Origin of the sequence: Neisseria sp. HMSC066H01, from assembly GCF_001837375.1 — a bacterium.
Taxonomy (GTDB): Bacteria; Pseudomonadota; Gammaproteobacteria; order Burkholderiales; family Neisseriaceae; genus Neisseria.
Genome location: NZ_KV832193.1, coordinates 325,176 through 372,022, shown reverse-complemented (window position 1 = coordinate 372,022; position 46,847 = coordinate 325,176). Strand labels below are relative to the sequence as shown.

Genomic DNA, 46,847 nt, shown 5'->3' with positions numbered 1-46,847 from the left:
GTCTGAAATTTTGGTTTCAGACGGCCTTTTTGAGGTTTTATGTCTATATTTTTAGTCGGCAAACTGTTTTTTCATTCGTTCGCGTCGCTCTTGCGCTTCTACGGACAGTGTCGCGGTCGGACGTGCCAGCAGGCGTTTGAGGCCGATGGGTTCGCCGGTATCGGCACAGAAACCGTAATCGCCTTCGTCAATGCTGCGGATGGTTGCTTGCACTTTGCTGAGAAGTTTACGCTCGCGGTCGCGGGTACGCAGTTCTAAAGCGTATTCTTCTTCTTGGGTAGCGCGGTCGGCAGGATCGGGGGCGGATTCGTGCTCTTGGAGATGGCCGGTAGTGGTGTTTGCATTTTCAATCAGCTCTTCTTGCATTTTAACCAGTAGTTCGCGGAAGAAGGCCAATTGGTCGCTGTTCATGTAGTCCTCTTCAGGACCATCCCAGTTTAAAATATCTTGTTCTGTCAGCTTTGCCATGGTGTCTGCTTTCGGTTTATGTTAATGATTTGGATGCTACGGGTTTGCTTTTATTGGGTTTTCTTGAATTTCCGTTTTGGAAATTGGGCGAATCATATCATGTTTTACCTATTCATTTGTTCTTTATATTTCGATTTGCACTTTTTTGCACTACCTTACGCCTAAATATATTAATGCGCTTTTTAGGACGTTGTATTTTTGGTCGTTAATACCTGCTGCGCTTTCAGACGGCCTATTGGAGCAACCATAGATTTGTTTGCTGGATAAGCTGGGGAAACCATCGTGTCAGCCACAACCATAATAAGAGTGCCAGCAAACTGCCTGAAAAATCGTATCGCCCTGTGCGTAAAAAGGAAAACGGTTTGAGCAATGGCTGCAGGATTCGTTCGATGGCATAGGTCAACGGCGAATAGCGGCCCTGTATGCTGGACACCATTCTGATAATCAGAGCGATAAGTAATGTATAGGCTGCGGCTTTCAGCATATGGAGTATGGCAAACCAGAAGTTTGCCAGAATCAGCTTATTGCTGATGGATAATGCCGGCGAGATGAAAATAATGGTGGTACAGGCAAGGTAATACACCAGAAAACCTGCGGGCAGGCAGTACCAATCGGTTTTCTCGCCGCTTGGAAATGCTTTTTGCCAAGGTTTGGTCAGCCAGCCTGTTGCCTGTATGCTGAATTTGAGCAGGGGGTGTTCTGCTGCCAATCCTGCGTATCGGAGCAAAAAGCGTGTGATACACAGGATGGCAACGGCGTCTGCCAATAATAGGAGCAAGTCGCCGCGCATGTTCAGACGGCCTTGTATTGTTGCGCCATTTCTTGCGAACGTTTAACGCAGGCTTCTACGCCCTGTTCGATGGCTTCGGCAACGTGACGGGCTTTGAAGGTTTCGATGGCTTCGTGTGTCGTGCCGCCTTTGGAAGTTACGTTTTGCTGTAATTGTGCGAATGCTTCGCCGGTTTGTTCGGCCAAAGCCACTGCGCCTTTAAATGTGGCAAGGCTCAGTTCGCGTGCATCTTGCTCGTTGAAACCTTGTGCCAAAGCCGCATTTTGGAGCGCGCCCAACAGATAGAAAACGTAGGCGGGTCCGCTGCCGCTGATGCCGGTAATATTGTGGAGTTGCTCTTCCTCGTTCAGCCAAATGGTCGTGCCGACAGAACGCATGATGCCGTCTGTGGCTGCGCGGTCGGCTTCTGAAACACTTACATCGGCAAACATACCGGATACGCCCAAACCGATTTTAGCCGGCGTATTGGGCATAATGCGCACGATACGGCGTGTACCGCCCAAATAATGGCTGAGGGTATCGATGGACAATCCGGCCGCTACGGACAACACCAGCGCGCCATTTAAACGGATGTTTTGACAGGCTGCCTGCATGTCTTGCGGTTTGACGGCGAGAATGAGGACATCGTCCGCACTCAATTCGGGCAGGTTTTCAGAAGTGGCTACGCCCAATTCTTGCACCAGTTGCGCCCGTCTTTCGGTGCCGCGTTCGACAATGTGGACACGATAGCCGTCTTGTTTGACCAAACCGCCTGCAATGGCAGTCGCCATATTGCCGCCGCCGAGAAAATAGATATTCATATATATGTCACTCCTTTGTGATATCGATCAGGCCGTCTGAAACTGCTGTCTACCCTGTTCAGACGGCCATTAATTTTACGCTTGAGGATAATGCCGCTTGCCGAAAATCGCGCTGCCGATGCGGACATGGGTTGCGCCGCATTCTACCGCGATTGGCATATCTCCGGACATACCCATAGACAAAACATCTGCTTCTATGCCTGCCGCGTTCAACTCAACCAATAGCCGCTGCATGGTATGAAACTGGCTGCGTAACTCATCGTCGCTACTGTCGGCCTTGGCCACACACATCAATCCGCGCACTTGAATATTCGGCAACTTGGCCACTTCAAGGGCCAGCCCGACCGCTTCATCGGGTGCCACGCCGTGTTTCGCCTCTTCAGCGGCAATGTTCACTTCAATACACACCTGCAACGGCGGCATTTCAGACGGCCTTTGTTCGCTCAAGCGCCGCGCCGTTTTCAGACGGCCTATCGTATGGACCCAATGTGCGCGTTCGGCCACAAATTTGGTTTTATTGGACTGCACATCGCCGATAACGTGCCAAACAATATCCGGCAAATCAGCCAGCGTTTCCGTTTTTTCAAACCATTCCTGAATATAGTTCTCGCCAAAATCGCGCTGACCGGCCGCATACACTTCGCGGATATCGTCCGCCGGAAACGTCTTGCTGACTGCCACCAGCTTTACCGCACCCGCAGGCCGCCCTGCAGCCTCAGCCGCCTGTTCAATCGCCCGGCATACGTCCCGATAGTTTTGTTGCAATACCGACATGGTTTTCTCCTTTAACCCGTTCATCACTCGGCATTTTAAAAATTTTACTTGGTCGAACGGATTTATCTATTTAAAATAAAGCAATTTTATTATTCTAAACCAAAACAAGGCCACATTATGCAGATTACCGACTTACTCGCGTTCGGCGTGAAAAACAAAGCCTCCGACCTCCATTTGAGTTCGGGCATTTCCCCTATGATACGCGTACACGGCGACATCCGCCGCATCAACCTGCCCGAGATGAGCCCGGAAGAAGTCGGTACCATGATTACCTCAGTCATGAACGACCACCAGCGCAAGCTCTATCAACAGGATTTTGAAGTCGATTTCTCATTTGAGCTGCCCAATGTTGCCCGTTTCCGCGTCAACGCCTTTATGACCGAACGCGGCCCGGCCGCCGTATTCCGTACCATTCCTAGCACCGTCCTGACGCTGGAAGAATTGCGTGCGCCGCGCATTTTCCAAAAAATTGCCGAAAATCCGCGCGGTTTGGTCTTGGTAACCGGCCCGACCGGTTCGGGTAAATCCACCACGCTGGCGGCGATGGTCAACTACATCAACGAAACCCAACCGGCCCACATTCTGACCATCGAAGACCCGATTGAGTTCGTCCATCAAAGCAAAAAGGCGCTCATCAACCAACGCGAGCTGCATCAGCATACCCACAGCTTCACCAACGCCCTGCGTTCCGCCCTGCGCGAAGACCCAGACGTGATTTTGATCGGTGAGATGCGCGACCCTGAAACCATCTCCCTCGCCCTGACCGCCGCCGAAACCGGCCACTTGGTTTTCGGCACGCTGCACACGACCGGTGCCGCCAAAACCATTGACCGTATTGTCGACGTATTCCCTGCAGGCGAAAAAGAAATCGTGCGCTCCATGTTGTCCGAATCCTTGCGCGCCATCATTTCCCAAACCCTGCTGAAAACCCGCGACGGCAACGGCCGCGTCGCCGCACACGAAATCCTGATTTCCACACCGGCCGTGCGCAACCTCATCCGCGAGAACAAAATCGCCCAAATCAACGCCGCCCTCCAAACCGGTCAGGCCCACGGTATGCAAACCCTCGATCAAGCCCTGCAAACCCTTGTCCGCCAAGGCACCATCAGCCCCGAGATGGCACGCAGCAAAGCGCAAAACATCGAAAACCTCTCTATTTTCTAAACCATACTCAGGCCGTCTGAACCCCATCATCCCGTTTTCAGACGGCCTTTGAGCCTGACCGAATACCCGTTTTAAAGAGAATCATCATGAGCGACCTCGCCCCTCTGCACGACCTGTTAAGCGAAATGGTGCAAGCCTACTCACAAAAAAACCAAGCACCGCACATCCCCACCCCGGCCGAAATCGGCACGCATCTTCACCCCCTGCTCGACCGCATGTGTGAAGAGGCCGAAAAACGCAACGCATCCGACATCTTCATCAGCGCAGGCTTTCCCCCTGCCATCAAAGTCGGCGGTACCCTCACGCCCATGCCCCACAAAGCGCTGACCGGCGCGGACACCGCCGCCATCGCTGAATCCACCATGAACCCCGACCAGCTCGAAGCCTTCAACCGCGACTGGGAAATCAACTATTCCGTCCAATCGCGCAGCAACACGCGCTACCGCGTCAACGCCTACCACGAGCAAGGCCGCGTCGGCATGGTATTGCGCCGCGTCAGCCAAGACATTCCCGAGATGAAGACCCTCGGCTTGCCCGAAAAGCTCCAAGAGCTTGCTCTTGCACCGCGCGGCCTGCTGATCCTCGCCGGCCCGACCGGTTCGGGTAAGTCCACCACCATGGCCTCCATGCTCAACTACCGCAACCAAAAGCTGCCCGGCCATATCGTTACCATCGAAGACCCCATCGAGTTTATCTACAAACCTTGCCGCAGCATCTTCACCCAGCGCGAAATCGGCATCGATACCGACAACTGGAAAACCGCCGTTCAAAGCGCCATGCGTCAAGCGCCCGATGTCGTCTGTATCGGCGAAGTCCGCAGCGAAGAAAGCATGGAATACGCCCTCCAACTGGCTCAAACCGGCCATCTGTGCGTTTTCACCATCCATGCCAGCACAGCCTCCCAAACCATCGAGCGCATCATCAACTTCTATCCGGAAGACCGCCGCCAACAGGTTTTGATGGATTTAGCATTAAACCTCGTCGGCATCATCGGCCAACGCCTCACCATCAAGAAAAACCGCCAACGCACGGCCGTTACCGACCTCCTGCTCAACACTCCGGCCATGCAGGACTTGATTTTCAAAGGCGAATTACTGGAAATCCGCGACCTAATGGCACGCTCCGGCAGCAACGGCATGCAGACATTCGACCAAAACCTCTTCAACCTCTACACACAAGGCCAAATCGAACTCAGCGAAGCCCTGCGCCAAGCGGTATCTGCCAACGATTTACGCCTGCGCATTCAAATGCACGACGAGGGCAACAATACCGAACGCCTCTACGACCGCATCAGCGACCTCAACCTGATGACCTGATGGCACAAGCCAAAAAAGGCCGTCTGAACGGATGTAGAAACGAAATCAAGTATTTCCCCATATCCGTTCAGACGGCCTTATCTCATTTAAAGCATTCTGAAACCGACTGAAAATCCTGTTAAAATCCAATCATTCACCTCATAACGAATAATAAACAACACTATCATGAAAACTCCGCCGCTCAAACCTCTGATCATTGCCTCCCTACCCGTCTTCGCCAGCGTGTTCATCGCCGCCACCCTCGTTTGGTACTTCGACACGCCCAAACTAGTTATGCCCTTCGTACTCGGCATTATTGCCGGTGGTTTGGTTGATTTGGACAACCGCCTCACAGGCCGTCTGAAAAACATCGTCATCACCGTTGCCCTGTTTACCCTCTCCTCGCTGCTTGCCCAAAGCACCATCGGCACAGGCGTTCCCTTCATCTTGGCCATGACCCTGATGACTTTCGGCTTCACCATCCTCGGCACCGTCGGCCTCAAATACCGCACCTTCGCTTTCGGTGCGCTCGCCGTCGCCACCTACACCACGCTGACCTACACCCCCGAGACCTACTGGCTGACCAACCCCGTCATGATTCTGCTGGGTACTGTCCTATACAGCGTCAACATCCTGATCTTCCAAATCATCCTGCCCCACCGCCCCGTCCAAGAAACCGTCGCCAACGCCTACGACGCACTCAGCAACTACTTCGATGCCAAAGCCGACTTTTTCGATCCCGACGAAGCCGCATGGCTGGGCAACCGCCAAATCGACTTGGCCATGAGCAACACCGGCGTGATTACCGCCTTCAACCAATGTCGCGGCGCACTTTTCTACCGATTGCGCGGCCAACACCGCCATCCGCGTACCGCCAAAATGCTGCGCTACTACCTCTGCGCGCAAGACATGCACGAACGCATCAGCTCCGCCCACGTCGATTACAGCGAAATGGCCGAACAACTCAAAAACACCGACCTCATCTTCCGCATCCGCCGCCTGCTCGAAATGCAAGGCCAGGCGTGCCGCAACGTTGCCGCCTCCCTGCGCAACAACAAACCCTACGCATACAGCAAACGCCTCGGCCGCGCCATGGAAGGCTGCCGCCAGTCCCTCAGCCATTTTGCCGAGACCCATGCCGACAATGCCAACCTCCACAATATCCGCCGCCTGCTCGACAACCTCAGCAGCGTCGATTACCAACTGCGGCAACTGCAAAACGATGCGTCCCTTGCCGAAAACGACAACGCTAACACCCGCATCGCCGCCCTTGAAAACACCAAGTTCCGCAATATCGGCGAAACCGTCCTCAGCCAGCTCAATTTCGACTCCGGCGTCTTCCGCCATGCCACCCGCCTCTCCATCGTCGTGGCCACGGCCTGCATCATTGTCGAAATCCTTCATCTCAATCTCGGCTACTGGATTCTGCTGACCGCCCTCTTCGTCTGCCAACCCAACTACACCGCCACCAAAAGCCGCGTGTACCAACGTATCGCCGGCACGATTCTCGGTGTGATTGTCGGTTCGCTCGTCCCCTACTTCACCCCGTCCGTTGAAACCAAACTCTGGATTGTCATCGCCAGCACCACCCTGTTTTTCATCACCCGAAGCTACAAATACAGCTTCTCCACCTTCTTCATCACCATCCAAGCCCTGACCAGCCTTTCGCTTGCCGGTTTGGACGTGTACCACGCCATGCCCATCCGCATCATCGACACCATCGTCGGTTCCGTTATCGCATGGGCCGCCGCCACCTACCTCTGGCCCGATTGGCGTTACCTCACTCTCAGCCACACCGCCGCCCAGACCATCACTGCCAACGGCCGCTATCTCGACGCCATCCTCGACCAGCTGCAAAACGGCAGCCGCGACGATGTCGACTACCGCCTCACCCGCCGCCAAGCCCACGAAAGCACCGCCGCCCTCAGCAGCACCTTATCCGACATGAGCAGCAACCCGAAAAAATACCAAGACCGCCTGCAAGACGGTTTTACCCTGCTCAAAACCAGCTATGCGCTGACCGGCCACATTTCCGCGCTCGGCGCATACCGCGACCAGGTTCATCACGACGGCAGCGATACCTTCGCCCCATATGCCCGCCTGACCCACCACATCGCCGAGTTGCTGACCCAAATGCCCCAAACCGACCCCGAGGCTTTTGAAACGGCCATGACCCAAATCCGTCAGGAATTTGCCGAGCTTGAACAAAACACACAAGCGCAGCAAGACCACATCCTCAAACACCAGCTCGACCTCATCATCCGCCAGCTTGCACCGTGTTATCAGGCATTGCACAGACAGTCGGATACGCAAACCGCCTAAACCGATAACACATTTCAACAAAATAAATAAGGCCGTCTGAAACCTGATTTCCAGATTTCAGACGGCCTTTATTCAGCCATCGATATTAAAACCGATTACGCGCCGCGTTTTTCCAAAGCGGCTACGGCAGGCAACTCTTTGCCTTCCAAGAATTCGAGGAACGCGCCGCCGCCGGTGGAGATGTAGCTGATTTGGTCGGTTACGCCGAATTTGGCAATCGCCGCCAGAGTGTCGCCGCCGCCTGCAATCGAGAACGCATCGCTTTGGGCAATCGCTTCGGCCAATACTTTGGTACCGCCGGCAAATTGGTCAAACTCAAACACGCCGACCGGGCCGTTCCATACGACAGTGCCTGCGGCTTTGAGCAGCTCGGCCAAAGCAGCGGCGGATTTCGGGCCGATGTCCAAAATCATGTCGTCTTCGGCAACGTCGGCAATGTCTTTCACTACAGCTTCGGCATCGGCGGCGAAGGCTTTAGCGACAACCACATCGGTCGGCAGCGGAACAGAACCGCCTTTGGCCGCCATTTTCGCCATGATTTTTTTGGATTCTTCCACCAAATCGTGTTCGGCCAAAGATTTGCCGATGGCTTTGCCTTCTGCCAGTAAGAATGTGTTGGCAATACCGCCACCGACGATGAGTTGGTCGACTTTGTCGGCCAAAGATTCGAGGATGGTCAGTTTGGTGGACACTTTGCTGCCGGCAACGATGGCAACCATCGGATGAGCCGGTTGTTTCAGGGCTTTGCCCAAAGCGTCGAGTTCGCCCGCCATCAACACACCGGCGCAGGCAACTGGTGCGGCTTGGGCAACGGCTTCAGTCGAAGCTTGGGCGCGGTGGGCGGTACCGAATGCGTCGTTGACGAACACGTCGCACAAAGAAGCGTAGGCTTTGCCCAGCTCCAAGTCGTTTTTCTTCTCGCCTTTGTTGATGCGCACGTTTTGCAACATCACGACATCACCGGCGTTCAAAGTCGGTTTGTTTTCACGCCAGTCGTTCAATACTTTCACGTCTTTGCCCAACAGTTTGCCCAAATGCGCGGCAACAGGCGCTACATCGTCTTCAGGATGGAATTCGCCTTCGGTCGGACGGCCGAGGTGGGTCATCACGATCACAGACGCGCCGTTGTCCAAGCAGTATTTGATGGATGCGAGCGAAGCACGGATACGGGTGTCGTCGCTGATGTTGCCGTCTTTAAACGGTACGTTCATATCGGCGCGGATCAGAACGGTTTTGCCTTGAACATTTTGTTCGGTCAGTTTCAAAAATGCCATGATGATTCCTTTGTGATGGTTGGGAACGGGAATGTTTGGGATTATCCGCGAATGAGGCGCGACGGTAAAGATTGGCAACGGCCGCGCTTGATGTGAATCAGCAGATAAGGCCCGGGCCGTCTGAAACATTCGTCCAATCTTTGCAGATTTTCCGCTATACTTTGGCGATTGATTTTCATTTTACGGATTGAACCATGTTACGCCGAATTGCTTTAATGCTTGCCTTCGCGCTGCCTGCCGCTTCATGGGCGCAGACGCTTTCCGAAACCCTGCCCAACGGTCTGAAAATCATCGTCAAAGAAGACCACCGCGCGCCAGTGGCCGTTTCGCAGATTTGGTACAAAATCGGCAGCGTGGATGAAAAACCGGGCAAAAGCGGCCTGAGCCATGCTTTGGAACACATGATGTTTAAAGGCACGAAAGATGTTCCCTCCGGCGAGTTCAACCGCCGCGTGTCCGAGCTGGGCGGGCAAAACAACGCCTACACCAACCGCAATGAAACGGTCTATTACGAAAACGTCGCCGCCGCCAACCTGCCCGAAATTCTGAAGCTCGAAGCCGACCGCATGCACAACCTCAACTTCAGCGACAAAGAATTCCTCAACGAGATGAACGTCATCCGCGAAGAACGCCGCCAACGCACGGAAGACACGGCCGACGGCAAAATGTGGGAGCAAGCCTATCTTGCCGCCTTTACCCAACCGTCTATGCGCGCCTCCGTCATCGGCTACATGAAAGATTTGCACACCCTCAAAGCCGACGACTTGCGCGCGTGGTACAAACAATATTACGCGCCCAACAATGCCGTATTGGTCATTGTCGGCGATGTCGATGCCAAACAAACGCTTCAAACGGCCGCCAAACTCTTTGGCGATATTCCGGCCAAAGCCCAGCCGCCGCGCAACAAACTGAATACCGAACCCTATTTGCGCAAACCTGTTACAGTCAAAGCCACTTCTCCGGTCACACACCAGCCGCTGATTGCCATCAACTTCCGTGTGCCGAAACTCCAAAAACTCGATGACACGATGCCTTTTGCTCTCGACATCCTCTCCGATATTTTGGCAGGCAACGCGTCCAGCCGTTTTGATAAAAACCTCGTGCGCGGCAAGCAAACCGCATTGAGCGCAGGAACGCATTACGACATCATCAGCCGCGAAATGCCGCTGTTCAGCGTAATAGCCATGCCTGCCGAAGGCGTGAAAGCCGATACTCTGATTGCCCAGCTGCGCCAAGAAATCAAAGACATTGCCGACAACGGCGTTTCAGAAGAAGAATTGCAGCGCGTCAAAACCCAGGCAGCGGTCAACGAAATCTACGCCAAAGACTCCATGTCTTCCCAAGCCTCCATGATGGGCCGCCTCGAAGCGCGCGGTTTCCAATATACCGACGAACAAGAAATCCACCGCCGCCTGCAGGCCGTCAGCGCGCAAGAAGTACAGGCCGCCGCCCGGATGTTGACCGACGAGCGCATGAGTACCGTCATCATCGAACCGCAAAAACCTGCCGCCGCACCAAGCAAAAAAGCTGCCAAACGCCGATAAACATCAGGCCGTCTGAAAGCCCATACCCTTTCAGACGGCCCTAACAGAAAGCCACAACATGAAACCCACCCTGCTCGCCCTTGCCCTACTCCTGCCCTTAAGCGTCCAAGCCGCCACCGACATCCAACGCTGGCGCAACCGCGACGGCACCCAAATCCTCCTTGTCGAACGCCACGAAAACCCCATCATCGACCTTGAAGTCAGCTTCAAGGGCGCAGGCAGCGTCGCCAATCCGGACGGCAAAAGCCAAGTTGCCGAATTTACCGCCGCCCTCCTGACCGACGGCACCCAAGAGCTGGACGAAGAAGCCTTCAATGCCGAAGCCGACAACATCGGCGCACAAATCAGCAGCGACAGCAATGCCGAGAGCGCGTCCTCAGGCTTCCGCAGCCTCAGCAAAGCCGACATCCGCGACAAAGCCGCCAACTTGCTCAACCACTCGCTGACCCGTCCGCGCTTTGACGAAGCCGTTTTCCGCCGCCGTCAAACCCAATCCATTACCGGCTTGCAACAACAAGAAACCACCCCCGACTACACCGCCACGCGCGAACTGACCAAACTCATCTACCCGAAACACCCCTACGGCAGCGGCGCAAACATAACCGTTGACAGCCTCAAACGAGTTAGTCTGGACGACATCCGCGCCTTCCACCGCACCCACTACGGCAAAGACAACGCCATCGTTGCCATCGTCGGCGACCTCAACCGCAAACAGGCAGAGCAACTGGTCGATCGCGTCCTCAAAGACCTGCCGGCCAAAGCCACCGCAACCCACGCCATCCCGCCCGTTCCCAAACAAACCGCCCAACGCCGCGACATCCCCTTTGCCGGCACACAAGCACAAGTCCTGCTCGGCACCTCCCTCATCAAACGCCACGACCCCGACTATTACGCCCTCGTTGCCGGTAACTACATCCTCGGCGGTGGCGGTTTCGACAGCCGCCTCATGAAAGTTTTGCGCGACCAACACGGCTACACCTACGGCGTATACAGCAGCCTCGCCCCGGCGACAGAAGAAGGCACGTTTGCCGTTTCCTACTCCACCCAAAAGAAAAACACCAAAGCCTCACTGGCCGACACCCAAGCCGTCATCGAACAGTTTATCGCCGAAGGCCCGACCGAAGCCGAACTGAAACAGGCCAAAGCCAACATCGTCGGCAGCTTCCCCCTGCGCTACGACTCCAACGACAAACTGCTTAACTACCTGAGCCTGATCGGCCTCTACGACCTGCCCAACGACTACTTGGAAGCCTACCCCAAAGCCATCAACAGCCTGACCGTCGAACAAGTCCGCGACGCATGGCAACGCCGCGTCAAATTCAAAGACCTCAACACCGTCGTTGTCGGCGCAGAATAAAACGCTTTAAAACAACAGGCCGTCTGAAAGATTTTTCAGACGGCCTGTTGTTTTAATTATTCAAATCGTTTATGTTATCGTGATACAATCACTTGTTTTTTCAATTTTTGATCGTAAAAGGAATATATTTTATGAAAACTTACAAAATATTCAAAAATCCGACAGGTCAATATGAAGCTGTCAAACAAGGTTGGTCTTGGCCTGCATTTTTCTTTGGCGGCATCTGGGCATGCGTGAAAAAAATATGGGGTTTGGGTATCGGAATCTTTGTTGTATTTATAATTTTGAATTTAATCGCCGGTGACAATCCGGCCATGGGAAGCCTTGTCAGCGCACTTGGCTTCGGTTTAGGTATTGTACTTGGCTTACAAGGCAACAAATTGCGTGAAGGAAATCTGAAAAAACGCGGCTATCAAGAAGCACCTAAAATCATTCAGGCCAATAATCCGGAAGCTGCTGTCGCACAATACATTTCCGAATACGAAAAATAAATCGGATTCTTAAAACATAAAGGCCGTCTGAAACCTTGAAACAAGTTTCAGACGGCCTTTTTTTACCGGTTTATTACTTATTCAACCGTTACCGATTTAGCCAAGTTGCGCGGTTTGTCCACGTCTGTACCGCGTGCGAGGGCGGCGTGGTAAGACAGGAGTTGCACGGGGATGGTGTGCACAATCGGCGAGAGTACGCCGACGTGGCGTGGGGCGCGGATGACGTGCACGCCTTCGGTGGCGTTGAAGTTGCTGTCGAGGTCGGCGAAGACGAAGAGTTCGCCGCCACGTGCGCCGACTTCCTGCATGTTGGCTTTCACTTTGTCCAGCAGGCTGTCGTTCGGGGCAATCACGACAACGGGCATGTTCTCGTCCACCAAGGCCAACGGGCCGTGTTTCAGCTCACCCGCAGGATACGCTTCGGCGTGGATATAGGTAATCTCTTTCAGCTTCAACGCGCCTTCGAGGGCGATTGGGAAGTGGATGCCGCGGCCCAGGAAGAGTGCGCTGGTTTTCTTGGCAAATTTTTGCGCCCAAGCGGCGATTTGCGGCTCAAGGTTGAGAACATGCTGAATACTGCCCGGCAGTTGGCGCAGTTCCTCAACGTATTCACGCGCTTGTTCGTCAGAAACCAGGCCACGCTGTTTACCCAGGGTAACGGCCAGGCCGAACAGGACAACCAGTTGGGTCGTGAACGCTTTGGTAGAGGCAACGCCGATTTCTGCGCCGGCGCGTGTGTACAGTACCAATTCGCTTTCACGCGGCAGGGCGGATTCCATCACATTACAGATAGACAGGCTGTGTTTGTGTCCCAAGGATTGCGCGTATTTCAGGGCTTCCATGGTGTCCAGGGTTTCGCCGGATTGGGAAATGGTGATGACCAATTGTTTCGGATCGGCAATCACGTCGCGGTAGCGGTATTCGCTGGCAATTTCTACGTCGGTCGGCACTTTGGCGATGGATTCGAGCCAGTATTTGGCAGTCAGCGCGGCATAGTAGGACGTACCGCAGGCAAGGATTTTGATGCTGTGGATATCGTCGAACACTTCGCGGGCGTTCGCGCCGAAGTTTTCGGGTTCGAAACCGCCGTCCAAGAAGACTTCGGCGGTATCGGCGATGGCGCGGGGTTGTTCGTGGATTTCTTTTTGCATGAAGTGGCTGTATGGGCCCAACTCCAAAGAAGCCAGAGACAATTCGGATACTTTAACCGCGCGTTCGGTTTGCGCACCGGTTTTGTCGAGCAGTTTTTCGATACCGTTTGCGTTCAGCAGGGCGATGTCGCCGTCTTCCAAGTAGGCGATGCGGCGGGTAAAGGCAATCACGGCGGATACGTCGGAAGCGATAAAGGTTTCCTGGTCGCCCAAGGCTACCAACAGCGGGCAGCCCATGCGCGCAACAACCATTTCTTCAGGGTTGTCTTGTGCGATAACGGCAATGGCGTATGCACCATGGAAACGGGCAGTCGCAGCTTGGACGGCTTCAAACAGTTTGCCGCCGTTTTGTGTGTATTCGTGGTTGACGCTGTGGGCGATGACTTCGGTATCGGTTTGTGATTCGAAGGTATAACCCAAAGCTTGCAGGCGTTCGCGTTCGGCTTCGAAGTTTTCGATGATGCCGTTGTGGACAACCGCAATCATGCCGCCGGAAATGTGGGGGTGGGCGTTAGGCTCGGTTACACCGCCGTGGGTTGCCCAACGGGTATGGCCGATGCCGATATGGCCGAACACGCCTTTTTCGCGCGCGGCGTCCTCCATCAGCTGCACGCGGCCGACGCGGCGGACGCGTTTGATTTTGCCGTCCATGTTTACGGCAATACCCGACGAATCATAGCCTCGGTATTCAAGGCGTTTGAGACCGTCGGTCAGAAAATCGACTACATTGTGATTGGCGCGAATAGCACCTACGATACCGCACATATAAGTTCCTTAGTATCAAAAGTTTGAGAAAATGACTGCTGCTCCGGCTCCCGAAAGCGGCAGTCGGAAAACGCCGTTTTATATTCATTGAAACGGCAAATCTGGATTTCAGACGGCCTGTTGTTTCTTAAGGCCGTCTGAAAATAAATAAAAGGCCGGTTTTACTTCTTATCGCCTTTTTCCGGACGCACCCAGCCTTCGATGACGGTTTGGCGTGAACGGGCGAGGACGAGTTTGCCGTCTTCGACGTTTTTGGTAATTGCGCTGCCTGCGCCTGTCGTCACTTTGTTACCCAACGTTACGGGGGCGATTAAGACGCAGTTTGAACCGATGCGCACTTCGTCGCCGATGACGGTTTTATGTTTGTTCACGCCGTCGTAGTTGGCAATAATCGTGCCGGCGCCGAAGTTGGTTTTGCTGCCGATTTCGGCATCGCCGATGTAGGTGAGGTGGTTGGCTTTGGTGCCGTTGCCGATGGTGGCGTTTTTGACTTCGACGAAGTTGCCGATGTGTACGTCATCGGCCAGTTTGGCTTGCGGACGCAGACGGGCGTATGGGCCGATTTGGTTGTTTTCGCCGACTTCGCAACCTTCAAAATGGGAGAACGGGGCGATTTTGGTGTTGGCACCGATTTTGGCATTTTTGATCACGCAGTTGGCACCGATTTCGACGTTGTCGCCGAGTTCGACTTCGCCTTCGATGACGACGTTGACATCAATCACGACATCTTGTCCGTGTTTCAGACGGCCTCGTAAATCGAAACGTGCCGGATCGCGCAGGGTGATGCCTGCTTTGAGCAATTCTTGCGCCTGTTCGGTTTGGAAAATGCGCTCGAGTTCGGCCAGTTGGAGTTTGTTGTTCACGCCGGCGGCCAGATGGGAGGCGCGCACTTGGACGGGATGAACTTTGATGCCGTCGGCAACGGCTTTGGCGATGAGGTCGGTCAGGTAGTATTCGCCTTGGGCATTGTTGCTGGAAAGGCTGTTCAACCAAGCTTCGAGTTTGGCGTTAGGCAGAACCAAAATGCCGGTATTGATTTCTTTTACGGCCTTTTGGGCGGCATCGGCGTCTTTTTCTTCGACAATGGCGGTAACGTTGCCGTTGCTGTCGCGGATGATGCGGCCCAAGCCTGTCGGGTCGTTGGGCACGTCGGTCAACAGGCCGACTTCGTTGCCTGCGGCTTCGAGCAGGGTTTCGAGGGTGGCGGCGTCAATCAGGGGGACGTCGCCGTACAACACCAGCGTGCGGCCTTCGGCGGCAAGGTGCGGCAGGGCGGTTTTGACGGCGTGGCCGGTACCGAGCTGTTCGGTTTGTTCAACCCAAACGACATCGCGTTTGACGGTGTCCAAGACTTGCTCTTTGCCGTGGCCGATGACGACGCAGATGTTTTGGGGATTCAGGGAGGCGGCAGTGTCGATAACGCGCTCAACCATAGGAAGGCCGCCGATGCGGTGCAGCACTTTGGGCATTTTGGAGTACATGCGCGTGCCTTTGCCTGCGGCGAGGATGACGATATTTAAAGCTGTCTGAGCCATGATACGGTTTCCGTTGTCGTTGTTTGAGGCCGTCTGAAAAGTTCAGACGGCCTTGGGGATATTGTTATTCGGTTACTGGCTGTTGGTTGGCGAATTGCGGTTTTTGCCAGTTTTGGCCGCGTTCAGCGTGTTCCGCTTGATTGGATTGGACGGCGCGGCGCTCTGGGCGGAACTGGTTGTAATTCATGTTTTTAGAATAAGTACCGTCCTGATAAACGATGGGTGTGCCGGTAGCATATTTTTGGCGTACGGCGGTACGGCCGGATTCGGTGGTGTAGGTTTCCCAAGAGCAACCGGCCAAAACGGCGGCGGCGGTCAGGATTAAAGCGAGTTTACGCATGATGTTGTCCTTGTTTTTAAATGTCGGCAATACCGTGTATTGTACTTGATTTTTAAAAATTTCATGGCAGGTTTTGTGCAAAATCAAGCAAGCCCTGCATATCTTTCGCTATGCCGTCGGCAAATGGCAACGGATGGGCTTTTTCGCCGTACCAAACGGTCTTCATGCCCAAGGCTTTGGCTTGGTGCAGATTGTCGGCGCTGTCGTCCACCATGATGCACTGTTCGGGATTGATGCCCAACAGGCGGCAGACGTTGAGATAGGCTTGCGGATTGGGTTTGTAGAGCAGGCCGAAGTCGTCCGTGCCGAACAAGCCGTCAAAATGCGCTTCCAAGCCCAACGTTTCAACCAATGCGCGGACATAAAACGAAGGCCCGTTGGAAAATACGGCTTTTCGCCCTTTCAGACGGCCTAAAACGTCATCAGTTCCATCCATACCCTCCACCTTTGCCAAAATTTGCTTAAGCGGGTGACTTTCACGCAAAAATTCATCGATATCGACTTCGGGATGGTGGATTTGCAAACCGGCAAGCGTCGCGCCGTATCGGTGCCAATAATCTTGGCGCAATTGGGAGGCGGCCTCTTCGGAAAGCTTCAGACGGCCTGCCATGTATTCGGTCATGGCACGGTTGATGATGTAGAAAATGCCGGCTTCGGCATTGTGCAAAGTATTGTCGAGGTCAAACAGCCAAATGGGGGAATGATTCATATCGTGCCTTGATATGCAGATTTTGTTATGATATTTCGTATTTTACCCGTACAAAGGAAAGAGAATGAAACTGAAATTGTCCGCCCTCGCCCTGTCGCTGGCTTCGGCAAACCTGTACGCCCAAACCGAAGTGCGTTTGGCCGTGCACAAATCCTTCAGCCTGCCCCAAACCGTCATCGCTCAATTTGAAAAAGCCAACGATGCCAAAGTGTCCGTCATCAAGGCAGGCAGCGGCAACGAAATGCTCAACAAGCTGATTTTGAGCAAGGCTAACCCGATTGCCGATGCAGTTTACGGTTTGGACAACGCCAACATCGGCAAAGCCAAAGCCGCCGGCATCCTCGCTGCCAGCCAACCCAAATCCGCGCCCGTAACCGCGTCCCTGCCCGATGCGCTGGCTGTCGATTACGCCTATGTCACCATCAACTACGACAAAAAATGGTTTGAACAGAAAAAACTGCCCCTGCCGCAAACCCTACAAGACCTGACCAAACCGGAATATAAAAACCTTCTGGTAACCCCGTCTCCCGCCACATCCTCGCCCGGCCTCTCCTTCCTCTTGGCCAACATCGGCGGCATGGGTGAAGAAGGCGCGTTCAAATGGTGGGCGCAAATGCGCCAAAACGGCGTGAAAGTCGCCAAAGGCTGGAGCGAAGCCTACTACACCGACTTCACCCAAAACGGCGGCGCCTACCCCCTCGTGGTCAGCTATGCCACCAGCCCGGCGGCCGAAGTCCACTACTCCAAAGGCAAATACAGCACCCCGCCCACCGGCAACCTCTTCCTCAAAGGCGGTACATTCCGCCAAGTTGAAGGCGCGGCCGTTTTGAAAGGCGCGAAACAACCCGAGCTGGCGGCCAAACTGGTAAGCTGGCTGCAAAGCGGCGACGTGCAAAAAGCCCTGCCTGCCGAAATGTGGGTCTATCCGGCAGTCAAAAACACGCCGCTGCCCAAAATATTCGAGTTCGCCCAAACCCCGAAACACAGCGATTCCCCCAACCGCGCCGACATCAACACCAAACAAAAACAATGGGTGAGCCGTTGGAGCAAAACTGTTTTACGTTAAACCGAAAAACTTAAAAACACATCAAGGCCGTTTGAAAAAACAAATCATTAGTTTTCCAGACGGCCTTGTTTTACAATAACCTTTTAAACAACTTCACACGCACACACAATTATGAATTTCGATCTTCAAGCCCTCTCTTCGTTCTCCGGCTGGGAACAACTCGCCCAAACCGGCATGTCTTTCGGCACCAACCTGCTAGCCGCCTTAGCCATCTTCTTTATCGGCCGCTGGGTCGCCACGCGCGTGGTGACACTGATGAAAGCCGCGCTGACACGCGCCAAAGTCGATAAAACGCTGGTCAGCTTCCTCGGTAACGTCGCCAACATCGGCCTGCTGATCCTCATCATCATCGCCGCACTGGGCAAACTCGGCATCCCGACCACTTCCGTTACCGCCTTGATCGGTGGCGCAGGCCTGGCCGTGGCTTTGTCATTGAAAGACCAACTGTCCAACTTCGCCGCCGGCGCGCTGATTATCCTGTTCCGCCCGTTTAAAGTCGGCGACTTTATCCGCGTCAACGGTTTTGAAGGCATCGTCCGCGAAATCAAAATGGTGCAGACCTCTTTGAGTACGCCGGACAACGAAGAAGTCGTCCTGCCCAACAGCATGGTCATGACCAATAGCATCACCAACCGCTCCTCCCTACCCCTGTGCCGCGCCCAAGTCGTTGTCGGTGTCGACTACGCCTGTGATTTAAAAGTTGCCAAAGACGCCGTATTGAGAGCGGCAACCGAGCATCCATTGTGTGTTCAAACCAAAGAACGACCTGCCGTCGTATACATTACCAACCTTGGCGACAGCGCCATCGAAATCACCCTTTGGGCGTGGACGCAAGAAGAAAACCTCGGCCCGTTCCGATTCGCCCTGAACGAGCAAGTGGTTGAAAACCTGCGTGCCGCCAACATCAACATCCCGTTCCCGCAACGCGATGTCCACCTCATCCAGCCGAAAGCCTGATTTCAGCTTTCAGGCCGTCTGAAACCCGGCGGGCCAAGCGCCTGCCCGGTTTTACCCTTTTCTATTAAGGAGCCGCTATGTCCCACCTGCAAACCATCGCCGAACACCTGACCAGCCGCCGTCAAACCGTTACCTGCGCCGAGTCCTGCACCGGCGGCCTGCTTGCAGGTGCGCTGACCTCCGTTCCCGGCAGCTCGCAGTGGTTTCACCAAAGCTTCGTCACATACAGCAACCAAGCCAAACAAGACCGCCTTGGCGTCATGCCCGACACCTTGCTGAAACACGGCGCAGTCAGCCGCGAGACCGTCTATGAAATGGCTCGCGGCGCAAAAGCCGTCGCGCAGGCAGATTACGCCTTGAGTATTTCCGGTATCGCCGGCCCCGGCGGCGGCAGCGAGGCCAAACCGGTCGGCACAGTCTGGTTCGGCCTGGCCACGCCCGAAGGTTCGTTTGAGCAAACCGCGCTATTCCCAGGCGATCGCGAAGCAGTAAGGGCGCAAGCCGTCGAATACGCATTGGCTTTCTTGGCGGAACATTTGGTTTGATAGAAAAAACTCAGGCCGTCTGAAATCTGGAAATCAGGTTTCAGACGGCCTTTTTATCTATTCAAACCATCGGCGGATTTATACGCCCAAAAGCTCTTTGCCGAGGAAGCTGCCTTTTTCGACACCCGGCAGGACGAAGAAATAGCCGCCGCCAAACGGGCTGATGTATTCCTCCAGCGGCTCGCCGTTGAGCAGGTTTTGCACGAAAATGAAGCCGTCGGCAAGGTTGGCCTGATAGCAGATGAACACCAAGCCGACATCGAGCTGGCCGTTGGCGGCGAGGCCACGCGAGTAGTTGAAGGCGCGGCGGTAGAGTAGGTGTTTTTTCATGAACTCAGGATCGCGCGGATTGGCAATGCGCATATGGCTGTCTTTGGGCGTGATTTTACCGTCGGGGTCTTTGGCAAAATCGGCGGTGTCGCCCTCTTTTTTACCGTCCATGGGTGCGCCGCTGTATTTGCGCCGGCCGAAAATATCGGTTTGTTCCTGCATCGGGGTGCGGTCCCAAAATTCGACAAAGTGGCGGATGAGGCGGACGGCCTGATAGCTGCCGTTTTTCGTCCATGCCGGTTCGTCCAAACTGTTGGCGGCAACGCCTGTCCACAGGACTTGATCGGCAACTTTGGGATCTTCGACTTTGGGATTGCCGGAGCCGTCGCGGAAACCTAAAAGATTGCGCGCGGCAATGGCGCCGGGTTCGGCTTTAGGGAGCCAACCGTCTATGCTCCAACGGATGACGGCAAACTGGGCGGTGTTTTTGATGATGTCGCGCAGGGCGGCTTGGCAGGTTTCGGGGGAGAATGCGCAAATTTGCAGGCTGAGGTCGCCGTCGCACCAAGATTTTTGGAGTTTGTCGTTGGGGAAGTCGCGCATTTCCTGCAGGTGTTTCGGCTTTTTGTCTTTGAGGCCGAAGCGGTCGTCAAATAGGCTGCTGCCGACGCCGACGGTAACCGTCAATCCGTCGGGGCGGAATTGTTTGCCGAGGATGCCGCTGCCCGCAGGCGGGAGCTTGTCGTCGCCGTCTTGGTATTCGCCGCCTTGGGTGAGGAATTCGATGCGGGCGGTCAGGGCGCGGAACAGGTTTTCAAGTTGTTTGGCATCTTTGGCGGTAACGTCAAAGGCACACATGATGCCGAAGAGCTGGTGTGGCGTGACGATGCCTGCCTGATGCTCGCCGTAACACGGATAGGCCAGCTCGGAATGTTGGTTATTTTGGGTATTGGCGGCGGCTTCGCCTTGTTTTTTGCCGGCAAAATAACCGGCAACGCCGATGGCGCCGGCGGCAAGGGCAGTTTTGAAAAGGGTTCGTTTTTCGGGTTGTGCCGGTTGTTTGTTTTGGCTCATGGTCTGCTCCTTGGCAGGGAACGGAAAGATTGCAATCGTATGAAGTAAGGTCGGTTTTCAAGCATATTTGTGTGGGCGGCAATAAGATTCAGACGGCCTTTCAATATCCAAAGGCCGTCTGAAAACGCGTTATCTTATTTCAAACCCAAAATGCCGCGCAGTTTGGCCAAGTCTTCTGCCAAGGCATTAATCGGCGCCTGCAGGGCTTTGCGGTCTTCTTCGCTCAGTTTGTCGTACAGCTCGAAACCGTTCGGGGTTTTGTATTTCGCCAAAATGTCTTCAACCTGTTTGAAGTTGGCATCGGTTTTTTCCAACAACGCTTTGTCTTTGGCTTCGATCAGCGGACGGAACAAATCAACGATTTTTTTGGAGCCTTCCACATTGGCTTGGAAGTCGCTCAAGTCGGTATGGCTGTAACGGTCTTCTTCGCCGCTGATTTTACTGCCCGCCACTTCTTCAATCAGTTCGGACGCGCCGCCGACCACCTTACCCGGAGGGAATGCCAATGCGTCGATTTCTTTTTGCAGTGCTTCGACATCGGTCATCAGTTTGGCTGCAATTTCCTTCACGCCGGATACGTCTTTTTCTACCCAAAGGGCGTGTTCGATACGGTGGAAGCCGGTAAATCCGGCATCTTTCGCACCGTCTTTGAAGTCGTCTTCACGCGCATCGATGACGGGGTCGAGTTCGCTGAAAAGCTCGGCAATCGGTTCGATACGTTCGTAATGGACGCGGGTGGCGGCAAACAGGGATTTGGCCTTTTCAATGTCGCCGGCTTTAACGGCTTCGGTAAAGGTTTTGGTTTTCGCCACCAGCTCTTTAACCTCGCCTTGAACGTAAGCTTTATAGTCGGCGAGCGGTTGCGCCAGTTTTTCCAAATCGGCTTCGTTGGCAGTGTCTTTGAAGCCGCTGTCGGTAACAATCAGCTTACCGCGCGGATTGGTCAACAGGCCGCAAGTCATTTCGTATTCGCCCGGCAGCAGGGTAACGGTCATTTTGTCGGATAAACCCGGGGCGATGTTTTCACGCTCGTCCACCACCATCACGCCTTTCAGGATTTCCCATTCCAGCTTGCGGCCGCTGTCGTTTTTGATGTTGAACACGACTTGGCCGCTGGGGACGGTCAATTCCATCGGTTCGCAGGCAGTATCGTTCACGCCGATATTGACCGAACCGTCGGCATTAGCGGCAGCGGATGCGCCTGAAGCGGCAGGCGCGGCTTTTTCGGCTTCAGGCGGCTGACACGCGGTCAAACCCAGAGCCAACATTACGGACAAAGCAGTCAGATTGAATTTTTTCATTTTACTTCCTTTTTATTTAGTTAACGTTTTTGCCGGCGCACTGCCGCGCAAAAACCAAATCATGACGGGAACCAGATACAGCAGCCAAATCAGGACTTCGCCTTCGGTCGGGTGGTCGGTATAGCCGAAGAAACCGCCGAGCAGCACGCCTAAAGGGCTGTCTTCATGCAAATATTTCGATGTGTCGAAAGCGATGTCCTGCATCACATTCCATACGCCGGCCTCATGCAGCGCGCGAAACGAACCGGCCAGCAGACCGGCCGCCACCACAATCAGAAACGCGCCCGTCCAACGGAAAAACTTCGCCAAGTTCAGGCGCATACCGCCCTGATAAATCAGCGTACCGATGACAACCGCCGCCAACAGCCCCAACACCGCGCCTATCGGCATAGACCACGTCGGGCTTTGCTGGAACACGGCCAGCAGGAAAAACACGCTCTCCAAACCTTCGCGCGCCACGGCCAAAAACGCCATACCGACCAAGGCCCAGCCCTGGCCGCTGCCGTGGTTCAAGGCCGTCTGAACAGAATCCTGAAGGTGCTGTTTCATCGAACGCGCGGCCTTCTTCATCCACAAAATCATGTACGTCAGCATCGCCACGGCCACTAGGCCAATGACGCCAACCACCAATTCCTGTTCTTTTTGCGGAATCTCGCCCGTAACGGAATGAATGCCGTAACCGATACCCAAACACATGGCCGCAGCCAAAAACACGCCCAGCCAAACCTTCGGCATCAGCTCGCTGTGTCCCGACTGTTTTAAAAAACTGGCAACAATGCCGACGATCAGGGCGGCTTCGATGCCCTCGCGCAGCATAATCAAAAAAGCAATCAGCATAAAAAACTCTAAAGTGAAACGTTCATTTGTTAACGCATTTATAACGCTTTACGCTTAATAACGCAAATTATTTTCATTTTTTAATAATCCTATAATTATTAAGATTTTTTAAAATAAAATAACGAACGTAATCAATAAAAACTAAAAGGCCGTCTGAATTTTGTTTTTTCAGACGGCCTTAAAAACATTAACTAATTGTAAAAAAACAATAAAAAAGTTTCATAGTATAAAATTCTCTATCGGTTATATTTTCAAAATTTATCAAAAATAAAAGGTTGATTTACAGCAAGAATCAAAAGCAACTTATCTCATATAGTTCAAATACTGCTGTCGCAACCAGCAAACCATTACATAACAAATGCATAATAAAGGAACCTCCTATGCCACGTTTGAAACTCCACCAAATCGTTCTGGCCTTGGTCGTTTCTGCCGCGTTGACCGCCTGCGGTGAGAAAACTGCACAAACTACTGAAACTCCTCAAGCTGCTTCTGCCGCGAGCACTGCCGATGCTGCCGCAAGCACCGCCGCCGTTTCAGCCCCTCAAAATTCTGCCGATGTTTCTGACGAAGACAAAGCCCTGTTGGAACGCGCGCAAGCTACGTTCAAACCTTTGCCTGACTTAGCCGAAATGCAAAAAGTCCGTCCGTTTACCGAAGAACAGGTCAAACTCGGCCAACAACTTTGGTACGAAAACCGCCTGTCCAAAGGCAACACCGTCAGCTGTAACTCTTGCCACAACTTGGCAACTGCCGGCGTAGACAATATGCCGACCAGCGCGGGTCATAAAAGCCAATTCGGCGGCCGTAACTCCCCAACTGCTCTGAATGCCGCCTTGTTGGGCAGCCAATTCTGGGACGGCCGTGCAGCCGATGTGGAAGAACAAGCCGGTGGCCCATTGCTCAACCCTGTTGAAATGGCCAACGCTACCGAAGCCGATGCCGCCGCCAAAATCGCCGGTATCCCTGAATACCAAGAAAAATTCAAAGCCGCATTCCCTGAAGACGGCGCGGTTTCCTTAAAAAACATCACCACCGCATTGGGCGCGTTTGAACGTACCCTGCTGACCCCGACCCGTTGGGACGACTACCTGAAAGGCAACGTATCTGCCCTGAGCGAACAAGAACGCAAAGGCGTACGCGCATTTATGGACAACGGCTGTATCGCTTGTCACAACGGCGTCAACTTGGGCGGTACCATGTTCCAAAAATTCGGTTTGGTGGATGGCCCTTACTGGAAACACATCGACGATCCTAAACACGACAAAGGCCGTGCGGACGTAACCAAAAAAGCCGAAGACGAATTCTTCTTCCGTGTTCCCGGCTTGAGAAACGTTGAACGCACCTACCCATACTTCCACAACGGCAGCGTTTGGGAATTGGATAAAGCCGTCAACATCATGGCGAAAGCTCAATTGGGTAAAACTCTGGCTCCGGAAGAAACTGAAAACATCGTTGCCTTCTTGAAAGCCCTCTCCGGCAATGTTCCTGAATCTGCCCGAACCATGCCTGAGCTGCCCGTCTCCCACGATGTCAAATCCCAACCTGACAACAAATAAGGGTTAGCATAAAACAAAGGCCGTCTGAAAATCCGTTTCAGACGGCCTTTTGCTGCCGGCCATATGGGCGGCTTTGTTTCACGATTGCGCACAATATGGTAATCTTGAGCCGATTTTCACCATACATCCGAAAGGAACATCATGAGCCTGATTATTGAAGACTTGCAAGAAGGCCACGGCAAAGAAGCCGTCAAAGGCAAAGAAATCACCGTACATTACACCGGCTGGTTGGAAGACGGTACCAAGTTCGACTCCAGCCTCGACCGCCGTCAACCGCTGACCATCACCCTGGGCGTCGGCCAAGTGATTAAAGGTTGGGACGAAGGCTTCGGCGGCATGAAAGAAGGCGGCAAACGCAAGCTGACCATTCCTTCCGAAATGGGCTACGGCGCACACGGTGCCGGCGGTGTGATTCCTCCGCACGCAACTTTGATTTTTGAAGTCGAGCTGCTGAAAGTGTACGAATAAGCATTTGACGCTCCCAAAGACCGAGGCCGTCTGAAACCCTGTTTTTCAGGTTTCAGACGGCCTGTTTTTATCAAGATTCGGTATAATGCCTGTTTTACAAACAAACCATTTCCCAAGGAACCCTCATGCTTTTACCCGAACAAGTCAAAACCCTGATTGAAGGCGTTACCCCTTGCGAACACGTCGAAGTCGAAGGCGACGGCCATCACTTCTTCGCCGTAATCGTTTCCTCTTCCTTTGAAGGCAAAGCCCGCCTCGCCCGCCACCGCCTGATTAAAGACGGCCTCAAGCCGCAACTTGAAAGCAACGAATTGCACGCGCTGTCGATTTCCGTTGCCGCCACGCCGGCCGAATGGGCGGCCAAACAGGCTTAATTCGGAATCAAACAAAAGGCCGTCTGAAACTTCAGACGGCCTTTTTGCATTCAAACCCAAGCAGCCTCAGCTTCCGGCCTGCATCTGTTTTTTCGGGAAAAACTGCACCACGTTCTCCCCTTGCGGCAACACCAATTTCTTCACGGCATGGCCGTACACGGTTTCAAGCGTGATGTTCAGACGGCCTTCGTTGGCAAAAATCTTATCCACAGCTTCCTTGGCCGCCTGCGGATTGCTGAACTTCAACGCGTTCCACAATCCCAAGGTTTCCATGTCCTGCCAAAACGTCCCGGCTTTTTTATAGCTCAACTCAAGCTTGGCCGTGTCGGTTACCGGATCGTAAAAGCCGTTGTCGGCGAGCATATCGCCCAAGTCGTGCATATCAATCAGCGTGGGCGCTTCGCATTCGATGCCTTCATGGTTCAGACGGCCTGTCAGCTCGGTCAGGCTGTCGCGGCCAAAGTGCGTGAAAAACAATAATCCGTCGGTTTTCAAAGCAACGGCCCAGTTTTTCAATACCGGCAAAATATCGTCGGCGCGGCTGAGGCTGAGGTTGGCCCACAGCATATCGGCGGATGCTTCGGGCAGCGGCGCGGTCAGGGCTTGGCAATGTTGCGGAATGGTTTTGCCGGTCAGCTTCTGCCAGAAACCGCCTTTGCGCGCGGCGGCGGCGGTTTTCAAAAAGTCGGCATTCGGATCGTATTCTTCAAACACGGCGTCGGGATAACGCGCGGCCAGCAGGCTGCGGCTGATGTCGGCATCGGCACCAATCAGCATGATGCGTTTGGGTGCATTGCGGACCAGCTGCAGGCGCTCGTCGGTGTCTTGGGCGAGATGGCGGTGAATTTGCCAGCGTTTGTCTTGTTCGGTCATGGTGGGTTGTGTCAGCGGGCTTTGCCCGACAATATTCTGTTTTTATGGTTGATGTTTGTTTCAGACGGCCTTTTCGACAAAATTGCGGTAGGTTTCGGCAAATTCGTCGGCATGGCTTAAAAAGGGCGCGTGTGCGGCTTTGTCGATAAGGACCAGCTCGCTGTTGCTCAAATGGCGGTGTAAATATTCGCCCATGCGCGGCGGCGTAATGGCGTCTTTCTGTCCAAACACCAGCAATGACGGCGTTTGAATCAGCGGCAACAGCGGACGCGCGTCGGCATGGTTGACCGCTTCAAGCGCGGCCTGTAAGGCGGAAGGCGTGCCGCAGCGCGCCAAATCGGGCAGCACCCGGTTTAAGATTTCGCCGGAATGCGGCGTGTGCAGCAGTTGCAGTTGTAGAAACTGTTTAATATGTTTGGCATAATCCTGCTGGAATGCGCCGACCATCTTGCCCAAGGCAGGTTGCGCCAAGCCTTCGGGATAATCCGTGTCGGCAGTCAATCGGGCAAAACTTGCCGTCAGGCAGAGCGATTGGATTTTGTCGGGATAAAGCGCGGTCAGATACAGGGCAACCAGTCCGCCCAGCGACCAGCCGAGAATGTGTGCCGGCGTGTCGATTTGTCCGGCGAAGGCTTCGGCAACGGCGGCAATATCAAACGGCTCGGTAAAAGGCGCATCACCGTGTCCGGGCAAATCAAGCGCGCGGACGTCCCAACCGGCAGGCAGGCGCGGTATCAAATCGTCGAATACATGGCGGTTCGCCGCCCAACCGTGTATCAGATAAACTTTTTTGGCGGAGTGTGGCATGAATGTTCTTTCTTGGTGGCGCAATTTGAAACGGCTCAATGCGCGACGTTGCGTATTATGCCACGATTCCGTTTCAGACGGCCTTTGCCGAGGCTGCGCAAACGATTTGACGGAATATTTTATCGACGCGGCACAAAGCTGTCCTTTGTGTTTCCGCCATGTCGCGGGCGGGGCGGTGTGCGGCAGTTGTCAGAAAAAGCCGCCCGCATTTGATAGAATGTGGGCCTCGCTGTATTACGAACCGCCTGTCAGCAGCATGATACGTGAGCTGAAACACTTGGCCGATTTGGGCATGAGCCGTCCGTTGGCGGATTTGATGTGCCAAAACGCACCCGGCTGGCTGGCGACGGAACACTTCGATTTCGTCCTACCCATGCCTTTGAGCAAAGAGCGGCGGCTCAAGCGCGGATTCAACCAAAGCGAGGCGTTGACGGATATTTTGGCAAAACGCTACGGCTGGACGCTGTTGCCGCACCACGCGGTTTTCAGACGGCACGGCGAGCCGCAAAGTACGCTGAAAAGCGACGAACGTCGGCGAAATATCAAGAATGCATTTAAAATCAAAACCGAATTGCCGAAGGCGTGTAATATTCTGTTAATTGACGATGTCTTCACCACCGGCTCGACTTTGGACGAATTGGCGAAAACGCTGAAAAAATCAGGCGCAGGCCGGATTTGTTGTTGGTCTTTGGCATGGCCGCCAATGAAAAAATAGCTTAAAGTTTTTGACACCCATGGAACATTTCGGCATTATGCCACTCTATAAGTGATTGATTTATATGTTTACCATAGTTTTGTACCAACCCGAAATCCCGCCCAATACGGGCAATATCATCCGCCTGTGCGCCAATACCGGTGCCGATTTGCACTTGGTCAAGCCGCTTGGGTTTCCGCTGGATTCGTCCAAAATGAAACGCGCGGGCTTGGATTATCACGAGTTTGCCAAACTGACGGTACATGAGAATTTCGAAGACTGCCTCAAGGCTCTTGAAGGCCGCCGCATTTTCGCGCTGACCACCAAAGGCTCTACCCGCCCCGACGAAGTTTCCTTCCGCGAAGGCGACGTGTTGCTGTTTGGTCCCGAAACGCGCGGCCTGCCTGCCGAAATTCTCGACAGCCTGCCTGCCGGACAAAAAATCCGCCTGCCGATGATGCCCGGCAGCAGGAGCATGAATCTTTCCAATACTGTCGCCGTTATTCTGTTTGAAGCATGGCGACAAAATGGTTTTGCCGGCGGCGTATAACAGGCCGTCTGAAACCGCTGCGTTATCAACTCAAGAACGGAACCCGTTTTGACTTTTACCAAAAAAACCCTCCTTTCCTTAGCCGCCACCACCATCGGCGTCCTTTCCATCAATGCCGCCGTCGCCGACAGCGTGGTCCGAGTCGAAAAACTGCATCCTTCTGCCAACCGCAGTTACAAAGTTGCCGGCAAACGCTACACGCCGTTGACCCAAGTTTCCTCTTTCAGCCAAACCGGCAAAGCCTCATGGTATGGCAACCAATTCCACGGCCGTAAAACTTCCAGCGGCGAGCGTTACAATATGAACGCCCTCTCCGCCGCCCACAAAACCCTCCCTATTCCCAGCTACGCACGCGTGACCAATATGCAAAACGGCAAAAGCGTCATCGTCCGTGTCAACGACCGCGGCCCTTTCCACGGCAACCGTGTCATCGATGTTTCCCGCGCCGCCGCCCAACAATTGGGTTTCATCAACCAAGGCACGGCCAACGTTAAAGTTGAACAAATCATCCCCGGCCAAACCGCCGCTCAAACCATTATTTCCCCAAACAACAAAGAATTTTTTGTTGATTTGAAATCCTTCGGTACCCAACGCGAAGCACAGGCTTATTTGAACCAAGCTGCACAAAGCCTGCCGTCAGACAGCAAAGTCATGCTGGAAAAACGCAACTACGAATATGTTGTCAAAATGGGTCCGTTCAGCAGCCAAGAACGTGCCGCCGAAGCAGGCGAACGCGCCCGTCATCTGAACCTGGTATCCGCCATCTGATTTCGTCCGCGTTACCGCTGAAGTTTGATACAATACAAGGCCGTCTGAAACCCGATTGCAAGGTTTCAGACGGCCTTTTTTAATCACAGGGGAACACCATGATCAGCAGGCTCACAGGCAAATTGATTGAGAAAAATCCGCCGCAGGTCGTTATCGACGTCAACGGCGTCGGTTATGAAGCCGACGTTTCCATGCAGACTTTCTACAACCTGCCTTCCGTTGGCGAAACCGTCCATCTCTACACCCAGCTTGTCGTCCGCGAAGACGCGCATTTGCTGTTTGGTTTCGCCTCGGCCGAGGAACGCGCCACCTTCCGCCAACTGGTCAAAGTCAGCGGCATCGGTGCCAAAACCGCATTGGGCATTTTGTCGGCCATGAATGCCGACGAGCTGGCGCAAGCCGTCGCCGAAGAAGACGTCAAACGCCTCTCCTCCGCCCCCGGCATCGGCAAAAAAACCGCCGAGCGCATGGTGTTGGAACTGCGCGGCAAACTCGTGTCCCATACCGTTTCAGACGGCCTGTTTGCCCCTGATGCCGTTGCCGACGAAAGCCAAGACATCATCAACACCCTGCTTGCCCTCGGCTACAACGAACGCGAAGCCAAAGCCGCCACCAAAGGCATTCCCAAAGGCACGGAAGTCGGCGAAGGCGTGCGCCTGGCCTTAAAAAACCTGCTCAAATAAGGCCGTCTGAAACATGAAAACCGCCGTCCTGAGTGCCGCCTTGCTTCTAAGCGCGTGCGTTTATACCGAGACTCCGTACGGGCGCACCGCCGTCTTAGATATGCCCGTCCACTCGCAAACCACTGTCAACAAAACCGTGACCATCAACGCCCCGCCCGGGACGACCGTCATCTATCAAGACAGCGAACCCGTCCGCAATTACCCGGCCTATCCCGTTTATCCCCGCCGGGTTTATCGTTATCGATAAACAACGCTGACCGTTTGAAACATAGATTCAGACGGCCTGTTGAGAGACCAGCCATGAAATACATCCTTCCCCTGTTTTTACTCCTGAGCGCCTGCACACCGGACACCAAGACCGCCACGGATACCGCATCCGCCCCCAAAACACACGGCTTTGCACACCGCCTGACCGAAGGCGAAAAATTGTTGACCCAAGCCCTCATCAAACAAGACCTCGCCGCCTACTTCAAACACGAAACCGGCGGCGCATTTGCCGAACAAGCCCCCTTATTCTCGGCCCAGCAACTTGTCGAACAGAAAAACATCCCCCAAAACGATGCCATCGGCGTTTACGGCAAAATCATCAAAACCCAAGGCCGCACCGCCTGGCTGCAAACCGACAAGCAAACCCTCAAACTCGATTTGGCCGAACCGCTGCAAGAAGCTCAAGGCGAAGTTACCCTCGTCTGCCAACATGAAAACACCGCCTTCCAAGACTGCCAAACAGAAGAAAACTTCACCCGACGCTTTACCGAACAAATCTTCTCGGCGGTCGAGTCCGGACGCGTATCCGCCCAAACAGACGCACCGGCCGAAGAAATCATGGCCGGCCGCCTCATCCCGTTTTTGAGTGCCGCCAGCGACTTTACCGGCAACTTCAAAGCCTGCGCCACCACCATGACCGAATACTGCACCAGCCGCCTGGCACGCGAAATGCCCGAATCCGCAGTCCGCAAAAAAGCACAGGAATTGGGTTTGACCGAAATAGCATTTAAAAAGAAAAAATAAATATTTAGGCCGTCTGAACCCTATGGCGGCTGTGTTATAATCCGCACCTCATACAGGTCGGACAGACAGTCGCCGCGTATCGCGTAAGGCATACGGGGAGGAAAGTCCGGGCTCCACAGAGCAGAATGCCGGCTAACGGCCGGGCGCGGCAACGCGACGGAAAGTGGAACAGAAAGCAATACCGCCGATGATTGCCTTTGGGCAAAACAGGTAAGGGTGAAAAGGTGCGGTAAGAGCGCACCGTGCATTTGGTAACAAAGCGCAGCAGGCTAAACCCCATTCGGAGCAAGACCAAACAGAACGCGATGACGCTGCTCGCCGAGCGTTCGGGTAGGTTGCTTGAGCACACCAGCAATGATGTGCCTAGAGGAATGACTGTCCGCGACAGAACCCGGCTTACCGTCCGAGCTGTATGTCCCCATACCGCGGAAGGTTTTTAAAACCTTCCGCATTTTTATCGAAATAAAAAGGCCGTCTGAAACCTGAATCTTGGTTTCAGACGGCCTTTTTTAAAACCGCTGTTTATGGACGGTATTCCGGTTTCATGCCGTTGGGCAGAAGCTGCCATACATAGCCGGTGGTTTTCATTTTGCCGGCCACTTCGCCTGCTTCGTCGCCATAACCCCAGAAATAATCCACACGGACCGCGCCTTTAATCGCGCTACCGGTATCTTGCGCCATAATCAGGCGGTTGAGGGCTTTTTTGGTAATCGGATGGGCAGTGGCGACAAATAACGGTGCGCCAAGCGTGATGTAGTGGCGGTCAATGGCACCGGCGTATTCGCCCATCAACGGTGTACCCAATGCGCCCACTGGGCCGGAATCGCCGCTGCCGGTCAGCTCGCGGAAGAAGACGTAGCTTGGGTTTTGTCCCAAAACTTCGGCAAGGCGGCCGGGGTTTTGCTTCATATAGGCCTTGATGCCCTGCATGCTGGTCTGACCCAGCGGCAGATAGCCTTTGTCCGCCATATAGCGGCCGATGGAAACATACGGATGTTCGTTTTTATCGGCAAACCCGACACGGATGTATTTGCCGGACGGCGTTTTCAGACGGCCTGAACCTTGAATGTGCATAAAGAAAAGTTCGACCGGATCATCTGCATAACCCAAAATCGGCGCTTTGCCGTTAAGTGCGCCGCCGTTGATTTGGCTGCGGGTGTAGTAAGGAACAAAACGGCTGCCTTCAAAACGGCCTTTCAGCGCGGTGCTGCGTGCTGTAATCGGGAATCTGGACAAGTCGGCCATGTATGTGCCGCTGTTGTCGATGACGCCGCTATTTTGGCCGGTTTGGCGGATGCGGACGGTGGCTTTGCTGCCCCTCAAGTTTGCAGCCAACGGAACGGAAACGAAATCGTTCGGAATGCCGTAAATAGGGAAACGGGATTGGCTTGTGGGCTTGTCGTCGCCGTGCAGGACCGGTTCGTAATAGCCGGTAATGGTGCCGGCAGGATTGCCGCCGTTATCGACGCGCCATGCGGTGAAATAGCGCTCGAAAAAGTGCTTGGCTTGGAAATGGTGCACCGGCGTTTGCATGGCTTGGATACAAACGTCCTGCCAGCCTTGGCGGTTTTTAAGTTTTTCACAGCCTAAACGGAAAGATTGCAGGCTTTTGGTAAAGTGTTGGAGGTCCCAGTGCGGCAATTCGTTGTAGGAAACTACGGTGTAGTTTGCTCCTCCCCCGCTCACTGTCGTACCGACGGGATCGGGCGTACCGGTGGGGCGGTCAGGGCCTTTGATAACGCTGGTGTCGGTTTCGGGGAGGTTTTTAATGCTTTTGCTCGGACAGGCGGCAAGAATGGCCGCGGCAATGCTGACGAGCGTAATGCGGTACAAATGTTTTTTCATGAAATCAATAGCGTGTCGAAAGGCCGTCTGAAAGCGATTTTTCAGACGGCCTATGTTGGAAAGTGCTGATTTTACATAAACATAAAATACACTAAGTTATTTTATTGAACATATATCGTACTTTATCTATCCGACTATTTGGACGACGGGGCTGGCAAACAGGTTCACCGGTAGTAACATGGTACCCTTTTAACTCTGTTAAACAAACACTACGTCCATTTGTAAAGAAAGTTAAATCACTACGATATTCTTGAATACACCGAGCAGGGATTTCTCCACTAAGAATGACCTCATTATTTTTCAATTGAGTGTCTACGATGTTCGCACAATATTTAGGAGCATCGTTGTATGCTCGTGAAAGATATTCCTGTGGCGCATAAATTTTAAAACTAAGATATGGCTCTAACAATTCTGTTCCAGCTTTTTTTAAGACTTGTTCCAATACAATAGGAGCAAGCATCCGAAAATCTGCTGGGGTACTAACAGGGCTATAGTATAAGCCATACTTAAAACAGATTTTACAATCCGTCACATTCCAACCATATAATCCTTGTTCGCAACCATAGCGTATCCCTTCCATAACTGCATTTTGAAATGATTGATTTAAGTATCCAAGAGAAACCGAGCTCTCATACTGCATTCCACTTCCCAACGGAAGCGGTGATACAGATAAACCAATGGAAGCCCAGAAAGGATTTGGCGGCACTTCGATGTGAATGGTATATTCTGCATTTTTTAACGGTCTCTCCATATAAATGACTGTAGGCTCTTTTAGTTCTATCTCCACATGATACTTTTCTTGCAACAGTGCACTAATCACTTCCATTTGTACTTTCCCTAAGAAAGAAAGTATGATTTCATGTGTCGCAGAATCCACATAATATCGCAGAAGCGGGTCACTGTCGGAGATTTCTAAAAGTGCATCAAGTAACATTTCCCTTTGTTGAGGTTTGCTCGGTTCAACAGTCGTTTGCAGCAGAGGGAGGGGATTTTCAATTCTCTCTCTCTGTGGCAATAGCTTTGTATCTCCAAGAACACTATTTAACTTCAAAAACTCATTCTGCAAAATAACAATTTCCCCGGAATAAGCCTTATCGATTTTACATAATTCACCATTTATTGAAGTATACATTTCTGTAATTTTTATTTTTTCCTTTTCCGATATTCTAACCGAATCTCGCAAATGCAGTACGCCACTATAAAGACGTATATATGCAAGACGCTGTCTTTTTTCCGAATACTCAATTTTGAAAACTTTTCCGCAAAGTTCAGACTGACCTCGATGTGTTGATGAATAAAATTTATTCGTAATCACTTCTATAAGGTTATCAATCCCTATATTGTTTTTTGCACTTCCGTGATAAACAGGGAACAGGGAACAATTATGAAATCTTATGCTTTCCTCTTGTTCGAGTTCTAATGCTTCCAATAATTTCCCAGACGTATATTTCTCCAAAAGGTAATCATTTCCTTCTATTACCATATCCCATTGTTCAGATTCGGTAAAGTTCATTACACGCATATTAGGATGCAGTTCTACCTTCTGTTTGATTACAATTTCGGCAGAAAGTTTCTCTTTAATATCCTGATAAACCGTTGATAAATCAATTCCATTTTGGTCAATCTTATTGATAAAAAAGATTGTGGGAATCCCCATTTTCCTAAGTGCATGAAATAATATACGAGTTTGTGCTTGTACGCCATCTTTTGCAGAAATCAGTAGAATTGCCCCATCTAAAACTGATAATGAACGATATACTTCTGCTAAGAAATCCATATGTCCTGGCGTGTCTATGATGTTCACCTTCGTATTTTCCCACTGAAAAGAGGTTATTCCTGTCTGAATTGTAATTCCTCTCTGACGTTCTAAAAGCGTATTATCCGTCCTCGTTGTACCTTTGTCCACGCTTCCTAATTCTGTAATCGCTCCACTGTTATATAATAAGCTTTCTGTTAAGGTAGTTTTTCCTGCATCAACATGAGCTAAAACTCCAATATTAATAATTTTCATGTGATTTTCCTCCATTCAAAAACCCAAAAGGGCATAAAAATCCCAGTGATAAATACTTTTATCACTGGGATTTTTATGCATAACCATAGGTATACAAAGCATACAGATATTCTCTGGATACTTTAGAATCACATGATAAAGGTATTCTTAAACTGGGTACAAAAAACTAAGCCCTCCTAAAAAAGGACATCTAATTATTTGTTCCCGCTATCAAATTGACAGTTTATTTAAGAATACCTTGCCGCATATTTATTAACTCCTTTTAAATAGTCACTTAAATAATAGCACGTAAGAGCATATTTGTAAAGGAATCTCCAATTTTTTATCAAAAAAAGCGATTTATCGGCGCGGCGGCAATTTGACGACAACCGTATCGGCCAGCATATCGTAGAGCGTGCGGCGGTCGCGTTTGACGGAAAAGAGCATGATGAAGTTGATGAAGGCTATAAGCAGAGAAATCAGGTTTCCACCCGTGTCACTTATTGCCAACGATACAATAGTTACCACAACACCAACAGCAAGCGCCCAAACAACTTCGCGGATTAAAACTGTTCCTTCAAAACCTGGATTATTCCCGTCACTTTTTAACACGCGGATGCCCATAATTTTTTTACCTAAAGACTGACCGTCCCGGCTCATGTAATACAGTTGGAAGATACCGAAAACCAAATAAACAGCCAAAGAAATAAAAAATGTTATGGCAAAATATTCAGGGGTATTAGAAAGAGAAGACTCCGAAACTAATTCTTTGCTTTCATCTAAAGTGAAAACTACCATCACAATGAATGGCAACCATATCAAAAAAGTAAACAGATTATTCAACAAATATGCCGCAACCCTCGCCCCCGGCGAAGCAATATGGACATCTACTATTTCTGTTTGGGGCAAATCCGACAAATTGATTTTGCTCATTTAATCTTCCTCTGTACCATTAATGAAATGCAATTTCATTGCCATCTTAACCTATTTTCCTATCATTCTAAAAATTTTCGATAAAAACCTTTACATTTTCCGCAGACGGCGTTAAAACGTTTGTTTTCCCCTTTTTTATAGTGGGTTAACAAAAATCTGAACAAAGCGGCAGGCGATGCCGTTCCGATTTTTGTTAATGCACTATAAACTTATCCGGATTTTCTTTGTAAGGAGTAACACATGAAAGTAGGTTTTGTCGGCTGGCGCGGTATGGTCGGCTCTGTTTTGATGCAGCGTATGAAAGAAGAAAACGACTTCGCCCATATTCCCGAAGCGTTTTTCTTTACCACTTCCAACGTCGGCGGTGCTGCCCCTGATTTCGGTCAGGCGGCCAAAACATTGTTGGATGCCAACGATGTTGCCAAATTGGCAAAAATGGACATCATCGTTACCTGTCAGGGCGGCGATTACACCAAATCCGTGTTCCAACCCCTGCGCGACAGCGGCTGGAACGGATACTGGGTTGACGCGGCTTCTTCCCTGCGCATGAAAGACGACGCGATTATCGTCCTCGACCCGGTCAACCGCAACGTCATCGACAACGGCCTCAAAAACGGCGTGAAAAACTACATCGGCGGCAACTGCACCGTTTCCCTGATGCTGATGGCTTTGGGCGGCCTGTTCCAAAACGATTTGGTCGAATGGGCAACCAGCATGACCTACCAAGCCGCTTCCGGCGCGGGTGCGAAAAACATGCGCGAACTCATCAGCGGCATGGGCGCGATTCACGCCCAAGTGGCAGACGAGCTTGCCGACCCTTCCAGCGCGATCCTCGACATCGACCGCAAAGTGTCCGATTTCCTGCGCAGCGAAGACTATCCGAAAGCCAACTTCGGCGTACCGCTCGCCGGCAGCCTGATTCCTTGGATTGACGTGGATTTGGGTAATGGCCAGTCCAAAGAAGAATGGAAGGGCGGCGTGGAAACCAACAAAATCCTCGGCCGCAGCGACAATCCGACCGTAATCGACGGCTTGTGCGTGCGCATCGGTTCTATGCGCTGCCACAGCCAAGCCATTACCCTGAAGCTGAAAAAAGACCTGCCTGTTTCTGAAATCGAAGCGATTTTGGCAGGCGCGAACGACTGGGTGAAAGTCATCCCCAACGAAAAAGAAGCCAGCATCCACGAGCTGACGCCCGCCAAAGTAACCGGCACGCTGTCTGTTCCCGTCGGCCGTATCCGCAAACTGGAAATGGGCGGCGAATACATCAGCGCGTTCACTGTCGGCGACCAACTCTTGTGGGGCGCTGCCGAACCGTTGCGCCGCGTATTGCGCATTATCTTGGGCAGCCTGTAATTTAGGTTGGCATGAAAAAAGCAACGGTTTGAGCCGTTGCTTTTTTGTAAAGAAAAGGCCGTCTGAACCTTTCAGACGGCCTTGTTTCCTATTCTTTCTTACCGGCCAAGCCAATTTCTTTGGTAAAGTCGCCAACTTTGATTTGCGCCTTACCGGCAATTTCTTCAGCCTGCGGGCCGAAGAGTTTCAAATCGTAACGGCCGTTTTCGATACCGTTCAAACTGGTTTTACCGCTGAAGGCGGCTTTGCCATTGTTATTGGCAATACCTGCGGCAAGCAGGTCGACATTATTGTAGGAAGCCATGCTGCTGATTTTGCCGTAACCTTGTTTTTTATCGAAATCGACAGTGTATTTCAGACGGCCGCTGCGGTCGTCGCCGTTAAACGCGATCCCCGAATACTGATAGCTGCCTTGTTTGGGTAAATTGCGATACGCTGTTTCATCGCCTTGGACTTCGCCGACGGTAAATATGTATGTATCGAGGTTTTGCAGCTTGCCTGCGTCATCGGCTTTTTGTTTGGCGTAACGCGCGGCAACAGTGGAATAATTTTGTTTATACACTTGGAAATCGCCCGTTTCCAAAGTGATGACTTGACCGTTTACCTTGATTTTTTGGGCGTAGTCGTAAGAAGATACTTTATCGGTTTTCAAAAAGCCGGTATCGAGTTTGCCGCCTTTTTGCAGGGTTTGCGTTTTACCGTTGGCGGTCAGCTCCAACGTACCGTTTTCAGGGACGGATTCGTTCAATTCAACGGACAACACGCCTTTCGGATGCGGATTGAGCGGCTCGGTCACGGCATTCGACAAGCCGCTTGTTGCGCCGCCGCAGGCAGTCAACATCAAAGACAGGGAGGCAGTCAAAGCAGAAATACAGAGGGTTCTCATCATTTTTTCCTTTCCTTTTTTATTTGATATGATATTTATCATATACCTAAAAAAATGAACAATAAATGATTTTTGTCAAAATTAAGTATTTTGAATATTGATTTTATAAATGTTGAAACATTTTTATAATATCGGGCATTCAGTCCTTCCCGCCTCCCTTCCGCTATAATCATTCTATTTTGCAAACGGATTTCATTATGCCTAAAATCACCCTTATCGCCGCCTATGCCGCCCGCCGCTGTATCGGCATCAACAACACCATGCCTTGGCATTTGCCCGAGGATTTTGCCTTTTTCAAATCCTACACCACCGGCAAACCCGTCATTATGGGCCGCAAAACATGGGAATCGCTGCCGCGCAAACCGCTGCCCGGCCGTCAAAATATCGTCATCACTCGCCAAGATTATCAGGCCGAAGGCGCGCAAACGGCGGCTTCTTTGGAAGATGCGCTGGCTTTGTGTCAGGGGGTTGAAGAAGTCATCATCATGGGCGGCGCGCAAATTTATGCACAAGCCCTGCCGATTGCCACCGATTTGCGTTTGACCGAAGTCGGTTTGGATGTGGACGGCGATGCGTTTTTTCCTGAGTTTTCCACAGAAACATGGCAAGAAGCCTCTCGGGAAAACCATGTTTCCGCCAAAGGCATCGAATACGCGTTTGTGCATTATGTGAAGGCATAATCCGACAACGCAAAGGCCATCTGAAACCCTGTTTTTCAGGTTTCAGACGGCCTTTCATTTCGTTTGTTTACGGCATTCCGTTTAAGCCGTTTTGTTTTTCAAAGGCAGCTTGATATGCGGTTTGGCCGGCTTGGGCGCTTCTTTCAGTCCAAGTTCGATTTGCTGCTCTTCGCTCAACAAATTGCTCCAGTCGCCTTTTTTATACCAGTCGCGGCCGTCCAACTCGATGGGGTGTTGGATGCGTTCGCAACCGTTGCCGCATTGCAAATCGTCTTCTTTGCAGTATTTGTCGCAACCCCAGCAGATACGCTCGGGATTTTTCGGGAAAATGGGAAATTTTTTGGCCATGGTGTTCTTCTTTTGTTTGTGTGCGGTACGGGCAGAATTATAAGTGATTTGAATGGGGCTGGCGGCGGGTTTATCGTGTTTTACGCTGATTTTTTAAGATGTGTTAACCTTTCAGACGGCCTATACTGTAAAAACTATCCCTATGCGGTACAACAAGAGGACCCGATATGAACATATGCCGTCTGAAGCCTGAATTTATCGAACCTTTATCCCTCGCGCTGTTTGAGGAATGGCACGATTTTGAGCCGTGGTCGTCTCTGGATAAAATCCGTGCGTATTACGCGCAGTGCATCAATGGGGATAACTTGCCGCTGGCGTTTGCGGCTGTGGATAAGGAAGGGAGGCTGATGGGTTCGGCGGCATTGAAGCGGTTTGATATGGCCTGTTTTCCCGAATACGAATATTGGCTAGGCGATGTGTTCGTTTTGCCGCAATTTCGCGGTTTGGGCGTAGGCAGGCAGCTGGTTTCGTTTTGTCTGGATAAAGCACGCGAACTGGGTTTGCCGCATCTGTTTCTCTATACGCCGGATGTGCAGGCCGTGTATGAAAAGTTTGGCTGGAAAGAAATCACACAGACTTGGCACAACGGGGAAACCGTATCCGTCATGAAATTGAATTTATAGCTTGAAAAGAATAAAAGGCCGTCTGAACATTTGGTTTCAGACGGCCTTTGTTTTTTGAATGATACAAAACTACCCTATCCGTTTAAACGGCGGCAGACAGGCCAATAATTGCTGGCCGTAGCGTTGCGTTTTGACGCGGTTGTCGAGGATGGTCACGCGGCCGTAATCCTGTTCGGTACGGATAAGGCGGCCGACGGCTTGGATCAGTTTGATGCTGGCTTCAGGCACCGTAATTTCGATAAAGGGATTGCCGCCGCGTTGTTCAATCCAACGGTTTTGGGTTTTCTCGATGGGATTGTCCGGCATGGCAAATGGCAGCTTGGCGATAATGACCTGTACGCAGGCCGCACCGGGCAGGTCGAGGCCTTCGGCAAAACTGTCGAGGCCGAAAATAATGCTGGCTTTGCCTTCGGCAATGGCTTGATAATGCCTTTGTAAAAGAACGGCCTTGGGCAACTCGCCCTGCACAAGCAGAAGCGGCAAGTATTCGTCAGGCAGGCGCAAGGCGACGTCCTGCATTTGTTTGCGCGAGGAAAACAACACCAGCGTGCCGATGGCTTCAACCGGCGAAACCAGCTTCGGCAACCATTCGACAATGGCGGCCGTGTGCGCATCAGGGTCTTTCGGGCTGGCGTGCACCGGCGGAATATACAGCTCGCCTTGCGCATCGAAATTAAACGGGCTTTCCAAAGCGAGCGTGGTGGTTTCGGGTAGCCACAGCAGTCCGGTTTGACGCAAAATCAGATTGAAGCTGCCAAGCGATTGCAGGGTGGCCGAAGTCAACACCGCGCCTGCCGCGCGCCGCCACAGGCTGTTGGCAAGGTGGGATGCGCTGCTGATGGGGCTGGCGTTGAAAATATAGTCGTTTTTGTCGTCGGCACGGCGGGTTATCCATTTCGCCAACGGCTCTTCGCCTTCAATGGGAACGGTGGAGAGCAAATCCCAAACCGCGCTGATTTGTTCGATACGGGCGATAAAAAGGCCGAACTCGCTGGTCAGGCGGTCAATGAGCGCGCCGTCCTGCTCTTTTTCGCGGCGGGCGGCGGAAAGCGCATCGTTCAGCCCGATAACGTGTTTGAGCAGGCTGCGTGCAGCAATGGCCGTATTGGAAACTGTGGTTTCCAGGCCTTCGGGGATTTTGCCGTCTTCCCACAGCCAAGTCGGTTCGTTGTGTTTCCGCCTGTCGTTTTCAGACGACCCCAGACTTAAAGACGGCTCTTCCGCCAAATGGAACTGCCATTCGTGCAGGCTGTCGAGCAAGGATGTGGCAGCTTCGTCGGCAAGGTTGGCAAGTTCGGCTTTATCGGTCAACGCGGCAATTTTGCCGGTCAGCTGCGGCAGTTTTTCCAGCGTCCAAACGGCAATATTCCATGAATGTTCGGCGGCAAAACGGCTGAGGGCTTTTTTGGGCAGGTGGTGCGCTTCGTCTATGCAATAAAAACTGTTTTCGGGCGCAGGCAGAATCACGCCGCCGCCCATGCTGATGTCGGCAAGCAGAAGATCGTGATTGGCAACGACGACATCGACGGTTTCCAAAACATCGCGTGCCAGGTAAAACGGGCATTCCGGACGGTTTGGACAGGCGGATTTCAGGCAGCCGTGGCGGTCGTTGGTCACTTTAAGCCAAATCGCGTCATCGATTTTTTCCGGCCAAGTGTCGCGGTCGCCATTAAAGCGGCGGGCGGAAAATTCATCGGCAATGTTACGCAGCAGGTTCAATTCTTCCGGCTTGGGTTTGCTGTCCCACAACACTTCCGGCGCTTCAAAACCAAGCAGGTTTTGCTGGGCGTTGTTTTGCGTCAGTTGATAGAGTTTGTAGGGGCAAAGATAACGGCCGCGCCCTTTGGCAAGCGCAAAGGTCAGCTCCAAACCGCTTTTTTCCACCAGAAACGGCAAATCGCGGTCAACCAACTGCTCCTGCAAGGCCACCGTCGCGCTGCTGACGATCAACCGTTTGCCGCGCGTCTGCGCCATGATGCCGCCGGCCAAAAGGTAGGCCAACGATTTACCCACACCGGTCGGCCCTTCGATCACGGCAATGCTCTCACCCTCGCGTTTGGGCGCTTCTTCGCCTTCTTCACGCGTCAACGTCCGCGAAAAAGCGTTGGCAATCGCCGCAATCATTTCCCGTTGCGAAGCGCGCGGACGGAAACCGGGCAGGTTTTTGCCGATGTTTTGGTAATGGTCGCGGATGGCGTTTTTTTCTAAATCGGTGAGCATTGAGGCCGTCTGAATGGGTTTGCAAGAATAGCGTATTTTAGCATTTTTACCTTCATGAAGCCTTCGTAAAGTCTTACTCTATTTTAGGGTTTGGCATTTTTATGGCGATGGCCGAACCGAAAAACCATAATCGGTTTTAATCAAGCAAAGGGCCGTCTGAAGCTTTAGCCGCACTGATGCAGAGGCACCCACAATTTTTGCTTTTCGGATTTGTTTTTCTCGTAGCGGTTCCACGCTTTTTCATGAAAATAAAAGACGACGGTATTGACGATGGGTTCGACCAAAGCCACCGCACTGGAAACACCGATACTGCCGGTCAGAATATAGGCGACACTAAATGCAACGCTGAAATGCAAAATAGCAAATGTAATGGTTTTAATCATTTTGTTTTCCTGATACATTGATGTTTTAATCGCTATATAATAATTATTATCAACTGAATCGTATATTTTAAATCCTTTATCCTGATTTAGATTTTATAAATCGATATTTTATTTTTGATAGGAATTTTATGAACCCGCTCCAAATTGTCGTCCTTGACCGCGATACCCTCGTCAACCGCCCATTTGAATTTGATTTTCCGCACACATTAAGCAGCTACGGCACAACCGAAGCGCACGAAACGCTGGCGCGTATCCGCGGTGCGGACATTGTGATTACCAACAAAGTCGTGATTTCCGCCGAAGCATTTGCCGAAAATCCACAACTCAAGCTGGTTGCCGTTACCGCGACAGGTGTCAACAATGTGGATGTTGAGGCTGCCAAAAAAAACGGCACGGCAGTGTGCAATATCCGCGCTTACGGCAATGAATCCGTGGCGGAACACGCGTTTATGATGATGATTACCCTGATGCGCAACCTGCCTGCCTATCAGCGCGACGTTGCGGCAGGCTTGTGGGAAAACTCGCCGTTTTTCTGCCACCTCGGCGCACCGATGCGCGATTTAAATGGCAAAACGCTGGCGATTTTCGGTCGCGGCAATATCGGTAAAACGCTGGCAGCTTATGCACAGGCTTTCAAAATGAATGTCGTGTTCGCCGAACATAAACATGCCCAAAGCGTCCGCGATGGCTATGTTTCCTTTGACGAAGCCATCCGCTCCGCCGATGTCGTGTCGCTTAATTGCCCGCTCACGCCGCAAACGGCCAACATGATAGGCGAAGCCGAATTGCAGCAAATGAAACCCGGCGCCATCCTCATCAACTGCGGGCGCGGCGGCCTGGTTGATGAAGCCGCTTTGGTTGCGGCGTTGAAATACGGCCAAATCGGCGGGGCAGGTTTTGACGTGTTGACACAAGAGCCACCACGCGACGGCAATCCTCTGCTGAAAGCCCGACTGCCCAACCTCATCGTCACGCCACACATCGCATGGGCAAGCCAAGAGGCCGCCAACCGCCTGTTTGACATCCTTTTGGACAACATCAACCGCTTTGTGGCCGGCAATCCGCAAAATCTGGTTTAATCTATGGAAAACCTGTTGATAAGGTTGTGAACAATTTTAAAGGCCGTCTGAAATATTCAGACGGCCTTTATTAATCTTTATTTATTTCATAAGGTTATCTATCAATCAGGTTAAATCGTTTCATTCTTCATTGTGGATAACCCTATAAAAAGGCCGTCTGAAATACTCAGACGGCCTTTTGTTTGCCCGGGCAAATTAAATATCGTATGTGGTTGAAGCGGTATCGCCGCCCTTGCCTGTCCAGTTGGTATGGAAGAACTCGCCGCGCGGTTTGTCGGTACGCTCGTAGGTGTGCGCGCCGAAGTAGTCGCGTTGGGCTTGCAACAGGTTGGCCGGCAGGCGCGCGGAAGTGTAGCCGTCAAGGAAGGTAATCGCAGAAGCCATGCAAGGCATCGGAATACCGCACTCGATCGCTTTGGCCACCACTTTGCGCCATGCAGGCAGACAGGTTTCCAATACACCTTTGAAATAAGGATCAGAACCCAAGAAGACCAAATCAGGATTGGCTTCGTATGCGTCGCGGATGTTGCCCAAGAAGGCGCTGCGGATAATGCAGCCTTCGCGCCACAAGAGGGCGGTGTTGCCGTAATTCAATGCCCAATCGTTGTTTTCACTGGCTTCGCGGATAAGCATGAAGCCTTGTGCATAAGAAATAATTTTAGATGCCAACAGGGCTTGGCGCAACGCATCCACCCATGCGGCTTTGTCGCCTTCAATTGGGGTAATTTTTTTGCCAAACAGGCTGTTTGCTTGGACGCGTTGGTCTTTAAACGCGGATACGCAACGTGCAAACACGGCTTCGGAAATCAGCGTCAGCGGGATGCCCAAATCGAGGGCATTGATGCCGGTCCATTTGCCTGTGCCTTTTTGACCGGCGGTATCAAGGATTTTTTCGACCAAAGGTTCGCCGTTTTCATCTTTGTAGCCCAAAATCGCGGCGGTGATTTCAATCAGGTAGGAATCCAGCTCGGTTTTATTCCACTCGTTGAAGATTTGGTGCATTTCGTCATAAGACAGACCCAAGCCGTCTTTCATGAATTGGTAGGCTTCGCAAATCAACTGCATATCGCCGTATTCGATGCCGTTGTGCACCATTTTGACAAAATGGCCCGCGCCATCGCGGCCGACCCAGTCGCAGCAAGGCTCGCCTTGAGGCGTTTTGGCGGAGATGGCTTGGAAAATCGGCTTAACAGCAGGCCATGCGGCTTCGTCGCCGCCGGGCATGATGGACGGGCCGTGACGCGCGCCTTCTTCGCCGCCGGAAACGCCCGCACCGATAAAGCGGATGCCTTTTGCGGCCAGCTCGTGCGTGCGGCGGGTGGAATCAGGATAATTGGCATTACCGCCGTCAATAATAATGTCGCCTTCGTCCAAAAGCGGAACGAGTTGTTCGATAAAATCGTCCACGACAGAACCGGCGCGTACCATCATCATGATTTTGCGCGGTTTTTCTAATTTATCAACCAGATCTTGCAGTGAATATGCGCCGATAATATTGGTATTTTTGGCTGCGCCGTTTAAAAAATCATCTACTTTGCTGGTTGTACGGTTGTATGCGACAACTTTAAAGCCGTTGTCGTTCATGTTGAGAATCAGGTTTTGCCCCATTACGGCAAGGCCGATTACGCCAATGTCACCTTTCATTTTTGTGAAACTCCGTTATTGATTAATTTTATCAAGCGTAACTCTAGCTGATTTACAACTTTTTAACAATCCTTAACTTTTTAATTTTTTGAAAAGATGCCTTTACGTTTCAGACGGCCTTTGCCTTTGGGAAAACAAACAATAAATAAGATTTTAAATAATAAATATGAAGATGATATTGAGTGCTGCCACAGATTGTTGATAACTTTGATTACAAAAAATTTTCAAATACTTAGTTGATATTTTTTGATGAGAATAAAGTAAGTTCGGCCTTGTTTGCAGATGTGGATAAAAATTTTCTGCTGCTTTGTTCTGTGGGTAACTTTTTGCCTATGCACAATCTTAGCTTGTTTTATACTTCTCCAATCGGAACTGATTGAGTAGGGAAATAGTCAAATGGTTTTTTATTTCTGAATATTTTCATATTTCCTCTTGTTCAAGTTGGGAAAAGGCCGTCTGAAAATATTTAAATTTATGGAGTGAATATGAAATTTTCCTTTGGTATTAAGTTATTACCTGTTTTGGTCTTAGCCGCTTGTGCGCAACAGCCGGTTCAAAAGCCTCAAGTTGCCCTGCCCTCCGTATCTGTGGATAACCATGCGCCGGAACAAGGGACGGGGCTGACTGAGCAGAAGTTAATCCGCGCCAAACATTATATGGCGGCGTCTGCCAATCCGTTGGCAACCGAAGCGGGATATGAAGTTTTGAAACGCGGTGGCAGCGCGATAGATGCGATGATCGCCATGCAGACAACCTTGGGGCTGACCGAACCGCAGTCTTCCGGTTTGGGTGGCGGCGCGTTTCTGGTGTATTGGGACAATAAGGCGAAAAAGCTGACGACGTTTGATGCCCGTGAAACGGCGCCGAAAGCGGCAACGCCGGAACTTTTTTTGGATGAAAACGGCAAACCGATGGGCTTTATGAATGCGGTGGTCGGCGGCCGTTCGGTCGGCGTGCCGGGGATTCCGAAGCTACTGGAAGATGTCCACAAGCGTTACGGCAAATTGCCGTGGGCAAGCCTGTTTGACAAACCGATTGCTTTGGCGGAACAAGGCTTTACCGTTTCACCGCGTATGGCGAAATCCATCGAGCAGAATTTGGAGCCGTTGAAACGCTATCCGCAAACCGCCGCATATTTCCTGCCCGACGGCAAGCCTTTGGCAGCGGGAACAGTGTTGAAAAACCCTGAATTTGCCCGCTCCGTGCGCCTGTTGGCGGAAAAAGGCAGCGCGCCGTTTTATCAGGGGGCGCAGGCGCAGAATATTGTCCGTGCCGTTACCGGCGCTGTGGATAACCCCGGTAAAATCAGCATGGTGGATTTGAAAAACTACCGCGTTATCGAGCGCGAACCGGTTTGCGCGCCGTATCGTGAATATGAAGTCTGCGGCATGGGCGCGCCAAGTTCGGGCGCGATTGCTTTGGGCGAGATTTTGGGCGTCCTGCAAAATCAGGATATGAAAGCATTGGGCGCGGAAAATATCCACAGTTGGCGCTGGATAGGCGATGCGTCGCGGATTGCATTTGCCGACCGCGATTATTACGTCGGCGATCCCGCGTTTGTCAACGTCCCGACCCGTGCCCTGATTTCTCAGGCATACCTGAAACCGCGTGCCGAAGAAATCCGTCAATCCGACAAGGCGTTGGAAAACATTCAGGCGGGTCGGGTCGGTAAAGCATACGCGCAGGGTATGGCGGTAGAGCTGCCGTCCACCAGCCATTTGGTGGTTGTGGATAAAGACGGCAACGTCGTGTCGATGACGACTTCGATTGAAAACGCGTTTGGCTCGGGACTGATGACAAACGGCTATCTGCTCAACAATGAATTGACCGATTTCGCTTTCAACCCTGTCGGCGCGGACGGTAAAACGGTGGCCAACAGCGTGGCGGGCGGCAAACGGCCGCGTTCTTCGATGGCGCCGACCATTGTGATGAAAGGCGGCAAGCCTTATTTGGCAGTCGGTTCGCCCGGCGGCAGCCGCATCATCGGTTTCGTCGCCAAAACGTTGGTGGCGCATATCGACTGGGGCATGGACATTCAGGCGGCAATCTCTCTGCCGAATATGCTCAATCGCGGCAGCCAGTATGAAATCGAGGAAAAAACCGCTGCGGCGGACAAAGCGGCAGCATTGGAAAAACTGGGCTACAAAGTTCAAATCCGCGATTTGAATTCCGGCGTACAGGGCATTGTGATCGGCAAAGACGGTTTGCTCGGTGGCGCCGACCCGACCGCCAACCCATACTTGGCAT

The 46,847-nt window shown here is 52.2% G+C and carries 46 protein-coding genes and 1 other RNA gene; 24 read left to right on the top strand and 23 right to left on the bottom strand.

All coding sequences use genetic code 11. The annotated features are described in order from the left end of the window. Positions 1-51 precede the first annotated feature (51 nt). The 4 genes from dksA to HMPREF2551_RS04135 all read right to left on the bottom strand — a co-directional run bounded on the left by dksA (position 52) and on the right by HMPREF2551_RS04135 (position 2,832). The gene (gene dksA / locus HMPREF2551_RS04150) at positions 52-468 is read right to left on the bottom strand and encodes an RNA polymerase-binding protein DksA (RefSeq protein WP_003747644.1); all 417 of its coding nucleotides are present in this window, start codon (positions 466-468) and stop codon (positions 52-54) included. 232 nt (positions 469-700) lie between these two features. Beyond that, positions 701-1,258, bottom strand: coding sequence for a YggT family protein (locus HMPREF2551_RS04145; protein ID WP_070837321.1), 558 nt, complete (start codon positions 1,256-1,258; stop codon positions 701-703). A 2-nt stretch (positions 1,259-1,260) separates the two neighbouring features. Beyond that, positions 1,261-2,058, bottom strand: a complete 798-nt coding sequence (gene proC, locus HMPREF2551_RS04140) for a pyrroline-5-carboxylate reductase (protein WP_070837319.1) — start codon at positions 2,056-2,058, stop codon at positions 1,261-1,263. Between the two features lie 75 nt (positions 2,059-2,133). Beyond that, the gene (locus HMPREF2551_RS04135; RefSeq protein WP_070837317.1) at positions 2,134-2,832 is read right to left on the bottom strand and encodes a YggS family pyridoxal phosphate-dependent enzyme; all 699 of its coding nucleotides are present in this window, start codon (positions 2,830-2,832) and stop codon (positions 2,134-2,136) included. A 117-nt stretch (positions 2,833-2,949) separates the two neighbouring features. On the opposite strand from HMPREF2551_RS04135, the gene HMPREF2551_RS04130 reads away from it, so the two are divergent. The 3 genes from HMPREF2551_RS04130 (at position 2,950) to yccS (ending at position 7,613) form a co-directional block, all read left to right on the top strand. After that, the gene (locus HMPREF2551_RS04130; protein WP_036492519.1) at positions 2,950-3,996 is read left to right on the top strand and encodes a type IV pilus twitching motility protein PilT; all 1,047 of its coding nucleotides are present in this window, start codon (positions 2,950-2,952) and stop codon (positions 3,994-3,996) included. An 86-nt stretch (positions 3,997-4,082) separates the two neighbouring features. Next, on the top strand, positions 4,083-5,312 hold the full coding sequence (locus HMPREF2551_RS04125) for a PilT/PilU family type 4a pilus ATPase (RefSeq protein ID WP_070837315.1): 1,230 nt from the start codon (positions 4,083-4,085) through the stop codon (positions 5,310-5,312). A 165-nt stretch (positions 5,313-5,477) separates the two neighbouring features. Next, positions 5,478-7,613, top strand: a complete 2,136-nt coding sequence (gene yccS / locus HMPREF2551_RS04120; RefSeq protein ID WP_070837313.1) for a YccS family putative transporter — start codon at positions 5,478-5,480, stop codon at positions 7,611-7,613. Between the two features lie 95 nt (positions 7,614-7,708). Here yccS and HMPREF2551_RS04115 read toward each other — a convergent pair whose 3' ends face one another. Then, positions 7,709-8,887 carry a phosphoglycerate kinase gene (locus tag HMPREF2551_RS04115; protein WP_036493913.1) on the bottom strand — a complete coding sequence of 393 codons (1,179 nt, stop codon included), beginning with the start codon at positions 8,885-8,887 and terminating at the stop codon, positions 7,709-7,711. Between the two features lie 194 nt (positions 8,888-9,081). On the opposite strand from HMPREF2551_RS04115, the gene HMPREF2551_RS04110 reads away from it, so the two are divergent. The 3 genes from HMPREF2551_RS04110 (at position 9,082) to HMPREF2551_RS04100 (ending at position 12,279) form a co-directional block, all read left to right on the top strand. After that, complete coding sequence (locus HMPREF2551_RS04110) at positions 9,082-10,431, top strand: M16 family metallopeptidase (protein WP_070837311.1); 1,350 nt, start codon at positions 9,082-9,084, stop codon at positions 10,429-10,431. Positions 10,432-10,489: 58 nt separating this feature from the next. Next, entirely contained in the window at positions 10,490-11,788 is a 1,299-nt protein-coding gene (locus HMPREF2551_RS04105; RefSeq protein ID WP_070837309.1) for a M16 family metallopeptidase, read from the top strand. 131 nt (positions 11,789-11,919) lie between these two features. Further along, complete coding sequence (locus tag HMPREF2551_RS04100; RefSeq protein ID WP_070837307.1) at positions 11,920-12,279, top strand: DUF2628 domain-containing protein; 360 nt, start codon at positions 11,920-11,922, stop codon at positions 12,277-12,279. Positions 12,280-12,356: 77 nt separating this feature from the next. Here HMPREF2551_RS04100 and glmS read toward each other — a convergent pair whose 3' ends face one another. From glmS to HMPREF2551_RS04080, 4 genes are all read right to left on the bottom strand, one after another. Next, entirely contained in the window at positions 12,357-14,195 is a 1,839-nt protein-coding gene (glmS, locus tag HMPREF2551_RS04095) for a glutamine--fructose-6-phosphate transaminase (isomerizing) (protein WP_049349140.1), read from the bottom strand. A gap of 161 nt (positions 14,196-14,356) precedes the next feature. Further along, a complete protein-coding gene (glmU, locus tag HMPREF2551_RS04090; protein WP_070837305.1) occupies positions 14,357-15,730 on the bottom strand; it encodes a bifunctional UDP-N-acetylglucosamine diphosphorylase/glucosamine-1-phosphate N-acetyltransferase GlmU in 1,374 nt (457 codons plus the stop codon). Positions 15,731-15,794: 64 nt separating this feature from the next. Next, positions 15,795-16,070, bottom strand: a complete 276-nt coding sequence (locus HMPREF2551_RS04085; protein WP_070837346.1) for a membrane lipoprotein lipid attachment site-containing protein — start codon at positions 16,068-16,070, stop codon at positions 15,795-15,797. A gap of 61 nt (positions 16,071-16,131) precedes the next feature. Then, positions 16,132-16,779, bottom strand: a complete 648-nt coding sequence (locus HMPREF2551_RS04080; RefSeq protein WP_070837303.1) for a pyrimidine 5'-nucleotidase — start codon at positions 16,777-16,779, stop codon at positions 16,132-16,134. Between the two features lie 64 nt (positions 16,780-16,843). Here HMPREF2551_RS04080 and HMPREF2551_RS04075 point away from each other — a divergent pair, with 64 nt between their 5' ends. From HMPREF2551_RS04075 to HMPREF2551_RS04065, 3 genes are all read left to right on the top strand, one after another. Beyond that, positions 16,844-17,845, top strand: a complete 1,002-nt coding sequence (locus tag HMPREF2551_RS04075) for a thiamine ABC transporter substrate-binding protein (RefSeq protein WP_070837302.1) — start codon at positions 16,844-16,846, stop codon at positions 17,843-17,845. A 111-nt stretch (positions 17,846-17,956) separates the two neighbouring features. Continuing rightward, complete coding sequence (locus HMPREF2551_RS04070; RefSeq protein WP_070837301.1) at positions 17,957-18,802, top strand: mechanosensitive ion channel family protein; 846 nt, start codon at positions 17,957-17,959, stop codon at positions 18,800-18,802. A 77-nt stretch (positions 18,803-18,879) separates the two neighbouring features. Then, positions 18,880-19,347: a CinA family protein gene (locus tag HMPREF2551_RS04065; protein WP_070837298.1), complete on the top strand. Its 468-nt coding sequence runs from the start codon at positions 18,880-18,882 to the stop codon at positions 19,345-19,347. Positions 19,348-19,425: 78 nt separating this feature from the next. Here the strand turns inward: HMPREF2551_RS04065 and efeB are convergent, their stop codons facing one another. The 3 genes from efeB to efeU form a co-directional block, all read right to left on the bottom strand. Further along, positions 19,426-20,691: an iron uptake transporter deferrochelatase/peroxidase subunit gene (gene efeB / locus HMPREF2551_RS04060; RefSeq protein ID WP_070837296.1), complete on the bottom strand. Its 1,266-nt coding sequence runs from the start codon at positions 20,689-20,691 to the stop codon at positions 19,426-19,428. A 134-nt stretch (positions 20,692-20,825) separates the two neighbouring features. Next, entirely contained in the window at positions 20,826-21,992 is a 1,167-nt protein-coding gene (efeO, locus tag HMPREF2551_RS04055) for an iron uptake system protein EfeO (RefSeq protein WP_004519217.1), read from the bottom strand. A 12-nt stretch (positions 21,993-22,004) separates the two neighbouring features. Beyond that, entirely contained in the window at positions 22,005-22,829 is an 825-nt protein-coding gene (gene efeU, locus HMPREF2551_RS04050; protein WP_070837294.1) for an iron uptake transporter permease EfeU, read from the bottom strand. 380 nt (positions 22,830-23,209) lie between these two features. Here efeU and HMPREF2551_RS04045 point away from each other — a divergent pair, with 380 nt between their 5' ends. The 3 genes from HMPREF2551_RS04045 to HMPREF2551_RS04035 all read left to right on the top strand — a co-directional run bounded on the left by HMPREF2551_RS04045 (position 23,210) and on the right by HMPREF2551_RS04035 (position 25,227). Beyond that, a complete protein-coding gene (locus HMPREF2551_RS04045) occupies positions 23,210-24,385 on the top strand; it encodes a cytochrome-c peroxidase (protein WP_070837292.1) in 1,176 nt (391 codons plus the stop codon). A gap of 138 nt (positions 24,386-24,523) precedes the next feature. Further along, positions 24,524-24,853 carry an FKBP-type peptidyl-prolyl cis-trans isomerase gene (locus tag HMPREF2551_RS04040; RefSeq protein ID WP_094192864.1) on the top strand — a complete coding sequence of 110 codons (330 nt, stop codon included), beginning with the start codon at positions 24,524-24,526 and terminating at the stop codon, positions 24,851-24,853. 125 nt (positions 24,854-24,978) lie between these two features. Beyond that, positions 24,979-25,227: a BolA family protein gene (locus HMPREF2551_RS04035; protein WP_003686612.1), complete on the top strand. Its 249-nt coding sequence runs from the start codon at positions 24,979-24,981 to the stop codon at positions 25,225-25,227. A gap of 66 nt (positions 25,228-25,293) precedes the next feature. On the opposite strand, the gene HMPREF2551_RS04030 is transcribed toward HMPREF2551_RS04035, so the two are convergent. Continuing rightward, entirely contained in the window at positions 25,294-26,100 is an 807-nt protein-coding gene (locus HMPREF2551_RS04030; protein WP_070837290.1) for a class I SAM-dependent methyltransferase, read from the bottom strand. 60 nt (positions 26,101-26,160) lie between these two features. Beyond that, the gene (gene bioH, locus HMPREF2551_RS04025) at positions 26,161-26,907 is read right to left on the bottom strand and encodes a pimeloyl-ACP methyl ester esterase BioH (protein WP_070624861.1); all 747 of its coding nucleotides are present in this window, start codon (positions 26,905-26,907) and stop codon (positions 26,161-26,163) included. On the opposite strand from bioH, the gene HMPREF2551_RS04020 reads away from it, so the two are divergent. From HMPREF2551_RS04020 to rnpB, 7 genes are all read left to right on the top strand, one after another. Continuing rightward, positions 26,906-27,622, top strand: a complete 717-nt coding sequence (locus HMPREF2551_RS04020) for a ComF family protein (protein WP_070837288.1) — start codon at positions 26,906-26,908, stop codon at positions 27,620-27,622. The two genes, bioH and HMPREF2551_RS04020, sit on opposite strands and share 2 nt — an antisense overlap. A 64-nt stretch (positions 27,623-27,686) precedes the next feature. Next, positions 27,687-28,151 (top strand): tRNA (uridine(34)/cytosine(34)/5-carboxymethylaminomethyluridine(34)-2'-O)-methyltransferase TrmL, encoded by a 465-nt coding sequence (gene trmL / locus HMPREF2551_RS04015; RefSeq protein ID WP_036492475.1) that lies wholly within the window; start codon positions 27,687-27,689, stop codon positions 28,149-28,151. Positions 28,152-28,199: 48 nt separating this feature from the next. Then, a complete protein-coding gene (locus HMPREF2551_RS04010) occupies positions 28,200-28,919 on the top strand; it encodes a septal ring lytic transglycosylase RlpA family protein (RefSeq protein ID WP_070813672.1) in 720 nt (239 codons plus the stop codon). Positions 28,920-29,017: 98 nt separating this feature from the next. Continuing rightward, positions 29,018-29,602, top strand: a complete 585-nt coding sequence (gene ruvA, locus HMPREF2551_RS04005; protein WP_049335658.1) for a Holliday junction branch migration protein RuvA — start codon at positions 29,018-29,020, stop codon at positions 29,600-29,602. A 13-nt stretch (positions 29,603-29,615) separates the two neighbouring features. Beyond that, positions 29,616-29,849, top strand: coding sequence for a methionine-binding protein (locus tag HMPREF2551_RS04000; protein WP_070813673.1), 234 nt, complete (start codon positions 29,616-29,618; stop codon positions 29,847-29,849). Positions 29,850-29,902: 53 nt separating this feature from the next. After that, on the top strand, positions 29,903-30,613 hold the full coding sequence (locus HMPREF2551_RS03995) for a hypothetical protein (protein ID WP_070813674.1): 711 nt from the start codon (positions 29,903-29,905) through the stop codon (positions 30,611-30,613). 53 nt (positions 30,614-30,666) lie between these two features. Next, an RNA gene (rnpB, locus tag HMPREF2551_RS03990) (RNase P RNA component class A) lies at positions 30,667-31,028 on the top strand. A 107-nt stretch (positions 31,029-31,135) separates the two neighbouring features. Here the strand turns inward: rnpB and HMPREF2551_RS03985 are convergent. From HMPREF2551_RS03985 to HMPREF2551_RS03975, 4 genes are all read right to left on the bottom strand, one after another. After that, on the bottom strand, positions 31,136-32,458 hold the full coding sequence (locus HMPREF2551_RS03985) for a murein transglycosylase A (RefSeq protein WP_070813675.1): 1,323 nt from the start codon (positions 32,456-32,458) through the stop codon (positions 31,136-31,138). Positions 32,459-32,549: 91 nt separating this feature from the next. Continuing rightward, positions 32,550-34,469, bottom strand: coding sequence for a tetracycline resistance ribosomal protection protein Tet(M) (gene tet(M), locus HMPREF2551_RS03980; protein ID WP_063856397.1), 1,920 nt, complete (start codon positions 34,467-34,469; stop codon positions 32,550-32,552). 15 nt (positions 34,470-34,484) lie between these two features. After that, positions 34,485-34,601 (bottom strand): tetracycline resistance determinant leader peptide, encoded by a 117-nt coding sequence (locus HMPREF2551_RS10265; RefSeq protein WP_001791010.1) that lies wholly within the window; start codon positions 34,599-34,601, stop codon positions 34,485-34,487. Positions 34,602-34,808: 207 nt separating this feature from the next. Further along, positions 34,809-35,381, bottom strand: a complete 573-nt coding sequence (locus HMPREF2551_RS03975) for an RDD family protein (protein WP_070587859.1) — start codon at positions 35,379-35,381, stop codon at positions 34,809-34,811. 240 nt (positions 35,382-35,621) lie between these two features. Here HMPREF2551_RS03975 and asd point away from each other — a divergent pair, with 240 nt between their 5' ends. After that, positions 35,622-36,737: an aspartate-semialdehyde dehydrogenase gene (asd, locus tag HMPREF2551_RS03970; protein ID WP_049344926.1), complete on the top strand. Its 1,116-nt coding sequence runs from the start codon at positions 35,622-35,624 to the stop codon at positions 36,735-36,737. An 88-nt stretch (positions 36,738-36,825) separates the two neighbouring features. Here asd and HMPREF2551_RS03965 read toward each other — a convergent pair whose 3' ends face one another. Then, complete coding sequence (locus HMPREF2551_RS03965) at positions 36,826-37,626, bottom strand: factor H-binding protein (RefSeq protein WP_234395567.1); 801 nt, start codon at positions 37,624-37,626, stop codon at positions 36,826-36,828. 194 nt (positions 37,627-37,820) lie between these two features. Here HMPREF2551_RS03965 and HMPREF2551_RS03960 point away from each other — a divergent pair, with 194 nt between their 5' ends. Further along, positions 37,821-38,303, top strand: coding sequence for a dihydrofolate reductase (locus tag HMPREF2551_RS03960; RefSeq protein ID WP_049349171.1), 483 nt, complete (start codon positions 37,821-37,823; stop codon positions 38,301-38,303). A gap of 81 nt (positions 38,304-38,384) precedes the next feature. Here HMPREF2551_RS03960 and HMPREF2551_RS03955 read toward each other — a convergent pair whose 3' ends face one another. Further along, a complete protein-coding gene (locus HMPREF2551_RS03955; RefSeq protein WP_003686685.1) occupies positions 38,385-38,651 on the bottom strand; it encodes a DUF3079 domain-containing protein in 267 nt (88 codons plus the stop codon). Between the two features lie 167 nt (positions 38,652-38,818). Between HMPREF2551_RS03955 and HMPREF2551_RS03950 the strand changes: the two genes are divergently transcribed. Next, on the top strand, positions 38,819-39,274 hold the full coding sequence (locus HMPREF2551_RS03950) for a GNAT family N-acetyltransferase (protein ID WP_070837286.1): 456 nt from the start codon (positions 38,819-38,821) through the stop codon (positions 39,272-39,274). A 69-nt stretch (positions 39,275-39,343) separates the two neighbouring features. On the opposite strand, the gene dinG is transcribed toward HMPREF2551_RS03950, so the two are convergent. After that, positions 39,344-41,494 carry an ATP-dependent DNA helicase DinG gene (gene dinG / locus HMPREF2551_RS03945; protein ID WP_070837284.1) on the bottom strand — a complete coding sequence of 717 codons (2,151 nt, stop codon included), beginning with the start codon at positions 41,492-41,494 and terminating at the stop codon, positions 39,344-39,346. 164 nt (positions 41,495-41,658) lie between these two features. Then, positions 41,659-41,877, bottom strand: a complete 219-nt coding sequence (locus HMPREF2551_RS03940) for a DUF2061 domain-containing protein (RefSeq protein WP_070826381.1) — start codon at positions 41,875-41,877, stop codon at positions 41,659-41,661. Between the two features lie 128 nt (positions 41,878-42,005). Between HMPREF2551_RS03940 and HMPREF2551_RS03935 the strand changes: the two genes are divergently transcribed. Then, complete coding sequence (locus HMPREF2551_RS03935; RefSeq protein WP_070837282.1) at positions 42,006-42,956, top strand: D-2-hydroxyacid dehydrogenase; 951 nt, start codon at positions 42,006-42,008, stop codon at positions 42,954-42,956. Between the two features lie 195 nt (positions 42,957-43,151). On the opposite strand, the gene gnd is transcribed toward HMPREF2551_RS03935, so the two are convergent. Then, the gene (gene gnd, locus HMPREF2551_RS03930) at positions 43,152-44,600 is read right to left on the bottom strand and encodes a decarboxylating NADP(+)-dependent phosphogluconate dehydrogenase (RefSeq protein ID WP_070837280.1); all 1,449 of its coding nucleotides are present in this window, start codon (positions 44,598-44,600) and stop codon (positions 43,152-43,154) included. Between the two features lie 485 nt (positions 44,601-45,085). Between gnd and ggt the strand changes: the two genes are divergently transcribed. After that, on the top strand, positions 45,086-46,847 hold a 1,762-nt coding region (ggt, locus tag HMPREF2551_RS03925), incomplete at its 3' end, for a gamma-glutamyltransferase (RefSeq protein ID WP_070837278.1).

Bases quoted from the DNA above. Each gene is read 5' to 3' on its own strand.
- HMPREF2551_RS04130 (WP_036492519.1), top strand. From the start codon at position 2,950: ATGCAGATTACCGACTTACTCGCGTTCGGCGTGAAAAACAAAGCCTCC.
- HMPREF2551_RS04070 (WP_070837301.1), top strand. From the start codon at position 17,957: ATGAATTTCGATCTTCAAGCCCTCTCTTCGTTCTCCGGCTGGGAACAA.
- HMPREF2551_RS03960 (WP_049349171.1), top strand. From the start codon at position 37,821: ATGCCTAAAATCACCCTTATCGCCGCCTATGCCGCCCGCCGCTGTATC.
- efeB (WP_070837296.1), bottom strand. From the start codon at position 20,691: ATGAGCCAAAACAAACAACCGGCACAACCCGAAAAACGAACCCTTTTC.
- HMPREF2551_RS03965 (WP_234395567.1), bottom strand. From the start codon at position 37,626: ATGATGAGAACCCTCTGTATTTCTGCTTTGACTGCCTCCCTGTCTTTG.
- HMPREF2551_RS03950 (WP_070837286.1), top strand. From the start codon at position 38,819: ATGAACATATGCCGTCTGAAGCCTGAATTTATCGAACCTTTATCCCTC.
- HMPREF2551_RS04135 (WP_070837317.1), bottom strand. From the start codon at position 2,832: ATGTCGGTATTGCAACAAAACTATCGGGACGTATGCCGGGCGATTGAA.
- HMPREF2551_RS04045 (WP_070837292.1), top strand. From the start codon at position 23,210: ATGCCACGTTTGAAACTCCACCAAATCGTTCTGGCCTTGGTCGTTTCT.
- HMPREF2551_RS03985 (WP_070813675.1), bottom strand. From the start codon at position 32,458: ATGAAAAAACATTTGTACCGCATTACGCTCGTCAGCATTGCCGCGGCC.
- gnd (WP_070837280.1), bottom strand. From the start codon at position 44,600: ATGAAAGGTGACATTGGCGTAATCGGCCTTGCCGTAATGGGGCAAAAC.
- HMPREF2551_RS04110 (WP_070837311.1), top strand. From the start codon at position 9,082: ATGTTACGCCGAATTGCTTTAATGCTTGCCTTCGCGCTGCCTGCCGCT.
- HMPREF2551_RS04080 (WP_070837303.1), bottom strand. From the start codon at position 16,779: ATGAATCATTCCCCCATTTGGCTGTTTGACCTCGACAATACTTTGCAC.
- HMPREF2551_RS04115 (WP_036493913.1), bottom strand. From the start codon at position 8,887: ATGGCATTTTTGAAACTGACCGAACAAAATGTTCAAGGCAAAACCGTT.
- HMPREF2551_RS03940 (WP_070826381.1), bottom strand. From the start codon at position 41,877: ATGATTAAAACCATTACATTTGCTATTTTGCATTTCAGCGTTGCATTT.
- ruvA (WP_049335658.1), top strand. From the start codon at position 29,018: ATGATCAGCAGGCTCACAGGCAAATTGATTGAGAAAAATCCGCCGCAG.
- HMPREF2551_RS04065 (WP_070837298.1), top strand. From the start codon at position 18,880: ATGTCCCACCTGCAAACCATCGCCGAACACCTGACCAGCCGCCGTCAA.
- HMPREF2551_RS04105 (WP_070837309.1), top strand. From the start codon at position 10,490: ATGAAACCCACCCTGCTCGCCCTTGCCCTACTCCTGCCCTTAAGCGTC.
- yccS (WP_070837313.1), top strand. From the start codon at position 5,478: ATGAAAACTCCGCCGCTCAAACCTCTGATCATTGCCTCCCTACCCGTC.
- HMPREF2551_RS04020 (WP_070837288.1), top strand. From the start codon at position 26,906: ATGAATGTTCTTTCTTGGTGGCGCAATTTGAAACGGCTCAATGCGCGA.
- HMPREF2551_RS03995 (WP_070813674.1), top strand. From the start codon at position 29,903: ATGAAATACATCCTTCCCCTGTTTTTACTCCTGAGCGCCTGCACACCG.
- HMPREF2551_RS04100 (WP_070837307.1), top strand. From the start codon at position 11,920: ATGAAAACTTACAAAATATTCAAAAATCCGACAGGTCAATATGAAGCT.
- HMPREF2551_RS04075 (WP_070837302.1), top strand. From the start codon at position 16,844: ATGAAACTGAAATTGTCCGCCCTCGCCCTGTCGCTGGCTTCGGCAAAC.
- proC (WP_070837319.1), bottom strand. From the start codon at position 2,058: ATGAATATCTATTTTCTCGGCGGCGGCAATATGGCGACTGCCATTGCA.
- dksA (WP_003747644.1), bottom strand. From the start codon at position 468: ATGGCAAAGCTGACAGAACAAGATATTTTAAACTGGGATGGTCCTGAA.
- efeO (WP_004519217.1), bottom strand. From the start codon at position 21,992: ATGAAAAAATTCAATCTGACTGCTTTGTCCGTAATGTTGGCTCTGGGT.
- HMPREF2551_RS04125 (WP_070837315.1), top strand. From the start codon at position 4,083: ATGAGCGACCTCGCCCCTCTGCACGACCTGTTAAGCGAAATGGTGCAA.
- HMPREF2551_RS03975 (WP_070587859.1), bottom strand. From the start codon at position 35,381: ATGAGCAAAATCAATTTGTCGGATTTGCCCCAAACAGAAATAGTAGAT.
- efeU (WP_070837294.1), bottom strand. From the start codon at position 22,829: ATGCTGATTGCTTTTTTGATTATGCTGCGCGAGGGCATCGAAGCCGCC.
- HMPREF2551_RS04035 (WP_003686612.1), top strand. From the start codon at position 24,979: ATGCTTTTACCCGAACAAGTCAAAACCCTGATTGAAGGCGTTACCCCT.
- bioH (WP_070624861.1), bottom strand. From the start codon at position 26,907: ATGCCACACTCCGCCAAAAAAGTTTATCTGATACACGGTTGGGCGGCG.
- HMPREF2551_RS03955 (WP_003686685.1), bottom strand. From the start codon at position 38,651: ATGGCCAAAAAATTTCCCATTTTCCCGAAAAATCCCGAGCGTATCTGC.
- HMPREF2551_RS04000 (WP_070813673.1), top strand. From the start codon at position 29,616: ATGAAAACCGCCGTCCTGAGTGCCGCCTTGCTTCTAAGCGCGTGCGTT.
- HMPREF2551_RS04085 (WP_070837346.1), bottom strand. From the start codon at position 16,070: ATGCGTAAACTCGCTTTAATCCTGACCGCCGCCGCCGTTTTGGCCGGT.
- trmL (WP_036492475.1), top strand. From the start codon at position 27,687: ATGTTTACCATAGTTTTGTACCAACCCGAAATCCCGCCCAATACGGGC.
- dinG (WP_070837284.1), bottom strand. From the start codon at position 41,494: ATGCTCACCGATTTAGAAAAAAACGCCATCCGCGACCATTACCAAAAC.
- HMPREF2551_RS04145 (WP_070837321.1), bottom strand. From the start codon at position 1,258: ATGCGCGGCGACTTGCTCCTATTATTGGCAGACGCCGTTGCCATCCTG.
- HMPREF2551_RS04030 (WP_070837290.1), bottom strand. From the start codon at position 26,100: ATGACCGAACAAGACAAACGCTGGCAAATTCACCGCCATCTCGCCCAA.
- asd (WP_049344926.1), top strand. From the start codon at position 35,622: ATGAAAGTAGGTTTTGTCGGCTGGCGCGGTATGGTCGGCTCTGTTTTG.
- HMPREF2551_RS03935 (WP_070837282.1), top strand. From the start codon at position 42,006: ATGAACCCGCTCCAAATTGTCGTCCTTGACCGCGATACCCTCGTCAAC.
- glmU (WP_070837305.1), bottom strand. From the start codon at position 15,730: ATGGCTCAGACAGCTTTAAATATCGTCATCCTCGCCGCAGGCAAAGGC.
- glmS (WP_049349140.1), bottom strand. From the start codon at position 14,195: ATGTGCGGTATCGTAGGTGCTATTCGCGCCAATCACAATGTAGTCGAT.